Genomic DNA, 57,671 nt, shown 5'->3' with positions numbered 1-57,671 from the left:
GCTCTAAGAGTACGGAGAGGGAGTCGTTGGAGACTGTCAACTTCAGTTCGTCATATTGTCTGGCGAAGTCTGTGTATTGATTTTCAAGGTCTTCTTTATCCAGATTGAATTCCATCACCAGTTCCTTGTTGGTTTGCTTTTCGGAAATCAGCAGAATGGTAACTCCTATTAATAATAAGATAAGGAGGCTGCCTGCCACGATGAGAAGTGTATTCTTCTTAACTGCCATTTTTGATAATGATTAATGGTTAAGTGATTAATGGTTGGTGGCTGATTATTCGTCCTACATTCATTAATCGTCCGCAAAATTAATCATTAATCATTAATCATCGTCCACTAATCATTGGCTAAATGTGTATTTAACTAAAATTATTACGGAAATATTTCTCTAATTACGAAGTTCGCTGTACTTTTGCGTCATCTTTAAAGAACACTTATAAACAAAAAACTTTAGAAATTATGTCAAAAGTAACCGTAGTAGGTGCAGGTAACGTAGGTGCTACATGCGCTAATGTGTTAGCCTTTAATGAAGTGGCTGACGAAGTGGTAATGCTGGACGTGAAAGAAGGCGTTTCAGAAGGTAAGGCAATGGATATGATGCAGACTGCTCAACTGCTGGGCTTCGACACCACTGTTGTAGGTTGTACCAACGATTATGAGAAGACTGCCAACTCCGACGTTGTAGTGATTACTTCCGGTATTCCCCGTAAACCGGGTATGACTCGTGAAGAATTGATCGGTGTTAATGCAGGTATCGTTAAGTCGGTTGCACAGAACATCTTGAAATATTCTCCGAATGCTATCCTTGTGGTTATCTCCAACCCGATGGATACCATGACTTATCTGTCATTGAAGTCTCTGGGCTTGCCGAAGAACCGTATCATCGGTATGGGTGGTGCTTTGGACAGCTCTCGTTTCAAATATTTCTTGTCTCAGGCTTTGGGCTGCAACGCCAACGAAGTGGAAGGCATGGTTATCGGTGGTCACGGTGATACTACCATGATTCCGTTGGCTCGTCTGGCTACTTACAAAGGACAGCCGGTAAGCACACTGCTGAGCGAAGAAAAACTGAACGAAGTGGTAGCTTCTACTATGGTAGGTGGTGCTACACTGACTAAGTTGCTGGGTACTTCTGCATGGTATGCTCCGGGTGCGGCAGGCGCTTATGTCGTTGAGTCTATCATCCACAACCAGAAGAAGATGATTCCTTGTTCAGTATATCTGGAAGGAGAATACGGTGAATCAGACATCTGTATCGGTGTTCCCGTAATCCTTGGCAAGAACGGTATCGAGAAAATCGTTGAACTGGAACTGACTGCTGACGAAAAAGCTAAATTTGCTGCCAGCGCTGCTGCCGTTCACAAGACAAATGCCGCTTTGAAGGAAGTAGGTGCTCTCTAATTGAGGGTAACTTAAAATGATAAGCAAACCTCACGGTCTTTTTCCGAAAGGAAAAGTCGTGAGGTTTTTTTTATTCTCCAAAAACAAGAATCATTATGAAAAAACTACTATTAGGTATTGCTGCCGTTTGCCTGGCTGGTTTTACTTTTGCGCAGGATGCTCCGCTGTGGATGCGTCATAGTGTCATCTCTCCCGATGGGACCACCATTGCTTTTACGTATAAAGGAGACATCTATACGGTGCCGGTTGCCGGTGGACGTGCCATGCAGATAACTACCAATCCCGCATATGATACGGCTCCGGTATGGAGTCCGGACAGTAAGCGGATTGCTTTTGCTTCGGACCGTATGGGAAGCCTGGACGTCTACATTGTGGCCAAAGACGGAGGCGAACCACGACGGCTGACTACCCACTCGGGAAGCGAAACGCCGCTTGCTTTTACAGATGCCGGACATGTCTTGTTCTCTGCGGGCATCATGCCGTCTGCCGAGGCTGTTGTCTTTCCCTCTAACGGGCAGTTCAATCAGGTCTATCGAGTATCAGTGGAGGGAGGGCGCCCGACGATGATTTCGTCCATGCCTATGGAGTGCATCTCCATCAATAAGGAGGGAGCGATGTTGTATCAAGATAAGAAAGGTTACGAGGACTACTGGCGTAAACATCACGTATCGCCCATTGCCCGTGACATCTGGATGTATACTCCGGGAAAAGAACCGCAGTACCGCCAGCTGACCACTTTCGGAGGAGAAGACCGTGAACCGGTTTGGGCTCCTGATGGAAAAACATTCTACTATCTGAGTGAGGAAAACGGCTCTTTCAATATCTACCGACGTACTCCCGGAGATGCGAAGGCCGTGCAGTTGACGCACTATACCAAAAATCCGGTACGCTATCTCAGTGCCGCTACGGACGGAAGGTTGTGCTATGGATTTGATGGTGAGATTTACACCCTGCTTCCCGGTGGAGAAGCGCAAAAGGTGAACATCAGCATTGTTTCCGACAGAAACGACAAGGATATTATCCGCCAGATTAAGAGTAGCGGTGCCACGGAAATGGCAGTGTCTCCGGATGGTAAGGAAGTGGCTTTCGTTTTGCGCGGCGATGTCTACGTCACTTCAGTGGAATATAAGACTACGAAGCAGATAACGAATACTCCTTGTCAGGAACGTACCGTAGACTTTGCCCCCGATGGGCGGACACTGGTTTATGCTTCCGAACGTGGCGGGCTTTGGCAACTTTACACTTCGACGATTGTGCGTAAGGATGAAAAGCTGTTTACCTATGCCACAGAGCTGAAGGAAGAACGCTTGACAAACTCGGATGCCGCTTCTTTCCAACCCCAATACAGCCCTGACGGTAAAGAGATTGCCTTTCTCGAAAACCGCAGCACCATCCGTGTCATCAATTTGAAGACAAAGGATGTGCGTACCGTTATGGATGGCAAGTATCAATACTCTTATTCGGACGGTGACCAGTGGTTTCAGTGGAGTCCGGACAGCAAATGGATTCTTTCGGACTATATCGGTGTAGGTGGATGGAACAACAAAGATGTTGTGCTGCTGAATGCCGATGGCAAGGGTGAAATGGTGAACCTGACCGAGAGCGGATACAACGATGGCAATGCCAAATGGGTATTGGGTGGAAAAGCCATGATTTGGACCAGTGACCGTGCGGGGTATCGCAGCCACGGCAGTTGGGGAGCCGAAGACGATACTTATATCATGTTCTTTGATGCTGAAGCATACGACCGTTTTTTGATGAATAAGGAAGAAACCGCTTTACTCGAGGAAGCGGAGAAGGCAGAGAAGGAAAAAGCCGGGAAGAAAGACGAAAAGGATGCCAAGAAGAAAAAAGGGGATGCCGACAAAGATAAGGAGAAAAAGGTAGAGCCGTTAAAGTTCGACCTCGCAAACCGCTTTGACCGTATTGTACGCCTGACCGTCAACTCCTCGCATATGGCAGATGCCATGCTTTCTGCTAAAGGGGATAAACTCTATTATCTTTCTGTTTTCGAGGATGGGTACGATCTTTGGGAACACAATCTGAAAGAGAATGTTACAAAAGTTCTTTTGAAGAAAGTAGGTGCAGGCGCTTTGCAGCCTGACAAGGAAGGGAAGAATATCTTCCTTTGTGCCCGCGACGGAATGAAGAAGATAGAGATTGAAGGCAGCAAGATTTCTCCAATTGAATTTGAGGCTTTCTTCGATTACCGCCCTTATGGTGAGCGTGAATATATCTTCGACCACATCTGGCAGCAGGTAAATGATAAGTTCTATGTGGCAGACTTGCAAGGTACGGACTGGAATGGATACAAAGAAACTTATAAGCGCTTCTTGCCGTATATCAACAATAACTACGATTTTGCGGAAATGCTGAGTGAGATGCTGGGTGAATTGAACGGTTCTCATACGGGAGCGCGTTATTATGCTTCGGGCGCAGCACTTCCTACGGCTGCTTTGGGAGTGTTCTATGATGAAGCTTATGCGGGCGATGGATTGAAGATTAAAGAAATTATAGCTCAGAGTCCATTAACGAAGAAAAAGACGGATGTCAAGCCGGGCTGTATTATCGAGAAAGTGGATGGTGTTGCCATTAAGGCTGGCGCTGATTATTTCCCGTTACTCGAAGGTAAGGCAGGCCGCAAGGTGATTCTCTCGGTCTATGATCCTGTTACCGGAAAGCGGTTTGAAGAAACCTTGAAGCCCATATCTTACGGTGCCCAGAATGAGCTGTTGTATAAGCGCTGGGTGGAAAACTGCCGCAAGAAGGTGGATGAATATTCCGGTGGACGCATTGCTTATATTCACATCAAAGGTATGGATAGTCCGAGCTTCCGTAAGATTTACTCCGATTTGTTGAGCGAAAGCAGTCGTAAGAAAGAGGCTGTTGTGGTGGATACCCGCCATAACGGAGGCGGGTGGCTGCACGAACAAGTAGCGACGTTACTTAGCGGCAAGGAGTATGAACGCTTTGTGCCGCGTGGCCAGTACATCGGCAGCGATCCTTTTGACAGATGGCTGAAACCTTCGTGTATGCTGGTTTGCGAGGATAATTACAGCAATGCCCACGGTACTCCTTTTGTGTACAAGACGTTGGGTATCGGTAAGCTGATAGGTGCTCCCGTGGCAGGAACCATGACGGCTGTCTGGTGGGAAAGCCAGATCGATCCAAGTATTGTATTCGGTATTCCGCAGGTAGGCTGCATGGATATGCAGGGCAACTATCTGGAGAACCGCACGTTGCAGCCTGATATCCTGGTCTATAATGAACCGGAAGCTGTTTTGAAGGGAGAAGATGCACAGCTGAAAGCGGCGGTGGACCACTTGCTGAAGGGGTTGCCGCAAAAGAAATAGATGGATTGGACTTTATAAACAAGAGGCTGAATTCAAGATTGAATTCAGCCTCTTGTTTATAAAGTCGATGGGGTGTCTTATTTATTTTACAGTTACTTCTGACAGTTTTAACCAACCAGAATTAGTGAAGGTTCCCTTGGCAGAGATATCCAGCCCCTTAACATTGCTTCCATTGCCTTTGGTTGTATCGACTAAAGCTACTGCCCAGGTATAGGTTCCTTTTTTTACCCCGTGAAGTTTGGGAGTGAACTCATAGGAAGTGGGATAGCCTTTTATCCAGACGGATAAATCAGTATTGTTGTCCAGATAAGAGTAGACTACTTGATTGTCTTGGTTCAATAATGCGAAAGCTACTTTATACTTTTGGTTCCATTGTGGTATATTGGTTGGGCAATATCCCCAGCCTAAGTTGTTCCAGCGATGTACTATCTTTATTCTTGAACCACTCTTCATTTCTTTGGGAACTACAATGGAATCGGGATATAAACGATAACCTCCTTCGGAGATGAAACGCTCAACCAAAGGATAGGCATCACGGAACCAACTCATGGTTTCGTCTCCTACACGGAAATCCATCATGTTGACATGAGCTTCCTGACCGTCTTCAAATTCTCCGATACGCACATCTTTGGCTGTTTTGTAACCGCTCGGGTCATTGTGATAAGGGTGCTTGCTCACAATCCATCCACCTTCCAGTAGAACCGGGCGTTTCATAATCCAAGGTTTCACATAGTTTCGCTCCCACTGGCCGTAATACTCTCTCATTCCGAAAGCATCATGACGTAAGGAAAAGCCTTTCTCGCAAGCGCTGTCCAACAAGCGTTTACTATCGGGATCAAAATTCTCCTCACCTGCCCAGTCTTTGCCTGCACCCATCCAACGATGGTAGTTGATAACTAAAGGTACTTTGGTGAAGTGTTTGACGTAGAGGTCTGTAATCCAATTGAACACAGCTTCCCGGTTCTTGGGGTCAATGTACTTCATAGTGTGTGCCTCACCCCATTTGCCAAGACCGTAGCCGTCTATAAATTCCACCAGGTCAGGGTCATTGTATTTTTGGGCAAATGCTTCTATGAACTTTGCATATTTCTCCTGGAAGATAGGGTCATCAGGATAGGGAGAGCGTTTTCCATTGTCTGTATAGTATTTGGCTCCTGCATCGAATACATAGGCCGGAGTGGCTTCATTTTTTCGGTCGCGGCTGTCGACAACTACACGGAAAGAGAGACGCATACCTCTGTCGAGTGCCCCTTGAATTACTTTTTTCAACTTTTCGTTGGTATCCCAGCCGTAGACTCCTTCGGCGGGATTGAAGGTACTCCAATGCGTACGGATATAGAGTGTGCGTGCATAATCGGAGATTTTCACGGTTGTTCCTTTTTCCGGTACATAGATATGGTCGTATTTCTTCCAGAAGTCATCGCTGACATTCTCATTTGCATAAACAACCCAACCACTTAAAGGGTTTCCCTGCATGGTTTTTCTGTCTGGCCAGATTTTTATATAATCAGCTTCCGTATCTACAGCCATCTTGTATATCTGGCATCCTGCTGCAAGAAACGCACCGACACCGTAAACTTCTGTCATGTCACGCGTCACTTTACGGGGGTCGGCACCGATAGGCTGTACCCAGCCAAGTTTACCGCTTGCATCTACAGCATCGGTCAGTGCCTTCCAGCCTTTTATAATGACTGGCATGAAATCGTCTTCATTCAAGAGTCCCGCATTTACGCCATAGGCCAACGCATATACAAAGAAACCGGTGGAACTGGTTTCGGGAGAAGGATAAGAAGCCGGATCCAGAAGGCTGGCATGCCAATAACCGTCTTCGTTCTGCAATCCGGCGATACGTGTGCATAACCGGATAAACAGTTCTTCGTAATAAGCGCGTTCCATCAAGCCTTTGGGCAACTCCTGCAATACTTCTGCCAGACCGGCCAGTACCCAGGCATTTCCACGTCCCCAGAACACCTTTTTGCCATTGGCTTCTTTTTTACCGAAATAATGCCAATCGCGGTAGAAAAGGTTCTCTTCCTTATCGAATAGGTATTCGTAGGTAGCCCGGTATTCATTGTCCATGAATTGGAGGTATTTCCGGTTGTTGGTTTCACGGTATAGCTTGGCATAAACCGGGGGGGCCATAAACAAGGCATCACACCAGGTCCAGCGTTCTAGGGTTTTGTTGTCACCATACTCCAGTTTGAATGTACCGTTGGATGGATGGTTGACAATCCATTCCGTACGTGCCAGGGTAGGAGTCAGTATTTCCTCTTTTTTATATTTACGGTATAAGTCAATGAATGATTGGGAAACGGTTATATCGTCTGCATGGTACAACCGCTGATGGGGTTGCCAGCAGTTTCGTCTTCCTATTTTATAGAGCCATTGATAGTAGGTGCCGTCATTGTACTCCTCTTCTGCCAGTTTAGCCCAATCTACCATACCTACATAAAGTGCTCCATTGGTCCAATCCAGGTCGTGGTGTTCGTGGGCAGTGTTAGGATTGGAAATTTGCCAGTCTGCCACTTGCTTCATTTTCTCTTTTACTTCCTTTTTGCTGAATGGCACTTGTGCCATGATTGCCATACTGATAAACAGAAAGGCTGCTGCTGTTAATTGTCTGTGTATCTTCATGATTGTTTATTGATAAAATTAAGGGAATTGCCTTTGTTCTCAATGGACGCGGACAATTCCCTTTATGAGAATCTTGAAAACTATCTTTTTACCTTTATTCGTGTTTTATTTTGTCTTTGTGCTGTTAATATCCTTCGTTTTGCGGGAATTCTGCACCCGTATTTGAATCGATTATGCTCTGAGGAATCGGCCATAATGTGTGGTAATCACGCATAACGGGCCCCGATTCTGTATTGTATTTGCGGGTACGCTCCAATAATTTGCCGGTACGGCATAAGGTAAAGCGGCGTGATTCTTCACCTACCAACTCGCGGATACGTTCGTCCAGCAAGAAGTCCATGGTCATTTCACTGTCCGTAATTTCAGGAGCATGTGCGCGACGGCGTACAACATTGATTGCTTCGCGGGCACCTGAAATATCGTTCAACCCCAACCTTGCTTCGCAGAGTAAAAGATAAGTCTCGGACAAACGGAACTTCATGCGGTCACGGTAGGAACCGGTCAAAGAAAGGTTTTCGGAACGGCCATAGAAGAATTTTGTCAGAGCCGGATAAAGACGGAAGGTGGTAAACCATGTTTCGTCTGTAATCGTGGCTTTTTTACCATAAAGGTCGGGCATGTTCTCGTTGTTGTAATACCAGTTACGTTTGATGTTGTATTCGGAATTACGAATGTCTTCTTCATCAAAGAAACCGGTATCTTCTCCAATCCACCATTTCATTGGTACCAATTGCGACAAGCCGCGGCCACCCAGTGAGTCTGCCAAAACAAAACCGGTAATTTCGAAGTATTTGGGTTCCCAGGCACGGCGTGTCCAGTCATCGGAATTTGTACCGCCACCAGTAGTGTTATATTCAAACTGCATGACCCAAATGCTTTCCATATTGCCGGATGTGCGATTTTGATTGTTTTCAACGAATAGGTCGGAGAACACATCGCCGTTTGCTTTTGCCTTTTCACCGAAGCGGTCTTCCATCAAGTGGAAATATCCGCTGTTGATGACATTCTCTGCAGCAGTCTCAGCCTTTGCATAATCACCCTGCATCAAGTAAACTTCACTTAGTAAGTGTTCTGCCGCCCATTTGGTCAGCTTGCCGACTTTTACGGCATCAGGGTCAGTAGGCAGGTTCTCGACAGCAAACTGAAGGTCTTCTACCATGTGGGCAATAACCTCTTCCTTCGGTGTACGGGTAAAATCGATTCTGAACTGATCTTGAATCTTGTCTACATAAGGAACGTCTCCATACAGATAAACCAATGTACGGTATGCATAGGCGCGGAAAAAACGTGATTCTGCCTGATAGAGCGCCTTGTCTGTGCTATTATCCCAGTTCGTGTTTATTTCCGAGTATTTCAACATCTCATTGGCTCCTGCAATCAGACTATAAGCCCAGTTCCAGTAGGAGCCTACAATACCGGTATTTGGAGTTAATGTCAAGAAACCGAACGGTTGGATAGAACCGTCTTTGGTACCCATGGTAGCAAGGTCAGTGGCAATCTGCAATGCTTCGTAAGGGCAAGCGGCATTGTGCATGAAGGCACCGTTTTCACCCCAAGTGTTGTATTCAGAGCGTGCTTCGGCATAAAGTCCGGTAGAACCTACTTCGAAACCATAGGAACTTGTATATGTGTTGTCCGGAGCCAGTTCACTTTTCAGTTTCTCATCCAGAAAGTCAGAGCAACCGGTAGCAGACAGAGCTACTAACAGAGCTAGAGTTGCTTTTGATATATAATTTTTCATTGTATATATATTTAAGTAAGTTTAGAATGATAAGTTCAGTCCAAGTACGTAGGAACGTGCAGTCGGGTAAGAGGCAAACCAACTGTTGTCATAGTTCAATACGCTGCGTATGTCACAGAATGTATAAGGATTCTCCACACTGATATTGACTCCCAAACCGCTCAGTCCCAATTTCTTTACAAAATTCTTTTCAAAATTGTATCCTAAAGTGATATTCTTTATTTGGACGTATGTAAAGTCTTTGTAATAGCTGTGTCCGTCGAAGTTGTTATATGCTGGAGAAGCATATTTGGAATTGGTGTGTTCCGGTGTCCAGTAATCGGCATTATGCAGATAGTTGTATAAGTTGTAACTCCAACTTCCGATATTGGCTTCGTTCAGCTCACGTGTAACTTTGAAGGTTCCATTCAGTAGGAATGACAAGTAAAAGTTCTTGTAAGTCAATGTATTGCTCATAGACATGAGGAAGCTTGGATTCTTTGAACCGATGATAACTTTGTCATTGGAGTCAATATAACCGTTTCCGTCTGCATCTTTCACTTTGGCAGAACCTGGTTTGGCACCTTTTTGGATCTCTTTTTCTGTACCGTCTGCTGCGGTATAGGTGAATTTGTCACCTTCCTGCCAGATGCCGTCGACGTCATAGTCGTAGTAAACTCGCAAGGGTTTGCCGATGAACCATTTATTGGTGATATCATCTTTTTTGTCACCACGTAGGTCTACAATCTTGTCACGGTTCAGTGAAAAGATGATTCCGGTGCTCCATTCGAAGTCCTTATTACGTATGTTGACGGTGTTCAAGGTAAATTCAACACCTTTATTGCGTGTTTTACCCACATTATCCCAAATGGTTTTATAGCCGTTCATGATAGGAACAGTACGCTTCATCAGCAAGTCTTTTGTGTTGGCGACATACATTTCAATGTTACCGTTGATACGGCCGTTGAAGAATGAATAGTCGATACCGACGTTGAATGTTTGGGTTGTTTCCCACTTTAGATTCGGATTTCCGACACCGTCGTTGGCCAGATAAGCACCGTTGACACCTGCTCCACCGTCACCCCAGATATAGTTTGTGAGGTGCAGACGGTCCAATGTCTGATAGGGGTTGATGGCTTGGTTACCGTTAGAACCATAAGATACGCGGAGCTTCAATTGGTCCAGCCAGTTTTGTGCATTTTCCATAAAACTTTCGGAAGCAATGTTCCATGCAGCAGCCACTGACGGGAAGAATGCATACTTGTTGTTTGCACCGAAGGCAGAATAACCGTCGGAACGTCCGGTCAAAGTCAGCATGTATTTCCCTGCATATGAATAGTTCAAGCGAAGCATATAAGACAACATCGAGGTTTCTGATAAACCGGATCCTACAGTCTTATTTTTCTCACCTGCATTGATGTTATGATAACTGGAATCATCGTTTACAAAACTTTCGGCACTTGACTTGGAAGTCTTTTTCTGAGTTTGTTGTACACTGAACAAACCTGTAGCGTCGAAACGGTGCTTGCCAAATTCACGATTATATTTGAGCAGATTTTCCCAAGTGTAATCCCAGTAGTGTTCATTGTTGATGCTGGCTTTTCCGCTGGCTGTTCTACCGTCTTTGGTGTCACGGCCATAGTATGTGCCGGTAAAGTCGCTACGATAGTTGTAACCAAAGGTTGTACGGGCTGAAAGACCTTTTACCGGCAACAGAATGTCAGCATAGGTGTTGATGAAGAAGTTACGTCTTGTTTGATCTTGATCGGCATTGACATTGGCCATCGGGTTAATAATCAGAGATTGGTCCATAGGTTCTTCATAATACTTGCCGTTTTCATCTTTGTAGATACCATAAGGACTTTGCTTTACAGCATGTTCAATATTCGGGGTTATACCACCGCCATCTCTTTGAATAAATTGGGTCTGTATACCGATAGTCAGCCATTTATTTAATACTTGTGTGACACTCAAATTGATATTGTAACGTTTCATGGCGGAGTTGTAGACTACACCTTCTTGATCCAGATAGGAAACTGCCCCCATATAAGTGGTGCTTTCAGTACCTCCGGAAATGCCTACTTGATGTTCCATGGTAAATGCATTGCGGAAAATATAGTCCTGCCAGTCGTTTGTAACGCCTTTCTTGTAATTTATAAGTTCGCTGGCACTCAGAATATTCTCAGGAGCCAATTGGTCACCGCTCCATCCATCTTTCAGGCGTGCAATGTCTTGTTTAAATGTGATGTATTCGTCTGGAGTCATCACATCAATGGTCTGTTGGGGTTGCGACATTCTGAACTGCCCTTTGTATGTAACTTGGGGTGCACCTTTCTTGCCTTTCTTTGATTGAATCAAGATGACACCATTGGAACCGCGTGAGCCGTAGATAGCTGCTGCGGAAGCATCTTTCAAGACACTAAGGCTTTCGATGATGTTTGGGTCAATATCACTCAAAGAACCGTTGTAAGGAATACCGTCCAATACGATGAGCGGTGCATTGTCAGCACTTAATGAGTTTTCACCACGTACACGGAGGGTTTGGTCTGCACCCGGTTTCGCATCACCAGTAGTTACGCTTAAGCCCGGGATTTGTCCTGCAAGACGGTCCATCAAGTTACTGCTATTTATCATGTTCAGCTTCTTCTGGTCTACTGATACCAGACCTCCGGTCAGGTCGGACTTACGCTGTGTACCATAGCCGATTACCACGACTTCTGCCAGTGTTTTACTGTCTTCCACTAACTTTACGGTACTGTTTCTACCAGCTTTTACAGTCTGTGTTACATAACCGATATAGGAGATTTTGAGATTACTCCCTGCCGGTGCGTTGATTGTGTATTTTCCGTCAAGATCTGTAATGACACCAGTACTGGTTCCTTCCACCATGACATTTGCTCCGATAATCGGTTCACCACTTTCGTCAATTACTGTACCAGAGATGTTCTGTGGTTGTCCGGATATTGCCTTGTTATTCTTTCCGGTATATAAAATAATGTGTGTTGCGTCGATTTCAAATTTAACATTGGTCCCTTTCAATAAGGCTGCTATTGTCTTATTAATAGTTTCATTCTTAACATTCAAGCTGACTTTCTGTTTGATGTCTATTTGCTGCGATTCATAGAAGAAAGTGTATCCACTTTGCTTTTCCACTTTTGGCATAGCCTCTGATAATGGGATATTTGTGAACTTCAGTGTGATCAGTTTCTCTTTCTTTTGTGCAGAAACCGGGGCACATAGAAGTACCAGTATAAGAATGATGAGTTGTTTTCTTATATCCATAATTGTCTTAAATTTAAAGATTAATGTAGGTGTTTACTTTTCGTTAATTATTAAATAATGTGCATTTCTCATTTGTTTGTTTGGCATAAGTTTTTAATTTTGTTACTGTTTCATTTTACTTTTTGTTTTGTGTCTGCAAACGAAATTGTCAACTCATTCTCTTCGTTAAAGGTATATTTCATAGGTTGGATGCGTGCCATGATGCGGAGTATTTCGTCCAGCGGTTCGCTACGCAACGTAAACGTATAGAAATATTTATTGGATAATGTAGGATCCACGTCTATCTTTACCCGATACCATTTAGAAAGCAGTTTGCAAATGTCTCCCAATGAACGGTTTCTGAATACGAGTTGTGTATTTGCCCACGAAGAGGCAAAATGTACATCATCTTTTTCTACCTTAAGTGTCAGGGTTTTCCGATTAAAAGTAGCTGTTTCGCCCGGTTTGAGGAAACGGTTCTCTGTCTCGGTTTCCAAAGAGACGGACCCTTCTACCAAACTCACCAATGTATTTTCCGAACCGGGGAATGCATCGACATTGAATTTGGTTCCGTGAACTACGATACGCATACCTTCTGTCTGCACAATAAAAGGTTTGTCAGCATCGTGTGCTACATCGAAGTAAGCTTCACCAGTTACATTTACGATACGCTCATCCTTATTCATTTGTGATCCGTATTGCAAAGAGGTCTCTGTATGCATCCATACTTCGCTTCCGTCAGGAAGGAGAACCTTAGACTTACCCGACAAATTAGAGTATAACTGCGGCATGGCTTCAGGCTGTCCGTTAAGGAATCCTATGTAGAATGAGCAACCGATGGCAACAGCTATACATGCAGCTACTGCGTAGCGGTATATCCGTTTCAGTTCGAAGCGTTTCTTTGCAGGTTTTTCAGTCTGCTTAGGCTCGCTGGCGTGCATACGGTTGACAAGTTCATTCCAATAATATTCGGTATTGGGCGTGTAGTTTTCTACATTTGCCTGAATTTTTTCCCATAACAGTTGCAATTCCTTGAATAACGCTTCGTTGTTACTGCTGCGTAACCAAGTCTCCAATTGCCGCTCTTCGTCTGCGGAAATTTCCTGTTTCAACTTAGGAATGATTAAATTCCAAGGAACACTTTTTTTCATGATCACGATGTTTTTATAGGCCTTCACTTATATGACACATCACTTGAGTTTAACCCTTATTCCAATTCCAATTATTTTTTTAATAAATTTCGAGGAACGAATAATATTAGTATCTTTGCCACTCAAGAAGCCCTATCTAATATAACTTCGATATGCCTGCAGAAGATGATATCCTATTGTTACAGTTAATCAAACAAGATGACGAGAAGGCTTTCAAGCACCTTTTCGATACTTATTTTGTTTCACTCTGCCGCTTCATGTCCCTTTATCTGAGAGACAAGCAGGAGATAGAAGAACTGGCCCTTTCTATCTTTATGAATTTGTGGGAGGGTAGGGCCGATTTGACTCTTAAAATCTCATTCAAGGCTTATCTTTTCCAGTCTGCACGTAATCGTTGCCTGAATGCTTTACGCGATGAAAAGGATACGGTTCCCATCGAGGGAGGAGAAGAATATGGATATGCTCTTGCTGCTGATACTTCGGTGGAGATGGAAGAACTGAACCGATTGATTGAAGAAGCTGTTTGTTCCCTTCCGGACAAATGTGGGCAGGTTTATCGCAAAAGTAGGGAGGAAGGGAAGACTAATCAAGAAATTGCCGGGGAAATGGGGATTTCTGTCAAGACGGTGGAGGCCCAAATAACCAAAGCCTTGAAGCATATCAAGAAATTTTTAGGAGAACAGTATACTTATTTGTTCTAAAATAGAAATCGCAGGCCATCTGCCTTTTAGAATGATGAAAGGAGGATGGCCTGCAATATAAAAAGAAGATTAATCTATAACCATGAATTTTACTTTCTGGTCTTTCACTATTACATAATATTCTCCATTCTCAAGGAAATGTTCACCATTGGCATTTACAAAACCAAGATCACGCATCGGGTCTATTTCAAAGCGGAATATATGTGTTTCACCTGCTTTAATTAGTTGCTTTTCGAAGTGCTTCAACTCTTTGCATGGACGGGTAATCGTGCTAAATGGGTCTGAGATAAACCAATGCACCACTTCTGCACCGTCACGTTTGCCTACATTGGTGACTGGGATTTCCATTACCAACTTTTCACCGCGTCTGATGGTTTCTTTGGGCAAGTTGATATTACCATAATTAAAGGTGGTATAACTCAAGCCGTATCCGAATTCATACAGTGGGGTAGAGGGGAGGTCTTGATATTTGCCACTTTGTGGACGGGCTGTTTTGCGCTGATTGTAATAGATTGGAATCTGTCCGGTGGAACGTGGAAAAGTAATGGAAAGCTTGCCCGAAGGATTTACCCGGCCGGACAAGACACCTGCCAATGGTTTACCGCCAGGTACTCCCGGTTGCCACATTTCAACGATGACGTCACAGAGAGGTTCCACTTTAGAGAGTCCCAAAGGACGTCCGTTAGCCAGTACCAGAACAATCGGTTTGCCTGCTTTCTTCATTTCAGCAATGAATTCCTCTTGAATGGTAGGCAGTTCTATGATGGAACGCGATGCGTTTTCGCCACTCCACTTTTTCTTTTCACCCATACAGAGTAGAATGACATCTGCTTTCCGGGCTACAGCCAGTGCCTCACTGAATTTGGAAGTGTCGTTACCGTCGAAATCACAACCCTCGGTATAAATCAGTTCAGCCTTGCCTGCAAATTCTGCATCCAGCGCCTTTTTGATGGGGAGGACATCTTCTGCATGTCCATGTCCATACCATGACCCCAGGAGCTCGGCATAGTTTTCTACCAGAGGCCCCATGACGGCGATAGTTGGCTTGTTCCCGTTTGCCAGAGGGAGTACCTTGTTTTCATTCTTCAGTAGAACAATGCTCTCTTCTGCCAGTTTCTCTGCAATAGCCAGGCTTTGTGGAAGGAGGAAGCGCTCTTTTTCTGTAGATGTCGGGGTGTAGGGATTGTCAAAAAGTCCAAGGCGGAATTTGATACGGAGCACGCGTTTTACTGCATCGTCCACCAGTTGCATGCTTATTTTACCTTCTTCCACCAGCTTTGCCATATGCCTGTCATAGCAATGCCCCATCATGTCCATTTCCAGGCCGGCGTTGAAAGCCAGACGGGCAGCTTCTTTGCGGTCGGCAGCATGGCCCTGGTCAATAAGTTGCGGTACTGCAGACCAGTCTGAAACAACAAAGCCGTCGTGTTTCCAACGGTTCTTCAGAATTTCTGTCATCGTGTAATGGTTGGCGCTTCCGGGAGTGCCGCTGATGTCATTGAATGAACTCATTAAAGTAGCGGCACCGGCTTTTACGCCAGCTTCATAGGGAGGAATATAGGTGTCCCACAGAGTCTGATTGGAGATTTCCGTATAAACATAGTCACGTCCTGCTTCAGAAGCGCCGTATCCGATATAATGTTTAAGGCAGGCGGCTACTCGCTTGCTGTCGGACATGTCTTCACCTTGGTATCCTTTGATGGATGCGACACCGAATACAGCATTGGTATAAGGGTCTTCGCCATAGCCCTCTGCAACACGTCCCCAGCGTCCGTCTCTTGCCACGTCAATCATAGGGGAAAAAGTCCAGTCTACCCCGGACATGCGTGCTTCCTGGGCGGCAACGGCACATGCTTGTTCTACCAATTGGGGATTCCAAGAACATGCTTGTCCCAAAGAGATGGGATAAATGGTACGGAACCCGTGGATGACGTCGTATCCGAAAAGGATGGGGATACCCAGACGTGATTCTTCCATTGCTTTTCTCTGAGCCTCGTTACGCAGATTGGCATCTTCATCAAAATAAATGAGGGAGCCTAATGTGGCAGGAATTTTTTTTACTTCCTCACCACGATTGTTCTCGTTGTTATTCCGCCCCAAAGTGTACTGGTTGAGTTGTTGTACCTTTTCTTCCAGTGTCATTCTGCTGACCAGGTCATTTACACGCTCCTCAATGGGAGCTTTGGCATCTTTGTAGATGGGTTGCTTTTTGTTTGCAGCCATTGCTCCGGCCAGGCAACCACTTAAAAGGAGGCAACTGATAAATGTTAGTTTCTTCATGATATATATAATTATGCTATTCTCATTAAATAAGACACGTTTTTCGGAATCTGCTCCTACACAAAGGTCGTTTTTTTAAGGAATATAAACAAGTACATGCAAGGGCTTATTTGAAAATAGGCTTATCGGTTAGTGTCATGGAAGCTTGTTCGTTATTTTTTAGTTCAAATACCACTATTTCATTATTACCTGCTATCAGAGCACCAGCAGGTATCTCCAGGGTCTTTTCTGCATTTTCTTCCCAGTAGGCACCCAAGTATTGCCCGTTTATCCAGACTTCTCCCATTCCCCAGCCAGACACGTCAAGAAAGGTCTCTTGTGCCGGATTGCTTACTGTGACACCACCTTTACGGAAGCAAGGGATGGAGGAGGTACCTTCTTTGAAAGTTATTCCGGCCACATCGCATTCCTTAATTTCCAATGGGGTCATCTTCCAGCCTTCTAAATCTGTCTTTCCCAATGTTATGCTGCCGTAGATACCTTTTGAATTGTCCAGAATTTCAGGACCATAGGTAATACGTCCGATATTTTCAGTATAGATACTAAGTTTGTGTATACCTATCGGTAGATTGGTTTTCAAGCTTTTACTGCTATCTTTTAAATATCCTTGCAGTTTGCCGTCTGCATAGACCACAGCATAATCCCGTACGTTTTCAATAGTTAGTGTGGGATTCTCCTCTTCCACATCAACGGTTGTCTCATAGAGGGCATAGCCAAAATCCATATCCAGTTCATTCATGGGCAGTAAGGCATCATCTTCTACAGTTTCTCCATAAACTTGTTCCAATGGAGCTGTTTGTGACATTTTTATCTCTTGTGCTGCTGCCGGTCCGACCGGCAGCAACAAAAGAGCCCAAAGCAAGAATAATTTCATCATATTTCCTTTATTTATTTCTTTAAGAATGATTCAATGTAGGACTCGTCAACGGTAATTTGTGGAGCGAATTTGTCACTCTTTACGTAGCGGTCAATGCTTTCCAGCAATTGCTGGGTGGCAGGACGTTCGTTGATGTTTTTCTGGGTATCTACGGCCAGTACCAGTAGACTGCCTTTCTTCACTTTTGCTTCGAAACCAATACCGAGCTTTTCATTATTGTCGTAATGGTCTATTACTTGTATGAAAGGCCGCAGTGCTGCCGGAGCATCTTTCATCTCAATAACCTTGGCATTTTCCAGAATGTCCCACCACTGCCAGTCAGTATGGTAGGAAGTTATGAAATGCTCGAATATAGGCTGGTCGTCATGAATCAGACAGCCAATGGTCATAGGAGGCCATTTGAACATTATCGGATTCCAAAAGTGATTGTGGAACACGGATTTACGACCTTTTACTTTGGAAGGTTTGGGGCAGAGTACCACTTTCTTGCCATCGGCAAGGTGTTGTTTTGCTTTTTCATCGAATACTGTGGTGTAGAGCACTTCACTAGTGGACTGCATTAAGTTGCTATGACGGGGATATACCCAGATATCCCAGCTGTTTTTTACGTGTGCAACAGAAAGATGGACCGTCAGCTTCTGTGGTTCAGTGATATTGTCCAATGCATAACTGAAACTGCCAAGTGGAAATACCCCGTTCTTTCCGACAGTTTGTGTTTTCAGTTTTCCGCTCTTAAGGGTTTTACCGTTGCTGTCGGTGATACTCCAATTGATTTTTGCGTTTTTCAATAGGGTAGGTCCATAATTGTATATTTCCGCTTTTCCTTCAAATACTTCATCATTGTAAAGTGCGCGTTTGTCGAAACGGAGCAACGCAACAGTCGGTGCACAGAACTCGCGCCACTTTTCCGGTGTGATGAGCCCTTTGGTATTCCAGAAAGGATCGAGAATGCCTACCGGTGCATATCCTTGTCCGGTAAAATCATTCAGAGACAGTAATTGGAAACCGCCTTTCAGATAAGTGCGCAACTGGGCTTCTATGACATCCTTGTACTCTATGGCGGTCAAGGCTCCAGAAGCACGGAAGAAGTCATGTGCTTGGTCGAGCATGTGGTTTTTGTTCAGCAGTTCACGGAATATCTCGAAATTACGCGCTTGTACGGGGCCGGTGAAGTTCTTTATTTCCTCGAAATTGGGATAGATGCACCGCTGTCCGGATTCATGCGAGATGATGGGCAGGCCTACTCCCAGTTCCTTGTTTTTGTCCCAGTTTGTATAAGGACGTCCTTCGTAGATGGCCATGTGTCCTTTGGTAGTCTGATGGGTAATGTAGAACTGGTCTGATTTGACACGTGTGCGGGCTGTGGAACCGCTGTATAGACGGCGGTTATCCAACTGGCGGGCCGTGGCGGTAAGCTCTTCTATGAAACTGAAATCACCGGTAATCTCGTTTCCGTTACAGTAGAGAATGAAGGAAGGGTGATTCCCATATTCTTTCAAGATACCCCGCAGCTCGCGACGGAAGAAATTCCAGCGCTTCTCATCGGGTTGGGCATCTTTACCCCACATCGGCATTTCCACCTCCAGATAGACACCCAGCTTGTCTGCCATACGGAACGCAGCGGCAGGAGGACACCAGGAGTGGAAGCGCATATGGTTCATACCATATTCTTTTAGGATACGGAGTACACGTTCCCAAGAGGCATCGTCCACGGGAGCATAGCCGGTCTTGGGGAACACTGCGTTTTCAACGGTACCGCGCAGGTGTATGGGTTCGCCATTAAGGATGATATGGTCCTCACCAGCCTCTACTTCGCGCATACCGAAAGTTGTGCTTTTCTCATGCGCATAGGATTGGCCCTCTACACTGGAAGTCAACTTACAGTCCAACGTATAAAGATTGGGATGGAACTCATTCCACAAATGGATATCCTTACCCAAAAACATTTCTTCCTCGATATAAGTAATGGAATCGGTCACTGTTACTGGTACTTCCTTTTGTAGTCTATAGTCCTTTCCTGTCACGTGGAAGGATATTTTGCCGCTGGCGGTATGTTCTGTACAGTTGCGGACAGTCATTTTGACTTTGATGCTTTTGTTCTTGATGTCCGGATAGACCTGCATGTCATCTACATAGACTGGATCTACAGCTACCAGCTTAATTTCGCCCAATACTCCGTTCCAGTTTATTTGGGTAAATTCGGAGTGGGCATGGTCCCATTTATGGGTATCGTACTGGTAGCGGTTGTCTATACAGAAAGTTATCAGTTCTTTTTTGCCTGGATGTAGCCATTGGGTCAGTTCGTGGTTGTGGGGAATACTGATGTAGTCTATTTTACTCACTTCTTCTTTGCCTACATATACCGAACTGAGCCAGTGTGTACGTTCAAAATAGAGGAAAATGCGTTTGCCTTTCCATGCCGCAGGAATTTCTATTTCTCGCTGGTACCATGCGGGGCCCATATATTCGTAGACACGGGTCAGCCTATCCAGGTGGCGGTAAGGAGATTTGTAGCCTATTTTATAGTCATCTGTAATTCCCGGCAGAACGATGCTTTCCTGCAGGCGATGGCAGTAACGTACGTCCAGTGAACCTCTCCGGAAGTCCATGACATCTGTCTGGAATGCCCATTCACCAGACAAGTCCATTTCATTCTTTTCTTGGGCATGCCCGCTCCAGACCATAGAGGTCAGGAGGAGGGCAGCCATGTAGTGTTTTATTTTGTGCTTCATTGTTCTGTTTTCTTTTGGTTATAGTAATCACGCATGATGTACCATGCTTTTTTGCGTTGTCCCTGGTCGGAAACCAGTCCTTTACGGTTCCATTCCCCTCCCTGGTGTGGATGGAAACGGAAGGGAGAACGGAAATCAAAAAGAATCCACGGCGATGTTCCGCGCAGGTTGGGGATATGCTTGAACATTTCCAGATTGTCCTTGTAGAGTTGTGCCTGATAATCCTCACTCCAAGAACTCTTGACTTCCGCGTCGCCATGTTTGCCATAGAGCGCTTCGCCTCCGAACTCGGAAATGAAAAGAGGTTTGCCGGGAGCTACATTCCAGACAGCCTGGTCCGGAGCCAGTGGCCAGTCATGATACCATCCCATATATTTGTTGATGGCTACCATGTCCAGGATGTTGATAATGGAGTCATTCATCTCAAAGTTCCGGCTTTCGCGGTTGAAGCGTACCAAATCGAAGGCGGCCGTAATCAGACGGGTTGAGTCGATGTCCAGGCAACATTGTTTCATGTGTTTCAGAAATTCATTGCGCGGGGCGGAAGTGGCTGTTTCATTGGCAATCCCCCAAAAGGCAACGGAACAACGGTTTTTGTCGCGCATCACCATCTCTTTAATCATTCTGCCTGCTTTCTCACGGGTAGCGGTATTCTTGAAGTCAATCCCTTGCCAGATAGGTATCTCTTCCCATAAAAGAAATCCCATTCTTTCTGCTAGGCGGACAGTATATTCATTTTGTGGATAATGTGCCAGACGAATCATGTTGGCACCCAGCTCTTTGGCTTCGGATAACAGCATTGTTGCGTCCGCTTCTGAGAAGGCACGCCCGCGGCGTTGCGGAATTTCCTCGTGGAAGCTGATACTGCGCAGGAAGATGGGCCGGTCGTTCAGATAGATATCTTCGCCTTTTACATAAAGGTTACGGAAACCAATTTGCTCGTTGAGCCGGTCACTTTCTGAAGTGATGGTCACATCATACAGTTTTGGAGCATCCGGTGACCAACGTTGCAGTTTTTGGGTTTTGATAGTGGCCTGGGCAATTCCGTTGGCATCGGTAGTCATGTTCTGTCTGATACCCAATTCGGGGATGGCGACTTGCACGTTAATGCCAGGCTTTGCTTCGGATAAGGTTACTTTGGCACGAATCAGGTTGGATTGTATCTTGTCCAACTGGATGAAATGGTCTTTGATGTAACTTTGCGGAACGCTTACCAACATTACATCGCGCGTGATGCCGCCGTAATTCCACCAGTCAAAGGACATGGCAGGGATGGCATCCGTGGTGCGGGTATTATTGACTTTCACCACCAGGAAGTTATCCTTTTGCTTTACCTTATCTGTGATTTCCACCTGGAAGGGAGTGAATCCTCCTTCATGGCTGGCTATTTTTTCCCCGTTCAGATATATTTTGCTACGGTAACTTACCGCACCGAAATAGAGAAACAAACGTTTGCCGTCAGTCTTTGGGGTATCGAAAGAGCGTCCGTACCATACAGTCCCTTCATAAAATTTCAATTCGGGCATTTGTGAATTGAAATCGGCAGGTACATTCAGGACCAAACCTCCGTCGAAAGAGTATTCATAAAATTGCTTGTTGTCTTGAGGTTTTCTGTTTTTGTACACCTGCATCCTTTCCCCTTGGTCATAAAGGTCTACAATGGCTCCCCACTTCCCATTCAGTAGCCGGTAGTCGCGTCCGTAAACATTGGACAATAAGTCTTGTGCTTGTGACTTGCCTCCCAGTACAGACACTGCGAGCAAACAAGTAATCATTAGTCTTTTAATTTTCATAAATCGTATGTATCAGTTAACGTTTAAAAAGCCTATGAATTATTCTTTGTATATTTTCAATGCGCATCCGCCTCCTTGTGCCATTTTGACGGTCAGTTTACGGGATGCAGGAATGTCTGTGACGGTCTTTTGGTAGTCGGAAGCCAGGCGGTTGGCATTCACTCCGTCATGAAACATTTCCGCTTTCCATCTGCCTGTACCGAGGAAAGAAAGGTCCAGTGTCAGAGTACGTGCATCCCAATTGGTCAGGGAGCCGACATACCAGACATCTCCTTTCCTGCGCGCCATTGTGATGTATTTTCCAATTTCTCCGTTCATGGCTACTGTTTGTTCCCAGACGGTAGGGATGGCAGCGATGAATTCCGTGCATTCTTCTTCACGGTCGTAATTGGTGGGACTGTCGCACAACATGTTCAATGGTGATTCAAATACGACATATTCAGCTAATTGGCGGCAACGGGTTCCCTGGCTCATTGGGGTATCCATTGAGGAGTGGTAACACCGTTTGTTGGCATTGTGCATGGCGCCTTGTGTATAGTCCACCGGTCCGGCCAGCATACGGATAAATGGCATGGTGACATCGTAGGTTACCTGGTCGGTATGGATGTCACTCCACTTCATCTGTTCCAGCCCGTGAACGGCTTCATAGTTGATGACATTGGGATAAGTGCGGTTCAGCCCGGTAGGTTTGTACGTGCCGTGAAAGTCTACCATCAACTTATATTTAGCGGCAATTTCGGCAGCCCGGTAGTGGAAGTCTACCATTTCCTGGTCATCCCTGTCCATAAAGTCAATCTTGAATCCTTTGATGCCCATTTCGGAATAGTGCTTGCATACATGTTCCATGTCGCGGGCAAAGGCATGGTAACCAGCCCAAAGGATGAGTCCTACATTCTTTTGCCTGGCATAGGCCGTGAGCTTCTTTAAATCTATTTCCGGTACAACCTGAAAGAGGTCAGCCTCGAGGTTGACAGCCCAGCCTTCATCCAGAATCACATACTCGATGCCATGCCGGGAGGCAAAGTCGATATAGTGCATATATGTTTCATTGTTTATTCCAGCTTCGAAATCCACGCCTTTAATTCCCCAATGGTTCCACCATTCCCAAGCTACTTTGCCCGGACGTATCCACGAGATGTCTTTCATGCGTGATGGAGCAGCCAGCTTATAAACCATATCGTTATCTGCCAGCTCCTTGTCATTTCTTGCCACAACAATGATGCGCCAGGGTAGTTTGGCTTTCGGCTGGCAGGAAGCAATGTAGTTTTCACGTTCTGTGACTAATATTTGCAGTTGGTTATGCCCGCCTCGTTTTTTTGTTTTGGGGACGGCGGCAAAAGCGGAAGTGAGTGCTGTTCCCCCGTTTCTGTTGATGAGGAACATGCCCGGATAGCTCTCCACGTCGGATTCGGCAATACAAAGTTTACGGCCGTTTTCCTGCTCTATTACTACGGGGGTAAACATCAGTCTTTGGGGGTTCAGTCTGGATAGCTCTATATGTGTATAGGTGTTTTCAAAAGAGTTGGAGAACTGGGCTTCTATCGGTTGTTTATCGCCATCTTTTACATAAGGAACAATCGATTTGTAGTCCTTGTTGAAGTTGAAGGCGGCTTCTTCGCTTGTAACTTTGAACGGTCTGTTTCCGGTCGCTGCGAACCGGTATGCCATTCCTTCATTGTACATTCTGAAAATGAGGTTGAAATGTTCCCGGAAACTTAACGTCATTTCATTATAGACATCCTTTACTTCACTGCGTTTGTAGAAAGGAGAGGGAATCACCTCATTTGCCTGGCGATGACTGACTCTCTTAAGATGGGAGCCGTTACCCCAGACTGTCCCATTATCCAGATGTACTGATAAGGGAGAGGGGGCTACCAATGTATGCCCTTCTTCCGTCAGCTCGTAAGTGATCCGGTCACCTATATATAAGGTAACCTCCAACTTGCCGTCCGGTGAGTTCAGACGATATTCCTTTTGTCCGAACATGTTCGGGATGATGAAAAGCAGTGTTGTAATAAAAAAAAGTATTCTCATGATTCTTATAGTTTTTATTTGTTTTGTTGAAAGAAATCAGCGACCCATTTCCATGCGGCTGCCCATTGTTCTGGGTAGGCATAATGAGCCGTTTCTTCGGATACTAATATTTGTTTGGGTGCTTGAATTACATTGTAGGCAGAATAGGTAGTAGTGGGTGGACAGACCATATCATTATATCCGAATGAGTAGAATCCGGGAACTTTTATTTGGCGTGCAAAATTAACTGCGTCATAATAACGTGCTGTATTTGCCTTTTCTGCAGTCTGATTTTCTTGCTTGTTAAACATGTGTGGCCATCCTCCGGCACGGTTATGTATATAGCCGACCATGTCACAAAGAGCAGGGTAAAAGGCTACCAGTCCTTTGACACGTGAATCAAGTCCAGCTGTCACGATGGACAATCCTCCTCCTTGGCTACTGCCGAATGTTATCAAATTGCTCCCATCGAATTGTGGTAGGGAATAAATAAAGTCAATGGCACGTACACAGCCTAGATATACACGTTTATAATAGTATTTATCCCGATTATCCAGATTGAACGTGTGGTACCCTTTTAATGCTCCCATATAGAGATTGGTATATACCGGTCCTGACATGTTGACCGGAATACCGTGTATTCCTATTTCGAAAACAATCCAGCCATTGGCAGCATGTTCCACATCTCCGGCATAAGAACGTATTCCTGCACCTGGTAGCTTTAAAACTGCGGGATATCGACCTTTTGCTTTAGGCATAGCCAGCATGCCGTATAAGCGTGTATGGGATTCATAATTCTGTATATTCACATGGAATACATTCACTTTCTCTGTACAACGTTCGGGTACAAGGGTCATTTGTACATCCATTGGTGTCTTTTGAGCCTGGAGTTTTGCTGTTTCCCAGAAATTTAGAAAGTCTTCGGGCAATGATGTGATAGGTTTTAATTTTTCTGGATTGATTCCAACGGTTACTATCCCTTGGTATTCACGTCCTCCATATTTAACAAAGGCTTGGCAACGGAGAAAGCCAGGTTTTTCCATTGTTTTGGCTTCCACCGTGGCTGTCCCTTTTTCAGCTTGCAATATGCCTTCTTTGTGAGGCTTCATCATATCTTCTGAAATCTGGTACCGAATTTCTGTGTCAGGAATTGGTACGTTGTTTTTCAGTACCGTAATGCTGAATTTTATTTTTTCGCCTGGCTTATATAGCCAGTCTGTATGATTGGGAGTGATCTGTATCCGAATCAGCCGTTCGGCAGGTTGTCCGAAGGCTCGGTAAAACAGCATCAAGAAGGCGATTAAGAGTATACTCCTTGTGATTTTCATGTCAGTCTTTATTTTAGCGTTTGTTTTTAATTTCATACTTGTAGACAACATAGTCATTGATTGATGGCAGAGAGATTTCCAGCCTTCCTTTCTTTCCGGTTACTGCTGTCATCGCTTTGCCGTGTCCCATCAATGGGATACATCTTACTGTGACACCTTCTGGCAGCCAGGTTTCGACTTCTGTAGTCCCTTCTGGATGATTTTCACGGTACACAATCAAGTATCCTCTATCTTTCTTTAGAGACTGGAAGCCGGTCCAAGAGCGTCCCGATGGTTCATCTCCTATGGGTAGGATAGTGCCGGAATGCATGTCATGCTGAAATTTCTTGTAGGCTTCTGTATGTTCTCGTAATGTAAATGCTTCCTCGGGTAGATTGGTACCTTCCATCCAGGCAAGCGGCTGTCCTGCTAAAGTCGTAGCAAACAGATATTCAAATGAATAGTTTTCTGGAGCGAAGACTTCTCCTTTATATTTATCCGTATTTCTCCATTTGTTCAAGAACTCTATTTGCAGCTTTTCTGCCGGAACATATTTGGAAAGCATCCAGAGGTTACGCAAAGTCCAGTAAGGATAGTAGTTCTGCCAGTCGGTATAACGGTTTTCCAGAAAGATATTTCCATATTCATTGAACATGTGGTAGCCTCCGCGGCGGCTGGCTGTCGCATCAAGGTTGAAAATCACTGCCTCGTCCGTCTCTTCCAGCACTTTGTTGAATAAGCGGTGCAGGTTTGTTTCGGCTTCTTTACTGGGAATGGTGAGCCCGTCTATCTTGAATATTTTGATGTCGTATTCGCGATAGAGGCTGATGAGTGCTTGCGCATCTTTCTGCCAATCGGCAAAATCATTTTGTATGCTGGGATTGAACCAAAGACCGATTTCAATACCTAATTCCTTGCCACGCTTTACGATGGGATGCAAACCACGTGGATACTTTTGCGGATCGGGTTTCCAGTAGTCTTTATTGTCCCAAATGTTCTTGAATGAACCGCGGGCTACAGCTGAATTAGGACTTTTACCTATTTGCCAGCCATCATCAATCTGGAAATGGGTGATTCCCAGACGGGCGGCGCGTTCCAGTTCTTTCAAACAGAAGGATTCGTTTACTTTTGAGTCCTGGCTACGGTCTCCCCAGGTGTTCATCATAATCATCTCGTCGCGGTCGGCCCGGTAAGTACGTATATTCTTCTGATATGAACGAAGCGCTTGTAGGCGGCTCAGTTCACCTTCTCCGTATATTCCCAATACACATCCGTATGTTTTGGTCCAACGGTCGGGAGTCACGTCTTTCTCGGTAATGCCCAGACCGGTTACTGTAAACTTTCCGAAATCAGTCAGAAAATCCTTTCCTTGATAGGCTAATTGTACCGAAGAGCAGGGAGCCTCTTTTAAAAAGAAGATGCCACAGTTGTCCTCACCATTAAAGGCAAACAGCAGATTGCCGCGATATCCCAGTTTGCGGTAGGAAATAATCTCTTTCTCGAAAACCAGGTTGTTGTGCCAGTCGGTCACATCGGAAAATTCCACGTTGCGAGCGTGCCAATGTTGTCCTTGGAAATGGAACTGGTCTAGTACAGCGGTTACTTCTTTAGATTTCATGTCTTCGGCGAATTCAATATTCTTCCGGTCGGCTGCACTAACTTCTCTGCCTCCGAAAATACTGTTTACTGTTCCTCTTAAATAGGTGTCGCAGGCTATGGCTGGACAATCATCATAAATACGATATACCCGTTTTATATCTAGCTTCTCCAGGCTGAAAGAAACTTCTACTTTCAGATAAGCGGGAAATATTTTAGTCTCTTTTACGGGAACTACTTTGAGTGAACCGTTTGATGGTTGCGGCAAATCTTTCGTTACTCTGAAATCTGGAGTAAGGCTGTGGTTCTTCCATGATTTTCCATTACTCTTGTCGGTCAGGCGGTAAGTTATGATATTTCCCCCGTTCCACAAAAAGGTACGTTCGACCAAATTGTTCCCGATGGTTAAAGTGTCATTTCTCAGAAGACCGTAGCAGGTATCTTGTGCGTGTAACGAATATCCTCCGAAAAGGACAAATAATAATGTTAGAATATTTTTCATGATATGCGTGTTTTATTAATACTTAAATTGTAGTATCAACGTGTTTCTTACTTCTTGTTTTTTTCAATGGCAAATATACGAGGCTTTTTTAATAATTTTTGTTCATTGAACTTCTGATTATCGGGAATCCCTTCTTTTTTTCCTACTCCCTCTTTCATCAGTGCTTTCAATTCCGGTAGGTGTTTCTGATATACTCCTCTCGGAGTGGTGTTGTACTTTTTACATAAGGAAGCTGCCATCCCGACAACTTCGCCCATCATTCCGGTGGTACGCATTACGCGGACAGTGCCCAGTGCCACATGGGTAACACTGATATTGCGGCCCGCCATAAAAAGATTCTCGATATTTCTGGAATATAGGCAGCGATAGGGCACTGCATAAGGATATATATGGATGTGTTTGGTTGCTGCTTTGAAAGGCGCATCAGGAAAGTGTGATGCATTGAGCGAATCCGGGAAATGCAGGTCGATGCTCCAGGTTGTGACGAAGGAGGCATCTTCGTGATAGACATTTTTATCTATATCATCTTGCTTTAGAATATAATCGCCCAACAATCGGCGTGACTCGCGTTTTCCGGCAATATAGGCTACCCAGTCCAATGCGCGGTTCTTATATTTCTTGTTGTCCTTTAATTCATTTTTCAGAAAACTCCAATTAGAATAGATGACCATTAAGCCATAATCACGTATACGTTCGAAGTCGTCGATTTGATTGAAGTTCATGCCGGTTTCCCATTTCCATTCACCCATCGTCACTTTTTCGCAATTTTTTTCATTGAATTGCAGACCGTACGAGAAAATAGGGAAACGGGTAGGTTTACCTTTGTCTGCAGAGTACCATTGTACGGATGAACCCATTGTCATTTTGTCCGGTTGAATCGGTGCCAGCTCTTCTCCGTATTCGGCACGGGATTCGCGTCCCATGTTGTAGTCTGCACCGGCCAGATACCCGATGGTGCCGTCTCCGGTACAGTCGGAGAACAATGGCGCTTTCAGTTCCACTTCTTTTCCATTCTCTATATGCTTGATGATGACAGATTCTATTCTGTTGCCATCGGTCTTTACAGATATGGCACGGTAGTTGGCATAAAGGGTGATATTCTTTTCATTGGCGATAAAAAGCTCCTTCTTTTCATCTTCATAGTTTGCGGCAGGTTTGGCATTTCCTTCTTTAGAATGTCCGAATTCTCTTATCATACGTCCCAGTCCGGAATTGGGGCTTACTCCGATATTGCCCCCTAAGTGAACCCTGACTTCAGAGCTATTATTGCCGCCAAGTACTGGGCGGTCGTTGATTAATGCCACTTTGCATCCCAATCTGGAAGCGGTTGCGGCTGCACACATACCGGCTATACCGCCACCAGTTACAATCACATCATAGGAGTATTGCTCCGGTTCGGCTGGAATATCCAGCATCTTTTTACGGAAATCTGTCAGTTGTACAGTTTCGTTAGGAGGTAGTTGCTCTTTTTCTGTTGTAAAATAAATAGCATCGCAACGGCCATTGAAACCGGTCAAGTCTTTTAATGTTAGATTACTATTCCCAGCCTTTACTGAAATTTTTCCGGCGGGTTGCCACATCCATTGGTTGCCTTCATCCCCTAAAACTATAGGCAGCTTTTTATTACCGATTTTTAGAGTGAACTTTCCTGGTCCTTTGCCATCATGCCAGGGAGAAGTCCAGTTATAGGTACGTACATATACATAATATGTACCGCTCTCGGGAAAAGATATGGTAGTGGAAGCATCCTCAACCGGGACCCCCATTCCATGAGCCATTAGATAGGGTGACCCCATAAGGTCCATGAATTGCTGGTCTACTACCCATCCTCCTTTTTGGTCAAAGCTTTCTGCTTCTATCAATAGATTGGAGGCTGTGATAAGCTGGCTACAGAACAGTAGACTTAAAATCAATATAATTCTTCTCATAAATATGCGGTTCTTTATTTTGTTGTGGAAACGGTATAAAAGGGCTGCCCTGGATTTCTAATTTGCAGGGGCAGTCCTTTCATTACAGTTTGTTTATCCTTTTATTCACAATCTTTTTACCTATAATGTCTAACCGTTAATACCCTGGATTCTGTTTCATGTTTTCATTAATAATGATTTCAGATGTGGGGATTGGCCATAAATACTGCCGTTCGTCCCATTTGCGCTGGGAAAGTACTTGGATTAAGCCTTCTTTTTCCATAGCAGAGAAGTCTGCGATTCCATCTTCATCTATCTGTGGTGTAGTAGGCCAGAACCACAGTCCTTTTGATGTAACTTTGTCTCTTAATATGTCAGCAGGATATAGAATGCCGTAGTTCTTGGTGTTCAGAGCTTTGGTTGCCAATTTCCAACGAATGAGGTCCATGTAGCGGAGTCCTTCTTTAGCAAACTCTACGCGACGTTCCAGTCTGACTGTCTGGCGTAAGGACTTTTGGTCACGTGCTGTTACTGCCGGATATTTGTCTGTTTCAGAAGATTTCACTCCGTATGCTCTGGCACGTACACTATTGATGGCTTCTAATACAGATTCGTCAATCTTGTTCAGTTCAATCATGGCTTCTGCATAAGTCAACAATACTTCTGCGTAACGTATTTCAATATAGTCACTTTCCACTTTTTGTTTGTTATCTACCCAAGAATCGTCAATACCCTTTTTCCATAGCAATGCATTGAATGAGGTGTATTGCGCATTGGCACGGGTATCTTGGTTGGTTACCATTTTACCGGTTTTGTAGTTCATTACTTTTAATGCATCGGGATGAGGATCAAAGTCAAAGCTACAATGGCGGGTTCCAAATTCTACAATGGTGGCAGTACAACGGGGGTCACGGTTCTTGAAAGGATTGTGGGGATCAAAAAGAGGTGACTCGTCAATGGGCAACCCATCTGTACAGAGGAACGAAGCCAACAAGTCCCAAGAGGGTGCATACGAACCGTATCCTCCAGCATTTCTAGGCAGCTCATTTTTTGTGGCAGTAGCATCGTATAGAATGTTGTATTGCACGGAACGTGGGAATACAAGAATGCTTTCTATGGAATTTTTGGTATTCATCAGAAATAAGTCGCTGAAGTCGGGATGTAATTGATAAGCTTGCAAATTCATACACGCTTTAGCTGATTCGGCCGCAAGTTCCCAATCACCCATGTAAAGGGCAAAACGTGCTTTCATGGCTAATGCAGCACCTTTTGTGAAACGTTGTGTCGAGTTACCGGTATAAGATACTGGTAACATAGAAATTGCTTTGTCGAAGTCTTGGTAAATTAAAGGTATAATCTCTTTTTTTGGAGTACGTCCTTTTTGGAAGGCGTCTTCAATGTAAATATTCTTATCTAGCCAGACAACATCACCAAAGAAAGAAACGAGTACTGCATATTTACAAGCTCTTGTAAAGTAAGCTTCTCCTCTGTATTGATTCAATATTTTTTCAGAGACACCAGCCTTTTCGGCGCGCTCAGATTTTTCAAGAAATGTATTGGCCATCGTTATACATTTATAGTTTGATTGCCATTGCTCTACTGGATACCAGTTCTCTGTTCCACCATCACCATTTACTGTACCGTCTAGGAGGTTGCAACGATTCACATTTCTATAGGTGAAGTTGTCGGTGGCTTGTTCCAGAAGTCCCTGGTTCATTTTATTCCAATATCCGATTTTATAGAATTCATTGGCAGCCATCAATAGTTCTTCTTCTGAAGAATACCAGTTTTCAGTGGAGGCCTCAGACAATGGAACTAAGTCCAAGTCATTGCAGGAACTTGCTAAAAATCCAAGTCCTAAAGCTAATATTATAAATTTATGTTTCATTTTTTTTCTTTCTTTTAAAAGTTAACAGATACGCCTAACAATATAGATGTTGTGATAGGATATTCACTTACTCCCATTTCAGGGTCCCATCCTTTCGGATATTTGCTCAAACAGAATAGATCGGAAGCACTGGCATAAATGCGTGCACCTTTGATACCTATTGCGTTCATCCATTCTTTAGGGAATGTATAGCCTAAAGTTATATTTTTGAGACGGAAATAACCTCCGTTGAACAGCCAATAATCTGACATGGCATAGTTGGAACTTTTGTTTACATGGGTTAGACGAGGATATTTGGCAACTGCGTTTTGTTCGTCCGTATTATAAGGACTCCAATAGTTTCCATCAATGATGGCGGGGAAATTTCCGTAATTGTTACGGAATGGTTCTACCATTTCTCTTGCCAAGCGTGCATTTTGTTTTCCGACACCTTGGAATGCCAATGAAAGGTCAAAATTTTTGTAGCCCAAATTGATATTACCACCATATAGGAAATGGGGTAATGAGCTGCCTAGTAATACTCGGTCATATTCAGGAGAAATCTTTCCGTCGGGTACACCGTCAGGACCAGATATGTCTTTGTATTTAATATCGCCCAATTGAGTGTTCTTATCATTGATTTTGGGAGAATTCTTTAAGTCTTCTTCTGTCAGGAAAAGACCATCGCTAACATAGCCATACCACTCATTGAATTCACTGCCTTCCATTTTAACTTTGTCACCGAGGAATTGGGTTCCTTGTAAATCCCCCATTTTGGAGGTGAAGTCAGAGAAGTTAATGGCTATTCCGTAGCTGAAGTCACCGATGTGGTCATTCCAGCTGACATTCAATTCATAACCTTTGGTTGACATTTTGCCGGCATTGACGTCTGGGTCAGAGAATCCTAGAAAATCAGGGATAGCCATTGCTAATAGCATGTCTTTAGTATTTTTCCAGTAATAGTCACCGTTCACACGTAAGCGGTTGTTCAAGAAAGAAATGTCTAACCCAATGTCTGTAGATTCAGTTTTCTCCCATGTTACATTTTCAATGGCATATTTCTGTTGAGATGCAGTTTGGTCAAAATAAATACCGTTGTTTTGATAGAAAATAGTGTTCCCAAATGCAATGGTTGACATATATGGAAAATCGCCAATACGTTCATTACCCAATGCTCCCCATGTAGCTCTAATCTTCAAGAATGACAGCCATTCCCAATTAAGATTCTTCATGAAATTTTCTTCGCTGAGTACCCAACCGGCAGAGAAGGAAGGGAATGTACCCCATCTGTGTTTCTTTGCAAAACGTGATGAGCCGTCATGACGTATATTGGCCTGGAATAAATATCTGTCGGCATAGCTGTACATGACACGTCCGAAGTAGGAACGATAAGCGTACTCTTTTCCTTTTCCAGAGTTGCCAATTAAATCTTTAGGTCCATTATTGAGGTATGGAAAGTTCGTGAGAACGTATCCGTCTCTGTCAGCACCTAATTCTTCAATATATTCGTAATAGTTTTCGTAACCTGCCATTAGGTTGATGTCATGTTTTCCGGCAAACTTCTTTGCATAGTTTACTATTAATTGCGTAGTGACATTGTAGCTGTCATTGCGGGTTTCTGAGAGTTTGGTTGTGTTGTATAGTCCGCTGTTATCTAAGTATCCCCCTATTGTATTGGGATCATCTGCCAATGTATAGCTGGCTGCTTTCTTGAATGTTTTGAACTTGTCGTAATTAAAGCGGGGAGCAACGATTGCTGAAATTTTAAATCCGTCAAAAGGCTTGAAATCAATAGATGCTTTACCGCCCAATGCTGTGTACCATTTTTCTGTTGTACCACCCAATTTCATCAATCCATAAGGGTTGGCTCCCGATTTGCCTTCAGCTATACGGCCGTCATCCCATACTCCTGCATAAATAGCAGGCATGTAGCGCATCATTCCGAATGGAGTGAATTGCGGCATGTGGTGTTTAGTGCGCTTAACATTGAAGTCCAATGTAGCACTTAACTTTTGGGTAATGTTGAAGTCATTGTTTACACGTAATGTATAGCGTTGGAAATAACGGTCACCGTACAGACCGCCTACTTCATCATACGCCAAGGATGCTTTGGTCTTAACGACCTTGCTGCCGCCTGAAAGGTGGATACTATGACTTTGACGGGTTGCGGATTTCTCAAGAATCAGATCTTGCCAGTCGGTTATAGGATACTGGTTGGGATTGGTTGCATTGTTTTTCACCCAGTTATTAACTTGGTCTTCTGAATAGGCTTGGTATTTGCCACCGTCCGGATTATCTGTATATCGTAATTCATTAGCCATTTCCAGAAAACGTTGCACGCCTACAACCTCAGGCTCTGCGGTAGGTATTTCCCAACCGAATTCACCGTTATAGGTCAATGACAGTTCCTTGTCACTGGCTCTTTTGGTGGTGACAAGAATAACGCCAGCAGCGGCACGAGAACCATAGATAGCAGCGGAAGCAGCATCTTTCAATACAGAAATGCTCTCAACGTCGTTGGCATTTACTGAATTGATGTCACCAGGCACTCCATCAACGATAACCAGAGGATCTGAATTCCCGATGGTTGTGATACCACGTACATATATCTTGTCTGCATTTGCACCAGGCGCATTATTGTTACGGGTTACCATTAACCCTGGGATGGTTCCTTGCAAAGCGGTGGAAAGGGAAGTTGTTTTACGGGCGGCTACTTCTGCACCTCCCACAGAACCTACTGCACCGGTCAAGTCTTTCTTTTTTACGGTACCATAACCGATAACAACAACTTCTTCCAAAGTCTTTGAATCTTCTTGCAGCACTACATTGATTGCGTTTTTACCGTTGACAGCAACAGATGCCGGTATATAGCCTACGTAAGAAACGGTTAGAGTAGCTTTCTCCGGCACATCTTCCAATGTATATTCACCGTCAATGTTGGTTATTGTTCCTTGTGTAGAGCCTTTGATAATAACGGAAGCTCCGATAAGCGGCTCATCATTTTCGTCTACGATTCTACCGGTTACTTTCTTTTTAGCACCTACGGATTTGTTGGTTTGCTGGAACAGCAAAATCTGCTTGTTTGCTTTTATTTCAAAGGAGATTTTCGTTCCTTTAAATAATTCTTTCAATACGGCTTCAAGTGAAGCATTTGATACATTTAAATCCTTTTTTGTTTCAAGATTGGGAAGTTTGTCTGTGTAGAATACGTTATAACCGCTAGCTTTTTCAATTTGCGGTATAATCTGCTTGATGGTCTGCTTGTTTACAGATAAACTGATTTGGGCGAAGCTGTTTCCCCAGAAAAACAGTGCACCCAGCAGTACTAAAGACCGCATAATCATTTTGTTTTGTCTCATGTCTAATAATATTAGATTAATTGTTTTTTATTTTGAGAAAGGCGTACCAAAGACCTGCTCTAATAAGATATTAGAGTAACTTATGACGAATTTCTCGTGAATGTTTAAACTAGAATTTTATTTTGCTGCCGAAAGCTGGCAGTTGTGTTTGATGAAGTAAAAAGTTTATAAAATCTATTCCATATTTTCCTTTTTAAGTTAACATAAAGAGTTTATTAAACACTACTAATATATTACGATCGTATTATCAGATTTTATTTTGTAATTAATGCCGCCAGCTTGGCTGATGTATTCTAATACATTATTCAAACTGCTATTCTTGATGATGCCGTGATAAGTATATTGTTTTACTTTCTCGTTTTTGAATATAAATTTGCAATTATACATTCGTGTAAGCATGGTACAAATTTCTTCAAAAGATTCACCGTAGAACGCTAGTTCATTGCTTCTCCATAGCAAATAACTTGCATTAGGATGAAGCTCGCTTTTTTCGAACTGTCCATTGGTCAGGTTGCAAACGAGCCTTTCGTTTGGCTTCATATATGCCTCGTGTCTGCCGTCGTCTACTTTAACCTTTCCACTTATCAGGCTTACAGCTACTGATTTATCGTCTTTATGTGCACGTATATTGAAGCTTGTACCTAACGCTTGTACATTGATGCCATTTGCTTTCACGATGAAAGGCTTTTCCTTGTCCTTTGCAACTTCAAAATAGGCCTCTCCTTCCAGGGAGACCATACGTGTTTTCTTGTTGTAAGTGTTGTCATATACAATTCTTGAATCAGAATTGATGTAGACCTTTGTGCCGTCAGCCAAAATGATGTCGGCCTTCTGCCCGTTGGATACGGACATGGTGACTTCTGTATTGGCGTCATCGGCCGGTCGTTTGACTCCTGCATAATAGGCTCCGCTTCCCACTGCCAATATGATGTAGGCAACTGCAGCATAGCGCCCAATCTGACGCAGGAAACGGTTCCTTGTTTTCAGGACCTTCGTTTCCGTGGTGGAACTTGCGTCTATCTGGCTTAAAAGTTCGGTGAACATTTCATTTTGTACGGCTTTGTCCATCGTGTCCGGAGCCAGTGCCCAGCATTGCTGATAGTATGCGGAAAATTTCTGTTGAAAATCCGGTCGCTTAATCCATGATTTCAACTGTACATCTTCTTCAGGGCTGGTCAGTCCTCGAAAGAAACGATCCAAAAGTTCAATATGACTGTCTTTTTTATCCATGTTCTGTAGTATATATCTGTATGCCTGCCAAAACACTCACGGATTTTCGTGCTTTAACAATTATTTAGAAAGTAGAAGGAGAGGAAAAGCATGATGAATTTGCGTAATTCTTCTTTCAGTAGTTTCATAGTACGGTAGAAATGAGCCTCTACGGCACGTTCCGTCAAATCTAGCTGTGAGGCGATTTCCTTGTTGGACAGTTTTCCTGCTCTTTTCAGCTGAAAGACTTCCCGTGAAACTTCTGGCAGGCTTTGCAGAAGTTGCTCTATCTGTTTTTCAATGATGGAGACGTCCATATCCATCGTATCTTCCTCGATAGCCTCTGCTTCTGTTTTCAGCTTGTTTTCTACAAATTTGTTGTGTAATAATCTTCGTTCGGTTTCTTTGTATACCATGTTGCGTGCGATGGTGCATAGATATGCCGGAAAACTTTTCTCGGTATCCAGATTACTGCGTTTTTCCCATATCGTCATGAAGCTGCTTTGGGTGATGTCTTTGGCTAATGATTTGTCATATACGAGAAGGACGATGGTGTTGTACAGCCTGGCACTGTATTTTTCGTACAATGCTTCAAAGGCAAATTTATTGCCTTCTCTCAACTTGGCTACCAATAAAGTATCATTTTCTTTCTGCATATTGATTCATCTTACATTTACGCATTCTGAATGGTAGTGTCTTTGTATAGTAAAGTACTATTCCACATAGACTCTGAAAGAATGAACTACAAAGGTGGTGTTTTTATTATTTATTTAAAAGTTTTTTGCTGAAAATATACTTTGTGTGATTATTATTTAATTCTATATTCCACGATGAAGGAGGATGGCAGAAATAGTCATTTGCAGTATAAGAAGTGGTAAACTGATGGATGGGTTTAGGGGCTTATTGTCAATACATTACATTTACAGCGTTGTTACATCCTTATGTAAAAGACGTTACATGCCGGGGAAAGACTCTTTACACACCGGGGTAAAGGCCGTTACATATCGGGGTAAAGGTAGTTACATCCTGGGGTAAATGGAGTTCCCCACTGAGGTAAATAAGTTATCCTGCTGGAGTGAATGAAGTGATATAGGCTTATCTGATGTCCGCCCCCCACATTAGTTTATTGCGAAGGGTATCAAAGAAAATATGGTTGAACCGTTTCACTACCTTTATGCTATAGTCGGCACGTGAGATGTGCAACTGGGTCGTTTCTTTGCAGGACTCGCTACGGCCGTCGATGGCAACCAAGAAGTTGTGGCTGCGGCTTTCCACATCAAGTGTAATTTCCCAGTCGTCACAAATGACGATGGGACGGACGTTGAGGCTGTGTGGAGCCACCGGGGTGATGGCAATGGTTTTACTGTGGGGCACAATGACCGGACCGCCGACGCTGAGTGAGTAGGCGGTGGAACCGGTAGGTGTGGAGATAACTAGGCCGTCAGCTTGATAAGTGGTCAACGGAGCGCCATTGATGGCGGCGTGGATACTGATCATGGACGAACTGTCCCGCTTCAATACGGCTATCTCATTGAGGGCGTAAGGGGATTGCATCAAGCGTTCATCGTCGCACCTCAGTTGCAGTACACTACGCTCTTCCACCTTATAGTGGTTGTTGTAGATTTCATCGAAGGTCTCTTCCATCTCTTCCGGTGAGATGTCGGCAAGGAAACCCAGCCGGCCGGTATTGATGCCCAATATGGGGATATTCTTCTTTCCTACACGGCTGGCTGCTTTCAGGAAAGTGCCGTCGCCACCGATGCTGATAACCATGTCGGCACAGAAATCATCTCCGTCAAACAATTCGGCGTCAGGTATGTTTAAATGTAAATCGGTAGTCAGGAAGTGATGGAATTCCCGGCAGATGCAGAGCTGTGCATTATGCTGTCCGAGCAACCGGAAGAGGTTTTCTGCATGCGAGGATTTCTTTGCTTGGTAGGTATTTCCGAATATGGCAAATTTCATAATCAATTCTGTTGGATTGAAGTGCAAAGATGCTATTTTTTTCTCAGAATGCTGCCAATATATAACTATTATTTGTACTTTTGTCCCAAACTATAAACCGAATTATGACTAGATTAAGCGTTAATATAAATAAGGTGGCAACGCTGCGCAATGCCCGTGGAGGTGATGTCCCGAATGTTGTGAAGGTAGCGCTGGATTGTGAAGACTTTGGTGCTGATGGCATTACGGTGCATCCCCGTCCTGACGAGAGGCATATCCGCCGTAAGGATGTATATGATTTGCGGCCGTTGCTGCGGACAGAGTTCAATATCGAGGGTTATCCTACACCCGAATTTATGGATTTGGTCTTGAAGGTGAAACCGCATCAGGTAACTTTGGTGCCCGACAGCCCTACACAGCTGACTTCAAACGCAGGCTGGGATACCAAGACCCATTTTGACTTCTTGAACGAAGTGTTGGATGAGTTCAACAATGCTGGTATCCGTACTTCCGTATTTGTTTCCACCGATGCCGAAATGATAGAATATGCTGCCAAAGCCGGTGCCGACCGCGTGGAGCTATATACGGAACCTTATGCTACGGCTTATCCCAAAGGACGGGAAGCGGCTGTAGCTCCTTTTGTCGAGGCTGCCAAGGTGGCCCGCAGCTTAGGTCTGGGGCTGAATGCCGGACATGATCTGAGTCTGGTGAATCTGAATTATTTTTATCAAAACATTCCGTGGCTGGACGAGGTATCCATCGGGCATGCGCTGATTAGTGACGCGTTGTATCTGGGATTGGAGCGTACGGTCAAGGAATATAAAAACTGTCTTCGCTGATGAATGTAATGTTGTTATTGGCCCAAGTGGCTCCGGCACTGACTGACTCTATTGCAGGTGCCAATCCGGTACTGACACAAGTAAACGCTTCCGACGAAATGAATTTATGGAGCATGGCCATCAAAGGTGGCTGGATTATGATTGTCTTGGGTTTGATGTCCGTACTTTGTTTCTACATCTTGTTTGAACGTAATTATGTTATCCGGAAGGCGGGGAAAGAAGACCCTCAGTTCATGGATAAAATAAAGGATTATATTTTGGGTGGGGAATTGAAAGCTGCCATTGCTTATTGTCGCAGTGTGGATACTCCCTCGGCCCGTATGATTGAAAAGGGTATCAGCCGTTTGGGACGCCCGGTGAACGATGTGCAGGCTGCCATCGAGAATGTGGGTAATATTGAGGTTGCCAAACTGGAGAAGGGAATGACGATTATGGCCACGATTTCCGGTGGCGCTCCTATGCTAGGCTTCCTTGGCACGGTGACGGGTATGGTACGTGCATTTTGGCAAATGGCAAATGCCGGAAATAATATTGATATAACGTTGCTTTCCGGTGGTATTTATGAGGCGATGATTACTACGGTGGGCGGTTTGATAGTCGGTATCATAGCTATGTTTGCCTACAATTACCTGGTGACATTGATAGATGGCGTGGTCAACAAGATGGAAGCCAAGACAATGGCATTCATGGATTTGTTGAACGAACCGGCGAAATGATTAATTAAAGAATTAAGAATTAAAACTTAAAGGCGTGTTAAAACGTAGAGCTAAAATATCACCCAATTTCAGTATGGCGTCCATGACGGACCTGATTTTCCTGCTGCTGATTTTCTTTATGATAACATCTACCATGGTATCGCCCAATGCTATCAAGGTACTGCTGCCGCAGGGAAAGCAACAGACTTCTGCAAAGCCTTTGACAAGAGTCATCATAGATAAGAATCTGAATTATTATGCTGCTTTTGGCAATGACAAGGAACTGTCTCTGACGCTTGAAGAATTGACTCCTTTCCTACAATCGTGTGCGGAGAGGGAGCCTGAAATGTATATAGCTTTGTATGCTGACGAAACAGTGCCTTACCGGGAAATCGTGAAGGTGCTGAACATTGCAAACGAGAATAAATTCAAGATGGTGCTGGCTACACGACCACCGGAAAACTAAATCGTACATTGTACATGGCTAAATTGTAAATGCAATGGTGAATCGGAAGAAGAAAGGAAAATATATAGGTATGGCAGGTGCACTTGTGGTGCATGTTGCCATTATTGCCCTTCTGATACTGGTAGGATTCACACCGCCGGAACCCTCGGAAGAAGGCGGTGTACCCGTTATGCTGGGAGAGGTGCCCGATGCACTGGGCGCTGCCGACCCTTCTTTAGTAAAGGTGGATGTCATGCCGGAGGAAACCGCTCCTCAGGTGCAGGAAACGGTGGAGCAGGACATCATTACGCAGGAAACTGAAGAAACCGTTGCCATAAAGCCCAAAGCCGAACCCAAGAAAAAGGAGGAGGTGAAGAAACCGGAAAAGACGGAAGCCGAAAAAGCGGAAGAGGCCCGCAAACTGGCAGCGGCAAAAGCCGAACGGGAACGTAAGGAAGCCGAGGAAGCTGCCCGTAAACGGGTAGCTGGCGCTTTTGGCAAAGGTGCCCAAATGGGTAGTAAAGGCGATACGGAAGGCGAAGGTATTCAAGGAAGTCCTACGGGAAATGCTCCGTCCGGAGCCACTTCGGGTACGGGAGGCTACGGCTCGTTTAATTTGGGCGGACGTTCTCTTGGTGAGGGCGGATTGCCGCGGCCGGTATATAATGTGCAGGATGAAGGTAGGGTTGTGGTGACCATCACAGTGAACCCTGCCGGACATGTGATAGCAACCAGCATCAACCGCCAGACCAATACCGTCAATCCCGCATTGCGGAAAGCGGCGGAGGATGCTGCCAAGAAAGCCCGTTTCAATGCGGTAAGCGGCTTGAACAATCAGACGGGAACAATAACGTATTATTTTAATCTAAAATAAGAGGAGGAACAATTATGGGTACAGTTTATGTTTTTTTTGCCGACGGATTTGAAGAAATAGAAGCTTTTACTTCTGTGGATGTGATGAGACGCGCCGGACTGAACGTAGAAATGGTGACGGTAACCCCTGATGAAATAGTGACGGGAGCACACGATGTTCCGGTCTTGTGCGATAAGAATGTAGTGAACTGCGACTTCTTTGATGCAGAGCTTGTATTATTGCCTGGCGGTATGCCGGGTGCGTCCACTTTGGAGAAGTGTGGAGAACTGCGTAATCTGGTACTGCGTTTTGCCCAAGAGCAGAAACCGATTGCTGCTATTTGTGCGGCTCCTATGGTATTGGGTAAGCTGGGATTGCTGAAAGGCAAGAAGGCTACTTGCTATCCCGGCTTTGAACAGTATTTGGAAGGTGCCGAATGTACGGGTGCTCCGGTAGAAAGAGATGGCAATATCATCACTGGTAAAGGACCGGGCGCTGCCATGGAGTTTGCATTGGCCGTAGTGGAGCTGTTGCAAGGCAAAGAGAAGGTGCAGGAACTGAAAGAAGCTATGTGCGTAACGGATTTATGATTTTAAATCATAAATCATAAATCATAAATCATAAATGGTTCAGTATGCTCTGATTGTTGCCGGTGGTAAGGGATTGCGCATGGGGACCGAACTCCCCAAACAGTTTCTCCCGATAGGGGGGAAACCTGTTTTGATGCGCACTCTGGAGGCGTTTTATGACTACAATGCTGAGATACGGATAATATTGGTACTTCCCCACAGCCAGCAGGATTACTGGAGGCAGCTGTGCAGGGAGTACCGTTTTTCATTGCCGCATGCCATTGCAGATGGGGGGGAGACGCGGTTCCACTCCGTAAAGAACGGTTTGGCTTTGGTCAAGACACCTGCTTTGGTCGGTGTGCACGATGGGGTGCGTCCGTTCGTGGCCCGGGAAGTGATTGCACGCTGTTATGACTTGGCGGCCGAGAAAAAGGCCGTAATTCCGGTAATCGGTGTGGTGGAGACCGTTCGCCGTATGGAAGGGGAAAGCAGTGTGACTGTCGGCAGGGATGATTATAGATTGGTGCAGACTCCCCAGGTTTTTGATGCGGAACTGCTGAAAGCGGCATACGAGCAGCCCTATACACCCCATTTTACCGATGATGCTTCTGTGGTGGAGGCATTGGGTGTATCTGTCTTTTTGACGCCGGGAAACCGGGAAAACATTAAAATAACCACTCCTTTTGATTTAAAAATAGCCACAGCTCTGATAGGTTCATGTTCGATTTAGCCACGCGTGACATAAAATATTTGTCGGGCGTCGGGCCGCAGCGTGCTTCGGTGCTCAATAAGGAATTGGGCATTTACTCCTTGCACGATTTGCTATATTACTTTCCATATAAATATGTAGACCGCAGTCGGATTTATTATATTCAGGAGATCGATGGGACGATGCCCTATATTCAGCTGAAAGGTGAAATACTAAGTTTTGAGACGGCTGGAGAAGGGCGCCAGCGCAGGTTGATTGCTCATTTCTCGGACGGTACGGGGGTGGTGGACCTGGTTTGGTTCCAGGGCATCAAATATTTGGTAGGGAAGTATAAAGTGCATCAGGAATATATTGTGTTCGGAAAACCGACCTTCTTCAATGGTAGAATCAATATGGCTCATCCGGATATAGACTCTGCTTCGGATTTGAAATTGTCGTCCATGGGGTTACAACCTTATTATAATACGACTGAAAAGATGAAACGGAGTTCTCTCAATTCGCATGCCATCGAGAAGATGATGAATACGGTGGTGCAGCAGTTGCGTGAGCCGTTGCCCGAGACCCTTTCTCCCGCTATACTTGCCGAGCATCATCTGATGCCGTTGACGGAAGCTTTGGTCAATATACACTTTCCCGCTAATCCGGATTTATTGCGTAAGGCACAGTATCGCCTGAAGTTTGAGGAGCTCTTTTACGTACAGTTGAATATCCTGAGGTATGCAAAAGACCGTCAGCGGAAATATCGCGGTTATATTTTTGAAAGGGTGGGCGAAGTGTTTAATACTTTCTACTCCCGTAATCTTCCTTTTGAACTGACCAATGCACAGAAGCGGGTATTGAAGGAAATCCGTAAGGATGTAGGCTCAGGAAAGCAGATGAACCGCTTGCTGCAAGGGGATGTGGGAAGTGGAAAGACGCTTGTCGCACTGATGAGTATGTTGATGGCGCTCGATAATGGTTTTCAGGCATGCATGATGGCACCTACCGAGATTTTGGCAAACCAGCACTATGAAACCATCCGTGAGCTGCTGTATGGAATGGAGGTACGTGTGGAACTGTTGACCAGTTCTGTTAAGGGCAAGCGGCGCGAAGCTATCCTTGCCGGTTTGTTGACGGGAGACATACATATACTGATAGGTACCCATGCCGTCATTGAAGATACGGTGAATTTTGCTTCGCTCGGTTTGGTTGTGATTGACGAGCAGCATCGTTTCGGTGTGGCCCAACGGGCACGGTTGTGGACAAAGAATGTACAACCTCCCCATGTATTGGTGATGACGGCAACCCCGATTCCCCGTACATTGGCAATGACGCTTTATGGCGATTTGGATGTGTCTGTCATCGATGAATTGCCTCCCGGACGTAAACCGATTGTCACTCTTCATCAGTTTGATAGCCGTCGGATAAGCTTGTATCAGTCCATGCACAAGCAGATTGCCGAAGGCCGGCAGGTCTATATTGTCTACCCGCTGATTAAGGAAAGCGAAAAGATTGACTTAAAGAACCTTGAAGAAGGGTATCTGCATGTTTGTGAAGAGTTTCCCGAGTGTAGGGTTTGCAAGGTACATGGAAAGATGAAACCTGCTGAAAAGGATGCTCAGATGCAATTGTTCGTATCCGGCGAGGCACAGATAATGGTGGCTACCACCGTGATTGAGGTAGGTGTAAATGTGCCCAATGCTTCGGTGATGGTGATTGAGAACGCCGAGCGTTTCGGGCTGTCCCAGCTTCATCAGCTTCGGGGACGTGTAGGACGTGGAGCTGACCAGTCCTATTGTATTCTGGTTACCGGCTACAAGTTGGCGGAGGATACAAGGAAGCGTTTGGAGATAATGGTGCGGACTAATGACGGCTTTGAAATAGCGGAAGCAGACTTGAAACTACGTGGTCCTGGAGATTTGGAAGGGACACAGCAGAGCGGCATTGCTTTCGATCTGAAGATTGCCGATATAGCCCGTGACGGACAACTGCTGCAATATGTCCGTGAAGTAGCGCAAACGGTGGTGGATGCAGATCCACATGGCATGTTGCCTGAGAACGAGGTCTTGTGGCGACAACTGAAAGCGTTGAGAAAAACGAACGTTAATTGGGCTGCCATTAGCTGAAAAAACGGTTAAACATGCACTTTTATTGCATTTTATGTTGTAAAACATGTTTGCTTGTAAATCTCCTATCTATAGGGGATTAAGACATCTTTGCGAGCTTTACAGTTTCCTCCTCTTCGAAAAAATAGTTAATGACTGATGTCGTTTTTCAGAGAGAAATGTTACCTTTGGGAGAATTTTTGAAAATCAATCTGGATATTCGCATAGAACAGGTGGTGTTTGATTTGCCGAGATGCTTGCAACGGATATCAAAATGAATGACGAAACGGATGAATTTTAATTGGATAAAAACTGCTTTATTGGCTGCGACGGCAATGGTTAGCTTGAATTCTTTCTCGCAAGACCTGATTGCCCGCCAGGCCCCCATCGACAGAAAACTTAAGAGTGTTGATTCACTGGCTTTGCAAAAACAGATACGTGCAGAACAATCATTGTATCCGGGTTTGGATTTGTATCCCAACTGGAACAACGAATTCGTACAAGCCTATGGCAATGCGATTGTGCCTGAGAGCTATACATTTGATTTGACCGGTTTCTGTATGCCTACTCCCAATACCCGTATCACGGATGTATTCGGTTACCGTCCCCGGAGAAGAAGAGCTCATTATGGTTTGGATATCAAGGTGTATGTAGGCGATACAATCCGTGCGGCTTTTGATGGAAAAGTGCGCGTTGTCAAGAATCAAGGTCGTCGTGGATACGGCAAATACGTCGTTATTCGTCACGACAATGGCTTGGAAACCGTTTACGGACACTTGTCTAAACAATTGGTTGATACAAACCAGTTGGTAAAAGCCGGCGAGCCAATTGCATTGGGAGGAAATACCGGACGTTCTACCGGTTCACACCTTCACTTTGAAACCCGTTTCTTGGGTATTCCCATCAATCCTGCGCTTATGTTTGATTTTGAAAAGCAGGATATCGTAGCTGATTCCTATACTTTCCATAAGACAAAAGGCTCTTCCGGTACGGCGCGTAGCATGGCATCGGGTGAAGGTCTGTTCTATAAGGTAAAGAAGGGAGACACATTGGGACGGATTGCAGCACGTCAGGGAACCTCCATCGACAAGCTTTGCAAACTGAACAGAATTACGCGTAAAACAATCCTGAGACCGGGACAAGTATTGCGCTGCTCATAAAAACGTAAACAATCTCTATAGAAGAGGGTACTTTAATAGATTTTAGAGTGCCCTCTTTTTCTTTTTCTTTAATTATTCCTATCTTTGCAGCGCACTGTGAAAAAAGGAAATGAAAGATACCAAGCAACAATTTGAACATGTCATTGCGGTTTGCCGTGACTTGTTCTCTAAGAAACTTCATGATTACGGTCCGGCGTGGCGCATTCTTCGTCCGTCTTCCGTAACAGATCAGATATTCATCAAAGCCAACCGTATCAGAAGTATTGAAACGAAAGGGGTGACTTTGGTAGACGAAGGCATCCGTTCTGAATTCATAGCTATTGTCAACTATGGAATTGTAGGATTGATACAGTTGGAGCTTGGTTATGCCGAAGCTGCCGATATGACCAATGAAGAGGCGTTGGTGCTGTATGATAAATATGCCAAAACCTCTTTGGAGTTGATGCTTGCCAAAAATCATGATTATGATGAGGCTTGGCGTAGTATGCGTATCAGTTCGTATACGGATTTGATATTGATGAAGATTTACCGGACAAAACAGATTGAAAGCTTGTCCGGGGAGACTTTGGTTTCGGAAGGTATTGATGCCAATTATATGGATATGATTAACTATTCCGTATTCGGCTTAATTAAGATTGAATTTGGAGATTGACAAGAAACATATTGTCGGGAAAGTTTGGGTGAACCTCTGCCGTTTTCTGCTGGGGGCTTTGTTCATATTTTCCGGATTTGTGAAAGCTGTTGATCCGTTGGGTTTCTTCTATAAAATTCAAGATTACCTGACGGCTTTCGGCATGATTTCCTGGTTTCCTTCTTATGCGCCCTTGCTGGTAGGGATAGCGTTGTCTGCCATAGAGTTCAGTGTAGGTGTTTTCTTGTTTTTGGGTATACGCCGGAAGGTGGCATCTGTATTGGCATTATTGCTGATGGTTGTAATGACTCCGCTAACACTTTATCTGGCTTTGGCGAATCCGGTATCCGACTGCGGATGCTTCGGTGATGCGTGGATATTGACCAATTGGCAGACTTTCGGCAAGAACGTAGTATTGTTGGTGGCGGCAGTATCTGTATTCAAGTGGCAGGATTTACTGGTGCGTTTCATTACTCCGAAGATGGAGTGGATGATTTCCATGTATACGTTTCTATTTGTGTTTGCGTTGTCCTTCTATTGCCTGGAGAATTTGCCGATACTTGATTTCCGACCTTACAGAATTGGAGCGAATATCAAGGCGGGCATGGAAATTCCGGAAGGTGCTAAACCAAGCGTGTTTGAAAGCCGGTTCATTTTGGAAAAAGGAGGAAAGCGTCAGGAATTTACATTGGACAACTATCCGGACAGTACATGGACGTTTGTAGAATCGCGTACGATACTGAAGGAAAAAGGTTATGAACCTCCCATTCATGATTTTTCCATGATGAGTCTGGATACATGGGAAGATATAACGGACAGCGTACTGTCGGATAAAGGATATACGTTTCTGCTGGTTGCCCATCGGATAGAAGGAGCGGACGACAGTAACATCGACCTTATCAATGAAATATACGATTACAGTGTGGAGCATGGTTATGGCTTTTATGCCTTGACTTCATCTCCGGAAGACGAGATAGAATTGTGGCGTGACAAGACTGGAGCGGAATACCCTTTCTGCCAGACAGATGATATTACGCTGAAGACCATTATCCGTTCAAATCCCGGTTTGCTGTTGGTAAAGGACGGAACAATTTTGAATAAGTGGAGTGACAACCGGCTGCCTGATGAATATGTGCTGACCGATAGCCTGGACAAGTTGGAATTGGGCAAGCAGAAGCAGGAAAGTGACTTACAAACAATAGGCTATGTGTTGCTGTGGTTCATCCTTCCTCTGATGATGGTGCTTTGTGTCGATATTTTAGTCGTAAGGCGCCGGGAGAAACAACGCCTCAGACAACAATAGTATCAAATAGTAAATAGTAAATTGTCAAATAGTAAATACATTAACCCTTTTAATAATAAAACAAAATGAGAAAAAACATTGTTGCAGGAAACTGGAAAATGAACAAAACCCTCCAAGAGGGTATTGCTCTTGCAAAAGAACTGAATGAAACATTGGCTAACGAAAAGCCTAACTGTGATGTAATCATCTGTACTCCGTTTATCCACCTGGCATCTGTTACTCCTTTGGTAGACGCTGCCAAGATTGGTGTAGGTGCAGAAAACTGTGCAGACAAGGAGTCAGGCGCATATACCGGCGAAGTATCAGCTGCTATGGTTGCTTCTACTGGTGCAAAATATGTCATTCTGGGTCACTCTGAACGTCGTGCTTACTATGGTGAAACAGTTGCTATTCTGGAAGAAAAAGTAAAATTGGCTTTGGCTAACGGTCTGACTCCGATTTTCTGTATCGGTGAGGTATTGGAAGAACGTGAAGCAAACAAGCAGAATGAAGTGGTAGCCGCTCAGCTGGCTTCTGTATTCTCTTTGTCTGCCGAAGATTTCTCTAAGATTATTTTGGCTTACGAGCCGGTTTGGGCTATCGGTACCGGTAAGACTGCTACTGCAGAACAAGCACAGGAAATCCACGCTTTCATCCGTTCCTTGATTGCTGAAAAGTATGGTAAGGAAATTGCTGACAACTGCTCTATCCTTTATGGTGGCAGCTGTAAGCCTTCTAATGCAAAGGAACTGTTTGCCAACCCGGATGTTGACGGCGGTCTGATTGGTGGTGCTGCCTTGAAGGTTTCTGACTTCAAGGGTATCATCGATGCCTTTAATTAAATAGTTGAAAGCTGAAAGTTGAAAATGGATTGCATGTCGTATCTGCATAACTGTTTTCCATTTTCAGCTTTCCATTTTCCGTTATATAAAGATATTGACTCATGAAAAAGCTTGGTTTACTTTTAGTTGCATGTTTCGCTTTTGCAACGATTTCTGTAGCGCAGAATAATATTGTGAAAAGCCTGGAACGTAATGTGCCGGGACAAGGCAAGGTGACTATCCATCAAGATGCACGCATTGCGGCATTGATAGGTTCGGAGTATGTTCCTGCCGGTTCGGATGAGCAGAAAGTGATTAAAAGTTCGGGTTACCGCATACAAGTTTATGCAGGGAATAATACCCGTCAGGCCAAGAACGAAGCTTATGCGGTAGCTACCCGCATCAAGGAACATTTTCCCGAACTTACAGTTTATACCTCTTTCAATCCCCCCCGTTGGCTGTGCCGTGCAGGAGATTTCCGCAGTATCGAAGAAGCGGATGCCATGATGCGTCAGTTGCGGGCTACTGGTGTATTCAAGGAAGTTTCTATCGTGAAAGAGCAGATAAACATCCCCTTATAAAGAATTATCATGTTAGGAAAAGAAGAAATTGTATCTCCTTCATTAGATGAATTGAAGGAACATTATCACCGCATCCTTACTCTGTTGGGTGAAGATGCCGAACGTGAAGGTTTGCAGAAGACACCTGAACGGGTGGCGAAGGCCATGTTGTCGTTGACGAAAGGGTATTATATGGACCCGCACGAGGTACTCCGTTCAGCCAAGTTTCAAGAAGAATACAGTCAGATGGTGATTGTGAAAGACATTGATTTCTTCTCGCTTTGCGAACATCACATGCTTCCCTTCTACGGAAAGGCACATGTGGCATATATTCCTAACGGCTACATTACCGGACTGAGCAAGATAGCCCGCGTAGTGGATATTTTCTCTCACCGCCTGCAAGTGCAGGAACGTATGACTCTCCAAATAAAAGAGTGTATTCAGGAGACGCTGAATCCGCTGGGGGTTATGGTTGTTGTGGAAGCCAAACACATGTGCATGCAGATGCGCGGAGTAGAGAAACAGAACTCCATTACCACTACATCCGATTTTACCGGAGCATTCAACCAAGCGAAGACTCGCGAGGAATTTATGAATTTAATCAGGCATAATTCTTGACGGAGAACTCCCCGAATTGAATTTAAAAATTCAGGATGACTCTGTCTCCCAGCCGCTTTGCCATGATGCTTTTTACTTTGTTCAATTCGTTGTAGCGCTCCATGATGCTGTTACACTGGGTTTCATCATTGGCTATGGCAGGGTTCTGTAACGCAAATAGGGTATGCTTCAATTCTTCGCAGACGATGGCATATTTGAAGTTTATCATTAACCGTGGAATTAGCTCATAGAGGCGTTCTTCGTCCGTCACCATTTGTTCTATCTGTGATTTCCTTAACTGATAGCGGTTGCTGATAAGCTCCACGCTCAGCTTGCTGATGACGGGGTCGGGATGCGCCACAAAATACCGTTCGGCGGTAAAACCCTCATTGTGGATACGTTCGGCAGCCTCTGTCAGGATTTGCCGGTGAAGCGGATTGTGGAAGGCAAGTTCGTCTTCTTTTAAATCATTGACTATATATTCAGTTACAGTGATAGGGGTTTCCTGCCCCTCTTCATTGGTGACATTGCACATCACCCGCTCACCATAGAGCACTACCATCTTCAGAATAAGTCGTTCGTATTTATAGAACTCCTGGCCCTCCTTGCCCTCCTGTGGGATGAAGGATACATATTCTTCCTCGGGTGGAAAAGGTGGAGGTGTTTCGGAAGGGAGACCGGCAGGCAGTGATTCGGACGGATAGCCAGCTTGTTGTGCGTCGGGGCTGGTAGCTGTAGCTGCAGTATGACTGCCATTGACACCTGCTTCTGCATTGGCTCTTGCGGCATTGGCCGACCGACGCTCGCGTTCTGCTCGCTCAGCTTGTTGCTCGGCTTGCTTTTCGCGACGCTTGGCAACCTCAGAAACCAGCAGTTTATCTTCTACGTGCAATAATTGGGCGCACTCCTTGATATAGACATCACGCACAATGGCTTCGGGAATGATGGAAATGCTCTGCACAAGGTTTCCGATAAGCTCGGCACGCTTGATGGGGTCTTTTCCTGCATCTTCCAGCAACAGATTGGTTTTGAAGCGGATAAAGTCCGTTTCATTCTCTTGTATGAAGGCCTGGAACTCCGTCGCATTGTGTTTGCGTGCAAAGGAGTCCGGGTCGTCACCGTCGGGCAGGAGGCAGACTTTGACGTTCATGCCTTCTTCCAGCAACATATCAATACCTCGGATAGAGGCCTTTATACCGGCAGCGTCACCGTCGTAGAGCACTGTCATATTGTTGGTGAAACGATGAATCATCCGGATTTGTCCGGGTGTCAATGCCGTGCCCGAAGAGGCAACCACATTCTCTATGCCCGATTGGTGCATGGAAATGACATCCGTATAACCTTCGACCAGAAAGCAACGGTCTTGTTTCACAATGGCTTGTTTGGCAAAATATATGCCATACAGTTCATTGCTTTTATGATAAATTTCCGATTCAGGCGAGTTGACGTACTTCACCTTGACGCCTTTGGTGGCGCCGGCAAGCACACGTCCCCCGAAAGCCACCACCTTGCCGGAGAGAGTGTGTACCGGAAAGATGACCCGCCCCCAGAAGCGGTCGCGCAGTCGGTGGTCGTCCGTCTCGTAGCAGAGGCCGGTCTTGACAAGATAATCCTTTTTATAGCCTTTTTTCAAAGCTTCCTGGGCAAGGGCATCGTGGCTCTCGGTACAATAGCCCAACTGGAACTTCTCGATGATGTCATCCCGGAAGCCGCGGCTGCGGAAATAGGCCATGCCGATACTCTGTCCGTCTACGTGGTTCTTTAGGATATTCTGGAAGTAGTCACGGGCAAAGTTGTTCACAATGAAGAGGCTTTCCCGTTCGCTCTGTGCTATCTTCTCCTCGCTGGATAGTTCGCGTTCTTTGATTTCAATGCCGTATTTTTTTGCGAGATATTTCAGCGCCTCAGGATAAGACATCTGTTCGTGCTCCATGATGAAATGCACTGCATTTCCTCCTTTTCCGCAGGCAAAGCACTTGCAGAGCCCTTTGGCGGGGGATACATAGAAAGAAGGGGTTTTGTCATCGTGGAAGGGACACAGTCCTACATAATTCACGCCGCGTTTGCGTAGGGTAACGAAGTCCGATACGACATCGTATATTTGTGCGGCATCGAGAATTCTGTCTATAGTGGGTTGGTCTATCATGAAAGCGGTTCTATTAACAGTGCAAAGATAAAAAAAATCCCTCGTTGAGGACGAGGGAACCTGATGTTTTCACAATGGACATTTTTTCTATTTAATCTTTTCTCTGATTTTGGTCAGATACTTCTTCATGCCTTCCGCATCCTTGTTGTTGATGATTTCCAGCAGATTCTTCAGTTCCAGGCGGATGTTCTCCACTTGTGAGGGAGTGCGCGGGTTGAAGAGAATTTCTTGGAGCAAGTAGTCATCTTCACTCAGCAGTCCTTTGGCAATAGCCATGTGCTTCTTGAATGTAGTGCCTGGAGCTTCCTGGTGTTTCATTACCGCTGCAAACACGAAGGTGGATACAAACGGAATGGACAGCGAATAGGCTACAGTCTCATCATGCTCGTCGAATGTATATTCGAAGATGTTCAGTTTCATTGTCTGGTAGAGGTCCTTGAAGAAGATTTTTCCCAAGTGGTCACCTTCGCTGATGATGATCGCATTCTCTGTATTCAGATTGCTGAGACTGGCAAAAGTAGGGCCGAACATGGGATGTGTCGATACATATCGGAAACCGCTTTCTTCGTAAAATTTCTTCAATCCGGTCTTTACCGAAGCAATGTCACTGATGATGCAGTCCTTAGGCAGTACTGGCAGCACTTGGCGGAAGGCGTCCAGTGTGTATTTCACCGTAGCGGCATTGATGACCAGTTCCGGCTCGAACTCCTTGATTTCCTCCAATGTAGTGAAGCGGTAGGTGTTGTAGACAAAACGCAGTTGGTGCGGGTTGACATCGAACACAGCCGTCTCGTGCTGGAAACTCAATATATCTGTAAAGAAAGAGCCCATTTTTCCGGCCCCAAGTATAAGTATTCTCATGATGTTTAATGTGCTAATGTGCTAATGTGCTTATTGCCATGCGGCATCACTGCGCAGCCAATAAGCACATTGGCACATTAAATAATTACTTATTTATAATTTCCATTTGTTGCCTCACACTTTCTTCGTGTATCGCCTCAAATACCTTTTTGATGAATTCAGCATCCATGCCACACAATGCGCCTTGCGAGCCGCGTTTCTCGAGGATTTCGTTGTAGCGTCCGGTTTGCAGGATGGTCATGTCATGCTCTTTTTTGTATGTACCGATTTCACGTGCCACACGCATCCGTTTGGCCAGCTCCTGAATAAGATTGTTGTCGCATTCGTCTATCTGCTTGCGCAATTCGCTGAGGTTCTCGGTGCTTTGTGTTTCCTTGCGGATGACCAGCAGGTTGAGGATGTAATCCAGCACATCCGGGGTGACTTGCTGGGCTGCATCGCTCCAGGCACAGTCCGGGTTGCAGTGGCTCTCGATAATCAGTCCGTTGAAGCCCAAATCCATAGCTTGCTGGCAGAGTGGAGCAACCAGTTCGCGCTTTCCACCTATGTGGCTGGGGTCACAGATAATAGGAAGGTTGGGAATTCGGCGGCGCAGCTCAATGGGGATATGCCATTGGGGCAAGTTACGGTAGAGCTTTTTGTCATAGCTGCTGAATCCGCGATGGATGGCACCCAGACGTTTCAAGCCTGCATTGTTGATACGTTCCAAAGCTCCAATCCACAGCTCCAGGTCAGGATTTACCGGATTCTTCACCAGTACCGGGATATCTACGCCTTTCAGTGCATCGGCAATTTCCTGTACGGCGAAAGGATTGGCGGTGGTACGTGCACCTACCCAAAGAAGGTCAATTCCAGCCTTCAGGCATTCGTATACATGTTTGGCGGTAGCTACTTCTGTTGAAACGTACATGCCGGTTTCTTTCTTTACCTCCTTCAGCCATGCAAGGCCGTCTACGCCTACTCCTTCGAAGCCGCCCGGTTTGGTGCGCGGTTTCCAGATGCCGGCACGGAATAGCTTGAGGCCTTTGTCTGCCAATTGTTTGGCGGTGCTCATTACTTGTTCTTCGGTTTCGGCACTGCAGGGGCCGGCTATTACCATAGGGCGTTTGTCTTCAACACCAGGTAATGTGATAGGTTCTAATTCGAGTTCCATATTCTTTATTTGTTTAATAATATTCTTTAATTATGCTTTTTCTTCCTTGTGACGTTTCCTCCTTTTCAGAAGACTTTCTGAGCAAGGTCCCGGAGATTTAGTAAAACGTCGGAGAAGATTTACTAAATCGTTCCTCCCGTTTTAGTAAATCTCCGGTGGAGTTTTAGTAAACGGGATTCCGGCTTTAGGGTGTTCATCTCTTACTTGTAAGCATTTATTTCATGTCCTTGATACGCTTCAATGCTTCTGCCAGTTTATTGTCCTTACAGCAGAGGGAGATGCGGATATACCGTTTCCCGTTACTTCCGAAGATAAACCCGGGAGTAATGAACACTCTGGCTTTATGCAGCACGTGTTCAGTCAGTTCTTCCACGTCTGTACAGCTGTCGGGGATTTTGCCCCAGAGGAACATGCCTACCTGGTTTTCGTCGTAGGTGCAACCCAAGGTATGCATGATTTCTCCTGCCAACTGACGGCGGTTGCGGTAATTCGCGTTGTTGCCGTCATACCAGTCTTGCTCTGCTTCCAGGGCAGTGGCGGCTGCCAGTTGCATGGCACGGAACATACCGCTGTCGATGTTGCTTTTTACTTTCAATATCCATTGCACGAAGTCGGCATTCGAGGCAAGCATGCCGATACGCCAGCCCGGCATGTTGTGGCTTTTGCTCATGGAATTGAATTCTATGCAGCACTCTTTGGCACCCGGAATGCTGAGGATGCTGATAGGATGTTCGTTCAGGATGAAACTGTAGGGGTTGTCGTTTACGATGACGATGTCCTTGCGGCGTGCGAAGTCCACCAGTTTCCGGTACAGTTCCGGTGTTGCGTTCGCCCCGGTGGGCATATTGGGATAGTTGGTCCACATCAGTTTTACACGGCTCATGTCCATCCGTTCCAGTTCGTCGAAGTCGGGCATCCAGCCGTTTTCTTCTTTCAAGTTATAGTTCACGACCTCGGCACCCAGAATCTTGCTTAATGAAGTATAGGTGGGATAGCCGGGATTGGGAACCAATACTTGTTCACCGGGGTTGACAAAGGCCAGCGTCACGTGCAGGATGCCTTCTTTGGAGCCGATGAGCGGTTGTATCTCTGTGTTGGGATTCAATGCTACACCGTACCATTTTTGGTACCAGTCCGCAAAACCGCGGCGCAGTTCGGGGATACCTACGTAGGGCATGTAACCATGTCCGTCCGGATTGCAGGCAGCTTCGCAAAGTGTCCGGATTGTCTTTTCGGAAGGCGGCATGTCGGGGCTTCCGATTCCCAGGCTGATGACATCCATTCCTTCGGCATTCATTTGTGCCACTTCTTTCAGCTTCTTCGAGAAGTAATATTCGCTTACGCTTGCCAGGCGGTCGGCAGGCTTTATTCTACACGTTTGATTTTCCATCTTCATATTCTCCTAATATTTTCAGCTCTTTGGTCAGCGGTGTGATGGCCGCAATGGATTGTTTATATCTCAGTACATTGTCGAAGACGACATCTACGTAAAACTGGTATTCCCATTCACGCCCGATGATGGGCAGTGATTGTATCTTGGTCAGGTTGATGCGGTAGAAAGACAAAATAGACAATACTTGGGAAAGGCTTCCTTCAGTATGGGGAAGTGTGAATACCATGCTTGCCTTGTTGACGTCCTTGCTGCGATGCCGGTTCAGTTCATCTACTTGCCAAGGGTCGGCTACGACCAGGAAACGGGTGAAGTTATGTTTGTTGGTTTCGATACCTTCCTGCAGGACCTTCATGCCATAACGCTCTGCAGCAGCTTTGGAGCAGATAGCTGCATGGCCTTTCAGATGTTCCTGTTGGATGATTTCGGCACTGCGGGCGGTATCTTCGCCTTCCACCACTTTGATTCCGGGGTGTTGTCCCAGGAATTCACGGCATTGCATCAGGGCGATAGGGTGGGAGTTGACTTCGGTAATATCATCCCAGTCTTCATCGGGCAGGCAGACAAAACTATGGGAAATACGTAGCTTGTACTCGCCGACAATCTGTGCGCCACTTTGGCGTAATAGCTCATTGTTATGCAGCAAACTGCCTGCAATGGTGTTTTCTATTGCCAGCATTCCTATGGTCTGACTGTCTTTTTTGATGGCACCGAACACGTCTTCAAAGTTGGCGCAACAGATTAACTCTATTTCTTCTCCTTCGAAGTACTTGTGTGCGGCGATGTCGTGATACGAGCCTAATGTTCCTTGAATGGCTACCTTTTTCATTATTTTTATTTTCTTGGTTATGCTATAAAAAAAATCCCGCTTCCATACGATGGAGCGGGATTCTGTATATTTACTTGTTTCTCTATTCAGTCCTTAAGCATCACTGTCACTTGATACATACAAACTCCCGCTCTACTTTCTGGCTAAAGTAAAAGTAAAAAAAGAAGTAATATGCATAAGTAAATGACTTCATACTTGTATTCTCTGTTTTTGAATTACGTGACAAAAGTAATGCTTTTCTTTTATATACAAACAAAAAACAATGTTTTTTTTAGGGATAGTAGCAATTTAACTTATTTCCCTTTAACTTGTACAATGACTTGAACCGGACGATGGTCGGATGAAATGGTGTCTTCTATGACTTTCCGGTATTGTACGTCAAACCGATACCCATTCTTGGAATAGCCGTAGATGTAGTCTATACATCGGTTGGGACGGTCTGCCGGGAAAGTATAAGAGGTTGTGTCATTGAGGGTGGCAAAATGTTTTGCCAATTCCAGCTGGGGAGCGCTTGCTGGTGCAGAGTTCATGTCGCCTGCCATAAAGATGGGCTTATCGACGTTTTGCAAGGCTTTTTCTATCAATGGTACGGCAAGGAACTGGCTTCTGGAGTGAGGGACTGGTGTGTGGCACAAAATACATAATCTTTAAATTCTGCAATAATGAGGGTACGTTTTTCTTCCCGTCCGGGCATTGGAATGATTTTGTATTTTATGGGTATCTCTCTGGAGAGGATTCCGATGCCGTAGCTTCCACCCTGAAAAGGAATGGCTGCTGCATAAGTCCCGTGCATTCCGGTCAGTTTTTCTAGTTCTCCGAGAGCATGGATTCCTTTGTTGCGCACCGTTACACTGTCAAGTTCCTGCAGGGCGACTATGTCCGGAGAAGTTTGACTGATAACATTGGCAATGCGCCGGTAATTGTACTCCTTGTCCATACCTATGCAATTATGTACGTTATAGGACAATATGTTCACTTGCTGTGCATGGGCAGGTGCGAACATCAGTACAAAAAGTACTGATAGAAATAAATTTCGTTTCATTGGCGGCAATAATTGAATTTGTCATAATCCCAGGATATTACCGGTACTTCCCCCCGGTTGGTTACCATATTGTCCGTTAAAGTTCTGTATCTCTTTAGGATTGAGTTCCAGTCCTTTCTTCATGTCTTCTGCAGAACCTTCCTTGTCGCCGTTCAGCAACTTGGCACGTCCGCGCTCATGATAGGCCTCTGCGAAATTAGGGTTCAGTTCTGTGGCTTCCGTAAAGAGCTCGATGGCTTCTGCCAGTTTGTTTTGGGTGATGTAAAGCTGTCCTAAGTAGAGGAAGGCTTGTTCGTTGAAGGGATTCAACTCCGTCACTTTCTGATAGCTGCTTTCTGCTTTTTCTTTGTCTCCCGTAGCTTCTTCTATCTTTCCGCGGAGCAAGATGGCACTTTCGTCTTCCGGGTCTTGTGCCAGAATGGTGTCTATGTCTTCCATCGCTTCCTTGTATTGCTGCATTTGGACCAGGGCTTCGGCACGGAGCAGACGTGCTTCGATGAAATCATCTTTCAGTACGATGGCTTTCGTAAGATGGGCGATGCACATGATGCCGTCCCCTTGCCCATTGTCTGCTTTGCCGAGCAGGTAATGTGCCATGGCGTTGCCCTCTTCTATTTCGATAGCCTTCTTTGCCGCTCCTGCCATGGCGGGATAGTCTTCCTGCATGTAGCATACGTTGGCAAGACTGAGGTAGGTGGAGATATGTTCCGGCTCTATTTCGGTCATGCGTTCCAGTAGTTTGTGCGCCTCGTCCAGTTCGCTGGTCTGGGTGTAGACTTGGGCGAGATATCCCATGGTCTCGAAGTCTTCCTGAATGGCAAGGGCTTCAGTGAAGCATTTGATGGCGTAGTCTGTACGGCCCATGCGTTGTGCGCGCATACCGTCATACTTGAATATCTCAAAATTCTTCTGTTCGTTTTTTTGTTTCTCATTTGCCGGACTGTCTGACTTGCCGGAGAAAAAAGATTTAAAGAATCCCATAGGTGATTAAAATTAAAGAATTAAAAATTAAAAAGGAAAAGGAGGGGCATGGCTGATAGGAGATGTTCCTCTCAGCGGCAGGACATTCTTTTCCAACGGCAAAAGTAATGAATTATTTTTTGATTTGAAGCATTCCGTTGACAGCAATTACCTTGCCTTCGTCCAACAATCCATGTAACACATCGATGAGCATGTTTTTATCGTCTGCTATCTGTTCTGCCAAAGTGGCTGGAGTTTGTCGTTTATCAGATAGGGCTTGAAGAATCTTTTCAGAAAGTTCCTTTTCCGAAAGGTGGCCGGAAGGTTTCTTGTTCTTCAAATTGATGCAAGTGTCGCACTGCCCGCAGTTATGCTCGTTCTTCTCTCCGAAGTAGTGTAGCAGCATCCGGCTACGGCACACGGTATCGCTGCTCACGT

Annotated in this window: 42 protein-coding genes and 1 pseudogene (2 of these 43 cut by a window edge); 16 read left to right on the top strand and 27 right to left on the bottom strand. The window is 45.0% G+C overall.

The window, feature by feature from the left end; translation table 11 throughout:
* Window positions 1–229: the 5' portion of a hypothetical protein gene (locus CSD97_RS07270; protein WP_005829777.1), read on the bottom strand. 650 nt of this gene lie to the left of the window's left edge; the window shows 229 of its 879 coding nt (coding positions 1–229); its start codon is at window positions 227–229; the stop codon falls past the left edge of the window.
* Between the two features lie 230 nt (window positions 230–459).
* On the opposite strand from CSD97_RS07270, the gene mdh reads away from it, so the two are divergent.
* Together mdh and CSD97_RS07260 are read left to right on the top strand one after the other, a co-directional pair.
* A complete protein-coding gene (mdh, locus tag CSD97_RS07265; RefSeq protein WP_005829779.1) occupies window positions 460–1,401 on the top strand; it encodes a malate dehydrogenase in 942 nt (313 codons plus the stop codon).
* A 95-nt stretch (window positions 1,402–1,496) separates the two neighbouring features.
* On the top strand, window positions 1,497–4,754 hold the full coding sequence (locus CSD97_RS07260) for a S41 family peptidase (protein WP_098032175.1): 3,258 nt from the start codon (window positions 1,497–1,499) through the stop codon (window positions 4,752–4,754).
* A 1,524-nt stretch (window positions 4,755–6,278) separates the two neighbouring features.
* On the opposite strand, the pseudogene CSD97_RS19050 reads toward CSD97_RS07260, so the two are convergent.
* The 4 genes and pseudogenes from CSD97_RS19050 to CSD97_RS07240 form a co-directional block, all read right to left on the bottom strand.
* Window positions 6,279–7,388, bottom strand: a pseudogene (locus tag CSD97_RS19050) (glycoside hydrolase family 88 protein); the annotation flags it as partial.
* Between the two features lie 124 nt (window positions 7,389–7,512).
* Window positions 7,513–9,129, bottom strand: coding sequence for a RagB/SusD family nutrient uptake outer membrane protein (locus tag CSD97_RS07250; RefSeq protein WP_009037857.1), 1,617 nt, complete (start codon window positions 9,127–9,129; stop codon window positions 7,513–7,515).
* Window positions 9,130–9,150: 21 nt separating this feature from the next.
* On the bottom strand, window positions 9,151–12,390 hold the full coding sequence (locus tag CSD97_RS07245) for a TonB-dependent receptor (RefSeq protein ID WP_098032173.1): 3,240 nt from the start codon (window positions 12,388–12,390) through the stop codon (window positions 9,151–9,153).
* A gap of 110 nt (window positions 12,391–12,500) precedes the next feature.
* Entirely contained in the window at window positions 12,501–13,520 is a 1,020-nt protein-coding gene (locus CSD97_RS07240; protein ID WP_098032196.1) for a FecR domain-containing protein, read from the bottom strand.
* A 152-nt stretch (window positions 13,521–13,672) separates the two neighbouring features.
* Here CSD97_RS07240 and CSD97_RS07235 point away from each other — a divergent pair, with 152 nt between their 5' ends.
* Window positions 13,673–14,221, top strand: coding sequence for an RNA polymerase sigma-70 factor (locus CSD97_RS07235; RefSeq protein WP_005829791.1), 549 nt, complete (start codon window positions 13,673–13,675; stop codon window positions 14,219–14,221).
* A gap of 69 nt (window positions 14,222–14,290) precedes the next feature.
* On the opposite strand, the gene CSD97_RS07230 is transcribed toward CSD97_RS07235, so the two are convergent.
* The 13 genes from CSD97_RS07230 to CSD97_RS07170 form a co-directional block, all read right to left on the bottom strand.
* Window positions 14,291–16,501 (bottom strand): glycoside hydrolase family 3 N-terminal domain-containing protein, encoded by a 2,211-nt coding sequence (locus CSD97_RS07230; RefSeq protein ID WP_098032172.1) that lies wholly within the window; start codon window positions 16,499–16,501, stop codon window positions 14,291–14,293.
* 106 nt (window positions 16,502–16,607) lie between these two features.
* Complete coding sequence (locus CSD97_RS07225) at window positions 16,608–17,378, bottom strand: hypothetical protein (protein ID WP_098032171.1); 771 nt, start codon at window positions 17,376–17,378, stop codon at window positions 16,608–16,610.
* A gap of 11 nt (window positions 17,379–17,389) precedes the next feature.
* Window positions 17,390–20,110, bottom strand: a complete 2,721-nt coding sequence (locus CSD97_RS07220) for a sugar-binding domain-containing protein (RefSeq protein WP_098032170.1) — start codon at window positions 20,108–20,110, stop codon at window positions 17,390–17,392.
* On the bottom strand, window positions 20,107–21,903 hold the full coding sequence (locus CSD97_RS07215) for a glycoside hydrolase family 2 TIM barrel-domain containing protein (RefSeq protein WP_098032169.1): 1,797 nt from the start codon (window positions 21,901–21,903) through the stop codon (window positions 20,107–20,109). The genes CSD97_RS07220 and CSD97_RS07215 overlap by 4 nt, the downstream gene beginning before the upstream one ends.
* Before the next feature lie 39 nt (window positions 21,904–21,942).
* On the bottom strand, window positions 21,943–23,937 hold the full coding sequence (locus tag CSD97_RS07210) for a glycoside hydrolase family 97 protein (protein ID WP_098032168.1): 1,995 nt from the start codon (window positions 23,935–23,937) through the stop codon (window positions 21,943–21,945).
* Window positions 23,938–23,951: 14 nt separating this feature from the next.
* The gene (locus CSD97_RS07205) at window positions 23,952–25,244 is read right to left on the bottom strand and encodes an acetylxylan esterase (RefSeq protein WP_057281577.1); all 1,293 of its coding nucleotides are present in this window, start codon (window positions 25,242–25,244) and stop codon (window positions 23,952–23,954) included.
* Window positions 25,245–25,257: 13 nt separating this feature from the next.
* Window positions 25,258–27,321: an alpha-galactosidase gene (locus tag CSD97_RS07200; RefSeq protein WP_098032167.1), complete on the bottom strand. Its 2,064-nt coding sequence runs from the start codon at window positions 27,319–27,321 to the stop codon at window positions 25,258–25,260.
* A 47-nt stretch (window positions 27,322–27,368) separates the two neighbouring features.
* Complete coding sequence (locus CSD97_RS07195; RefSeq protein WP_098032166.1) at window positions 27,369–29,249, bottom strand: FAD-dependent oxidoreductase; 1,881 nt, start codon at window positions 29,247–29,249, stop codon at window positions 27,369–27,371.
* Window positions 29,250–29,385: 136 nt separating this feature from the next.
* Complete coding sequence (locus CSD97_RS07190; protein ID WP_098032165.1) at window positions 29,386–31,116, bottom strand: RagB/SusD family nutrient uptake outer membrane protein; 1,731 nt, start codon at window positions 31,114–31,116, stop codon at window positions 29,386–29,388.
* A 14-nt stretch (window positions 31,117–31,130) separates the two neighbouring features.
* Entirely contained in the window at window positions 31,131–34,433 is a 3,303-nt protein-coding gene (locus CSD97_RS07185) for a TonB-dependent receptor (protein ID WP_227212807.1), read from the bottom strand.
* A 246-nt stretch (window positions 34,434–34,679) separates the two neighbouring features.
* Window positions 34,680–35,684, bottom strand: a complete 1,005-nt coding sequence (locus tag CSD97_RS07180; protein ID WP_098032164.1) for a FecR family protein — start codon at window positions 35,682–35,684, stop codon at window positions 34,680–34,682.
* Between the two features lie 53 nt (window positions 35,685–35,737).
* Complete coding sequence (locus tag CSD97_RS07175) at window positions 35,738–36,319, bottom strand: RNA polymerase sigma-70 factor (RefSeq protein WP_005829818.1); 582 nt, start codon at window positions 36,317–36,319, stop codon at window positions 35,738–35,740.
* A gap of 439 nt (window positions 36,320–36,758) precedes the next feature.
* Window positions 36,759–37,628 carry an NAD kinase gene (locus tag CSD97_RS07170; RefSeq protein WP_009037868.1) on the bottom strand — a complete coding sequence of 290 codons (870 nt, stop codon included), beginning with the start codon at window positions 37,626–37,628 and terminating at the stop codon, window positions 36,759–36,761.
* A 104-nt stretch (window positions 37,629–37,732) separates the two neighbouring features.
* Between CSD97_RS07170 and CSD97_RS07165 the strand changes: the two genes are divergently transcribed.
* The 13 genes from CSD97_RS07165 (at window position 37,733) to folE (ending at window position 48,873) form a co-directional block, all read left to right on the top strand.
* Window positions 37,733–38,446 (top strand): pyridoxine 5'-phosphate synthase, encoded by a 714-nt coding sequence (locus CSD97_RS07165; RefSeq protein ID WP_005833357.1) that lies wholly within the window; start codon window positions 37,733–37,735, stop codon window positions 38,444–38,446.
* Window positions 38,446–39,162: a MotA/TolQ/ExbB proton channel family protein gene (locus tag CSD97_RS07160; RefSeq protein ID WP_005833356.1), complete on the top strand. Its 717-nt coding sequence runs from the start codon at window positions 38,446–38,448 to the stop codon at window positions 39,160–39,162. Before CSD97_RS07165 ends, CSD97_RS07160 begins: the two co-directional genes overlap by 1 nt.
* 34 nt (window positions 39,163–39,196) lie before the next feature.
* Window positions 39,197–39,607: a biopolymer transporter ExbD gene (locus CSD97_RS07155; RefSeq protein WP_005833355.1), complete on the top strand. Its 411-nt coding sequence runs from the start codon at window positions 39,197–39,199 to the stop codon at window positions 39,605–39,607.
* A 34-nt stretch (window positions 39,608–39,641) separates the two neighbouring features.
* Window positions 39,642–40,460, top strand: a complete 819-nt coding sequence (locus CSD97_RS07150) for a TonB family protein (protein WP_005829957.1) — start codon at window positions 39,642–39,644, stop codon at window positions 40,458–40,460.
* Window positions 40,461–40,474: 14 nt separating this feature from the next.
* Window positions 40,475–41,029, top strand: a complete 555-nt coding sequence (locus tag CSD97_RS07145; protein ID WP_005829959.1) for a DJ-1 family glyoxalase III — start codon at window positions 40,475–40,477, stop codon at window positions 41,027–41,029.
* A 34-nt stretch (window positions 41,030–41,063) separates the two neighbouring features.
* Complete coding sequence (locus CSD97_RS07140) at window positions 41,064–41,738, top strand: 2-C-methyl-D-erythritol 4-phosphate cytidylyltransferase (RefSeq protein WP_005833354.1); 675 nt, start codon at window positions 41,064–41,066, stop codon at window positions 41,736–41,738.
* A complete protein-coding gene (recG, locus tag CSD97_RS07135; RefSeq protein ID WP_098032163.1) occupies window positions 41,726–43,822 on the top strand; it encodes an ATP-dependent DNA helicase RecG in 2,097 nt (698 codons plus the stop codon). Before CSD97_RS07140 ends, recG begins: the two co-directional genes overlap by 13 nt.
* Before the next feature lie 269 nt (window positions 43,823–44,091).
* Window positions 44,092–44,961, top strand: coding sequence for a M23 family metallopeptidase (locus CSD97_RS07130; RefSeq protein WP_005837478.1), 870 nt, complete (start codon window positions 44,092–44,094; stop codon window positions 44,959–44,961).
* Window positions 44,962–45,070: 109 nt separating this feature from the next.
* On the top strand, window positions 45,071–45,613 hold the full coding sequence (locus CSD97_RS07125; RefSeq protein ID WP_005829969.1) for a DUF1599 domain-containing protein: 543 nt from the start codon (window positions 45,071–45,073) through the stop codon (window positions 45,611–45,613).
* On the top strand, window positions 45,603–46,895 hold the full coding sequence (locus tag CSD97_RS07120; RefSeq protein WP_005829971.1) for a BT_3928 family protein: 1,293 nt from the start codon (window positions 45,603–45,605) through the stop codon (window positions 46,893–46,895). Before CSD97_RS07125 ends, CSD97_RS07120 begins: the two co-directional genes overlap by 11 nt.
* Before the next feature lie 65 nt (window positions 46,896–46,960).
* Window positions 46,961–47,716: a triose-phosphate isomerase gene (gene tpiA, locus CSD97_RS07115; protein WP_005829974.1), complete on the top strand. Its 756-nt coding sequence runs from the start codon at window positions 46,961–46,963 to the stop codon at window positions 47,714–47,716.
* Window positions 47,717–47,817: 101 nt separating this feature from the next.
* A complete protein-coding gene (locus CSD97_RS07110) occupies window positions 47,818–48,276 on the top strand; it encodes an SPOR domain-containing protein (RefSeq protein WP_005829980.1) in 459 nt (152 codons plus the stop codon).
* Between the two features lie 9 nt (window positions 48,277–48,285).
* Complete coding sequence (gene folE / locus CSD97_RS07105; RefSeq protein ID WP_098032162.1) at window positions 48,286–48,873, top strand: GTP cyclohydrolase I FolE; 588 nt, start codon at window positions 48,286–48,288, stop codon at window positions 48,871–48,873.
* 22 nt (window positions 48,874–48,895) lie between these two features.
* Here the strand turns inward: folE and dnaG are convergent, their stop codons facing one another.
* The 9 genes from dnaG to CSD97_RS07065 form a co-directional block, all read right to left on the bottom strand.
* Window positions 48,896–50,998, bottom strand: a complete 2,103-nt coding sequence (gene dnaG, locus CSD97_RS07100; RefSeq protein ID WP_098032161.1) for a DNA primase — start codon at window positions 50,996–50,998, stop codon at window positions 48,896–48,898.
* 87 nt (window positions 50,999–51,085) lie between these two features.
* Window positions 51,086–51,859: a prephenate dehydrogenase/arogenate dehydrogenase family protein gene (locus CSD97_RS07095; protein ID WP_008664194.1), complete on the bottom strand. Its 774-nt coding sequence runs from the start codon at window positions 51,857–51,859 to the stop codon at window positions 51,086–51,088.
* Window positions 51,860–51,944: 85 nt separating this feature from the next.
* A complete protein-coding gene (locus tag CSD97_RS07090; protein WP_005829998.1) occupies window positions 51,945–53,012 on the bottom strand; it encodes a bifunctional 3-deoxy-7-phosphoheptulonate synthase/chorismate mutase type II in 1,068 nt (355 codons plus the stop codon).
* Window positions 53,013–53,226: 214 nt separating this feature from the next.
* Window positions 53,227–54,408, bottom strand: coding sequence for an aminotransferase class I/II-fold pyridoxal phosphate-dependent enzyme (locus CSD97_RS07085; protein ID WP_005830000.1), 1,182 nt, complete (start codon window positions 54,406–54,408; stop codon window positions 53,227–53,229).
* Window positions 54,383–55,231 carry a prephenate dehydratase gene (locus CSD97_RS07080; protein ID WP_005830004.1) on the bottom strand — a complete coding sequence of 283 codons (849 nt, stop codon included), beginning with the start codon at window positions 55,229–55,231 and terminating at the stop codon, window positions 54,383–54,385. Before CSD97_RS07080 ends, CSD97_RS07085 begins: the two co-directional genes overlap by 26 nt.
* 293 nt (window positions 55,232–55,524) lie before the next feature.
* Complete coding sequence (locus CSD97_RS19045; protein ID WP_229075300.1) at window positions 55,525–55,800, bottom strand: endonuclease/exonuclease/phosphatase family protein; 276 nt, start codon at window positions 55,798–55,800, stop codon at window positions 55,525–55,527.
* Window positions 55,801–55,811: 11 nt separating this feature from the next.
* Complete coding sequence (locus CSD97_RS19040; protein ID WP_229075298.1) at window positions 55,812–56,273, bottom strand: endonuclease/exonuclease/phosphatase family protein; 462 nt, start codon at window positions 56,271–56,273, stop codon at window positions 55,812–55,814.
* A gap of 21 nt (window positions 56,274–56,294) precedes the next feature.
* Window positions 56,295–57,254 (bottom strand): tetratricopeptide repeat protein, encoded by a 960-nt coding sequence (locus CSD97_RS07070; RefSeq protein ID WP_005830011.1) that lies wholly within the window; start codon window positions 57,252–57,254, stop codon window positions 56,295–56,297.
* 112 nt (window positions 57,255–57,366) lie between these two features.
* Window positions 57,367–57,671, bottom strand: partial view of an ATP-dependent DNA helicase RecQ gene (locus CSD97_RS07065; protein ID WP_229075296.1) — the final stretch only. The gene runs 1,642 nt beyond the window's last position; only the last 305 of its 1,947 coding nucleotides appear in the window; its start codon lies off the right edge, out of view — the gene reads right to left on this strand; the stop codon is at window positions 57,367–57,369.

The organism is Bacteroides sp. AR29, assembly GCF_900217715.1.
Lineage (GTDB): Bacteria > Bacteroidota > Bacteroidia > Bacteroidales > Bacteroidaceae > Bacteroides > Bacteroides uniformis.
This window is presented reverse-complemented; position numbering and strand designations above follow the sequence as displayed.

Excerpts from the sequence above, each read along its gene's own strand:
- mdh (WP_005829779.1), top strand. The coding sequence starts at position 460 with ATGTCAAAAGTAACCGTAGTAGGTGCAGGTAACGTAGGTGCTACATGC.
- CSD97_RS07260 (WP_098032175.1), top strand. The coding sequence starts at position 1,497 with ATGAAAAAACTACTATTAGGTATTGCTGCCGTTTGCCTGGCTGGTTTT.
- CSD97_RS07250 (WP_009037857.1), bottom strand. The coding sequence starts at position 9,129 with ATGAAAAATTATATATCAAAAGCAACTCTAGCTCTGTTAGTAGCTCTG.
- CSD97_RS07245 (WP_098032173.1), bottom strand. The coding sequence starts at position 12,390 with ATGGATATAAGAAAACAACTCATCATTCTTATACTGGTACTTCTATGT.
- CSD97_RS07240 (WP_098032196.1), bottom strand. The coding sequence starts at position 13,520 with ATGAAAAAAAGTGTTCCTTGGAATTTAATCATTCCTAAGTTGAAACAG.
- CSD97_RS07235 (WP_005829791.1), top strand. The coding sequence starts at position 13,673 with ATGCCTGCAGAAGATGATATCCTATTGTTACAGTTAATCAAACAAGAT.
- CSD97_RS07230 (WP_098032172.1), bottom strand. The coding sequence starts at position 16,501 with ATGAAGAAACTAACATTTATCAGTTGCCTCCTTTTAAGTGGTTGCCTG.
- CSD97_RS07225 (WP_098032171.1), bottom strand. The coding sequence starts at position 17,378 with ATGATGAAATTATTCTTGCTTTGGGCTCTTTTGTTGCTGCCGGTCGGA.
- CSD97_RS07220 (WP_098032170.1), bottom strand. The coding sequence starts at position 20,110 with ATGAAGCACAAAATAAAACACTACATGGCTGCCCTCCTCCTGACCTCT.
- CSD97_RS07215 (WP_098032169.1), bottom strand. The coding sequence starts at position 21,903 with ATGAAAATTAAAAGACTAATGATTACTTGTTTGCTCGCAGTGTCTGTA.
- CSD97_RS07210 (WP_098032168.1), bottom strand. The coding sequence starts at position 23,937 with ATGAGAATACTTTTTTTTATTACAACACTGCTTTTCATCATCCCGAAC.
- CSD97_RS07205 (WP_057281577.1), bottom strand. The coding sequence starts at position 25,244 with ATGAAAATCACAAGGAGTATACTCTTAATCGCCTTCTTGATGCTGTTT.
- CSD97_RS07200 (WP_098032167.1), bottom strand. The coding sequence starts at position 27,321 with ATGAAAAATATTCTAACATTATTATTTGTCCTTTTCGGAGGATATTCG.
- CSD97_RS07195 (WP_098032166.1), bottom strand. The coding sequence starts at position 29,249 with ATGAGAAGAATTATATTGATTTTAAGTCTACTGTTCTGTAGCCAGCTT.
- CSD97_RS07190 (WP_098032165.1), bottom strand. The coding sequence starts at position 31,116 with ATGAAACATAAATTTATAATATTAGCTTTAGGACTTGGATTTTTAGCA.
- CSD97_RS07185 (WP_227212807.1), bottom strand. The coding sequence starts at position 34,433 with ATGCGGTCTTTAGTACTGCTGGGTGCACTGTTTTTCTGGGGAAACAGC.
- CSD97_RS07180 (WP_098032164.1), bottom strand. The coding sequence starts at position 35,684 with ATGGATAAAAAAGACAGTCATATTGAACTTTTGGATCGTTTCTTTCGA.
- CSD97_RS07175 (WP_005829818.1), bottom strand. The coding sequence starts at position 36,319 with ATGCAGAAAGAAAATGATACTTTATTGGTAGCCAAGTTGAGAGAAGGC.
- CSD97_RS07170 (WP_009037868.1), bottom strand. The coding sequence starts at position 37,628 with ATGAAATTTGCCATATTCGGAAATACCTACCAAGCAAAGAAATCCTCG.
- CSD97_RS07165 (WP_005833357.1), top strand. The coding sequence starts at position 37,733 with ATGACTAGATTAAGCGTTAATATAAATAAGGTGGCAACGCTGCGCAAT.
- CSD97_RS07160 (WP_005833356.1), top strand. The coding sequence starts at position 38,446 with ATGAATGTAATGTTGTTATTGGCCCAAGTGGCTCCGGCACTGACTGAC.
- CSD97_RS07150 (WP_005829957.1), top strand. The coding sequence starts at position 39,642 with ATGGTGAATCGGAAGAAGAAAGGAAAATATATAGGTATGGCAGGTGCA.
- CSD97_RS07145 (WP_005829959.1), top strand. The coding sequence starts at position 40,475 with ATGGGTACAGTTTATGTTTTTTTTGCCGACGGATTTGAAGAAATAGAA.
- CSD97_RS07140 (WP_005833354.1), top strand. The coding sequence starts at position 41,064 with ATGGTTCAGTATGCTCTGATTGTTGCCGGTGGTAAGGGATTGCGCATG.
- recG (WP_098032163.1), top strand. The coding sequence starts at position 41,726 with ATGTTCGATTTAGCCACGCGTGACATAAAATATTTGTCGGGCGTCGGG.
- CSD97_RS07130 (WP_005837478.1), top strand. The coding sequence starts at position 44,092 with ATGAATTTTAATTGGATAAAAACTGCTTTATTGGCTGCGACGGCAATG.
- CSD97_RS07125 (WP_005829969.1), top strand. The coding sequence starts at position 45,071 with ATGAAAGATACCAAGCAACAATTTGAACATGTCATTGCGGTTTGCCGT.
- tpiA (WP_005829974.1), top strand. The coding sequence starts at position 46,961 with ATGAGAAAAAACATTGTTGCAGGAAACTGGAAAATGAACAAAACCCTC.
- CSD97_RS07110 (WP_005829980.1), top strand. The coding sequence starts at position 47,818 with ATGAAAAAGCTTGGTTTACTTTTAGTTGCATGTTTCGCTTTTGCAACG.
- folE (WP_098032162.1), top strand. The coding sequence starts at position 48,286 with ATGTTAGGAAAAGAAGAAATTGTATCTCCTTCATTAGATGAATTGAAG.
- dnaG (WP_098032161.1), bottom strand. The coding sequence starts at position 50,998 with ATGATAGACCAACCCACTATAGACAGAATTCTCGATGCCGCACAAATA.
- CSD97_RS07095 (WP_008664194.1), bottom strand. The coding sequence starts at position 51,859 with ATGAGAATACTTATACTTGGGGCCGGAAAAATGGGCTCTTTCTTTACA.
- CSD97_RS07090 (WP_005829998.1), bottom strand. The coding sequence starts at position 53,012 with ATGGAACTCGAATTAGAACCTATCACATTACCTGGTGTTGAAGACAAA.
- CSD97_RS07085 (WP_005830000.1), bottom strand. The coding sequence starts at position 54,408 with ATGAAGATGGAAAATCAAACGTGTAGAATAAAGCCTGCCGACCGCCTG.
- CSD97_RS07080 (WP_005830004.1), bottom strand. The coding sequence starts at position 55,231 with ATGAAAAAGGTAGCCATTCAAGGAACATTAGGCTCGTATCACGACATC.
- CSD97_RS19040 (WP_229075298.1), bottom strand. The coding sequence starts at position 56,273 with ATGAAACGAAATTTATTTCTATCAGTACTTTTTGTACTGATGTTCGCA.
- CSD97_RS07070 (WP_005830011.1), bottom strand. The coding sequence starts at position 57,254 with ATGGGATTCTTTAAATCTTTTTTCTCCGGCAAGTCAGACAGTCCGGCA.